The sequence below is a fragment of the Frigoribacterium sp. PvP054 genome (assembly GCF_040547465.1).
Classification (GTDB): domain Bacteria; phylum Actinomycetota; class Actinomycetes; order Actinomycetales; family Microbacteriaceae; genus Frigoribacterium.
The window spans coordinates 57,672-114,061 of sequence record NZ_JBEPPU010000008.1 but is presented as its reverse complement, the minus strand read 5'-3'; the positions used below and the strand labels follow the sequence as shown (position 1 = coordinate 114,061).

The window sequence follows — 56,390 nt, the reverse complement described above, 5'->3', positions numbered from 1 at the left end:
GGAGAGCTGATCTCGCAGGTGCAGGCCGTCTGCTTCCGCCCAGAGAATCGCTCGGCGCGCGAAGCGTCGCGGAGATCGGGGACGGACGGCGTGTTCACGGCGGCTGCGCCTCGTCGGCACCGGCAGCCATTCGACACAGGACGCCGAGACCGTCACGCCCGTGCAGACGAGCGCGACGCTGAGAACGGTCTCACCGACCACGAAGGGTGATGCGTCCTTCAGCTGCACGGTCAGCCAGGAGGTCGCGGCGACCACGACGAACGAGAGGACGACTCCGATCGTCGCAGCTATCTCGACGCCGAGCCAGATGCGCTTCTCGCGAGTGGGTCGGAGGGCGACGAGGACGAGGTCGCCGGGGGCCGGCGTTCCCGACAGGAACGGGTCGGCAGCGACCAGGGGTACGTCGAGATGCTCAGCGAGTGACGCGAAGCCGGCGCTCCGCATCATGAGGTCGGGATGCAGGTATCTGTGCCCCGGCCACCATTCGTAGAGGGGCCAGACGAACGTGCCCTGTCGGGTCTCGATCCAGGCTGCGCCCTCCTGGCCGAACGGCGTCAGCGGAAACGTCTGCGACTCCGACGAACTCCAGCCGATCCGAATGACATCCTCCTTGGAGGAGAGCACGCGGAGGCGTCCTCGAGCATCGGCGAGGACGAGGGCGTCCCGGTCGTCGAGTCCTGCAGCGACGTGCGCTCGAGCCCCTGCCAGGAGGGGGCTCCTCGACGTAGCGGTGACGAAGGGGACCATGGCCGGTGTCGACGTCAGTCCGTCCACGAGAACGTCCTGACGATCGAGTCGAGATGGGCGATCTGCGCTCCGAGCAGCGACGTCCCGAGAGTGGACCCGGACAGGATCAGGAAGACGCCCGGAGCATCGCGGATGTCGGTTGCGTAATGGACCGTGCCCTGCGACACGGAAGCAGACGTCCGGCCCGCTTCCACGGAGGTGGCATCGAGGCCGAACGCGTCGTGCAGGACACCATTCCACTCGTGCACGGATCGGCTCACCCGCTGGACGCACCGAGACCAGGCGATCTCTGCGTCGTCGAGAGTTCCGAGGGAAGACGGAGGCAGTCCCAATCGGAGCAGCGCCCTGGCCGGATCGCACTCCTGCGGGCCCGCACGCACGACGAGCGACATGAGCGACATCGGTCCGATGCCCGTCCGAGATGCCCCGGCGAAGAAGTACAGATCGAGTGCGTCGACCGCACGTGCCCGCGTGACCGCTGTCATGAGGGCCTCTCGGTAGCGGCGCCGCGCCGACGCGACGTCCCGAGAATCCCTGTCGGGGAGTCCGTCGAACGCTGCCCTGGCCAGTCGTTCGCATTCGACCGAGCTGTCGTTCCTCAGATCGGCACGTCGCCAGGAGGCGGGAAACGTCAGCGTGAAGGCTTCCCTGCTCACAAGGAACCCACGACCGGTTCGCGTCGTTTCTGTCGATACGACCCATCCGTGAGGTCGGACACGATCGTCTTGATCGTGACCACGTCTCCGACGTGTCCCACGAGTCCGACTGGTCCGCTGATCCCAGCCCAGAGCATCCCGGGGCCGTAGTGTGCGGTGGCGGACGGCCCACCCCGTGCCAGGCGTCGGACGAGGAAGAGTTCGAGGCCACCGCCGCCCACCATCTCGTCCACGAATCGGACTGTCGGATTGCGGCCGATGGCATCCGCTCGGGCCGCGAGCTCGCGCCGAGCTTGCGCCCGGACGGCATTCGCGTGTCTCGGTGCGGCCGCGTTGGCTCGAACGGCCGCCCCGGAGTGGGCCACCGACGTCTTCGTGGCCGTCACGGCTCGGCTGACAGCGCGGAGTCCACCCAGGCCGAGGCAGGCCATGCCGAGGTTGGCGATGTCGCCGAGCACATCCGCAGGGGTCGCGTCGCCGGCCACGGCCTGGGCCAGGGTGATCAGGAGCGAGAGGGCGGCCACGGCGATCGAGAGCCCGAGCAACAACGGAGCCAGGGGGCCGGCGAACATCGCGGCGAGACCGAGGACGAAGCCGAGAACGCTGAGGACGTCCTTGGTGATGTTCAGGGCTTCGCGCGCGTCGTGCACCACCTGCTTCACCCCGTCCCACCAGGTGTCGCGCAGCTCGTCGTCGCCGGCCAGGCGGACGGCCGCGATCGCCCGGTCGTTCAGGGCTCCGAACTCGCCCGAGGCATCGCCCCCGCTGCCGACCAGGCGGGTGATGACCGCCTTCGCGTCGGCGAGGTCGGCGTCGGCGAGGTCGACGGCCCGCGTCCGGGCCGCTTCTTGCCGCTCGACCTCGAACGGGTCGGTCTCGCCGGGGACGACGAACCTGTCGGCCGTGCGCCGCGCCTCCTTCGCGTCGTCGGCGTCGAGGCGGGCTCGATCGGCCTGCCGCTGCAGGTCGTCGAGGCCGTCCGCGTACGCGTCGAGCGCGGCGGCGAGATCGAGGTAGCGCTGCTTCGCCTGGTCGATCGCGTCGGCGAGGGGTTCCGCCGACGTCGTGAAGGTGCGGCCGGACTCGGAGTCCCACCCGTCGGCCTTCGCCGACCGCCGCAACCGTCGCGACTGCGTCTCGATCGACCTGCCCGTGGCCCGAGCCGCGGTCGCCGACGACCGGATCTCGGTCGGGTCGCCGGGGACGGGGTCGGAGGCCAGGTCGAGGGGGCTCCAGTCCCACGGGCGACTCACGGCGCACCCGCCGCGTCCGACGGCGCGAGGGCCCGGGCCAGGTCGCCGTCGACCTGCGTGAAGGTCGTGCCCGCCGCCTCGGCCATGGCACCGACCGCCGCGATCGACTCGAGCATGCGCCCGCGGGCGATCGCCCAGTCGTCGGAGAAGGCCTCGACGGCCGACCGCAGTCGTGGCGAGCCGATGCCGTCGCACCGGGCGCCGGCGCTGCCGGACGACAGGTCGGAGTGCAGGGTCTGGAGGTCGCGTGACAACGCGGCCAGCGCCTCCAGATCGATGTCGATGTACCGCGCCACGGCGGCTCCCCTCGTCGATATGAGCAATGCCACACACCATACCGAACGTGATGGCCGTCGAGGCCGCCCTGTGGACAACCGGCCGCATCCCCGCCGACGCCGCACCTAACGCTCCGCCACCCCTGGCCGATAGTGCTCCGTAGCCGCTCAGGACGAGCAGCGACACCTGCCCCACGGACGGCGGCAGGAGACACAGACCTAGGACGGGCCGATGATCGTCGTCACGCGACTCAACGACAGCAGATTCGCTGTCAACCCTGACCTCATCGAGCGCATCCACGAGACGCCCGACACGGTCCTGATCATGGTCGACGGCGCCAAGTACGTCGTCACCGAGCCGATGGCCGAGGTCATCGAGATGATCGCCCGCTACCGGGCCCGCATCGTCTCGCTCGCCTACGACGAGCCCTCCGCCACCGCACCGGCCAGCCAGGCGCTCGGCAACCGCACCTCGACCGGTCCGCAGCTCGGCATCGTCCGGGGCTCGTCCGGCACGGGAGGCGCGGGTCGCGTCACCGAGTTCCGTCCCCCCGTGCAGGCTCCCGCCGTGCACGCCCCGGCGGCGCACGCCCCGTCCGACACCACGCAGGGACGCTGACCGTGGATCCCGCAACGATCATCGGCATCGTCCTCGCGCTGGGCGCCCTGTTCGGCATGATCCAGCTCGAGGGCGTCAGCATCGCCGGGCTGCTGCTGCCCGCGCCGATCATCCTCGTCTTCGGCGCCACGATCGGCGTCGGCATCGCCGGCACGACGATCAAGGACGCCATCCTCAGCTTCAAGAAGATCCCCCGGGCGTTCACCGGCAAGGTCGTCCCCCCGCAGTCGGTCATCGACGGCGTCGTCTCGCTCGCCGAGAAGGCCCGCAGCGAGGGCTTGCTGTCGCTCGAGCAGGAGGCTGAGAAGCTCGACGACCCCTTCATGAAGGGCGCCCTGCAGAACATCGCCGACGGCACCGACGGCGAAGAGCTGCGCATCCTGCTCGAGGACGAGATGGAGTCCCGCCTCGCGGCCGACCGCACCGCCAGCAAGTTCTTCATGAGCCTCGGCGGGTACGCCCCGACGGTCGGCATCGTCGGCACGGTCGTCAGCCTCACGCACGTGCTCGAGAACCTCGCCGAGCCCGACGAGCTCGGCCACATGATCGCCGCGGCGTTCGTCGCGACCCTGTGGGGCCTGCTGACGGCGAACTTCCTCTGGCTGCCGCTGGGCGCCCGCCTGAAGAAGCTCGCCGACCTCGACGAGGCCCGCATGACCCTGCTGCTCGAGGGCGTGCTGGCCGTCCAGGCGGGAAGCCAGCCGCGCCTCCTCGGCGAACGCCTCAAGGCCATGGTGCCGACGCACGCGCTCGAGGGCGCGGCCGGCAAGGGTGGCAAGGCGAAGGTCGGGGCGGGCAAGCCCGGCGACGACCAGGGGCTGGCCGCATGAGCGGCTCGCGCGGCGCCCGGAAGAAGAAGGGGCACGCCGAGGACGAGCACCCCGACGAGCGCTGGATGGCCTCGTACATGGACATGATCACCGTGCTCATGTGCATGTTCATCGTGCTCTACGCGATGTCGACCGTCGACCAGGACAAGTACATGGCCCTCCGCAACTCGCTCGCGACCGGCTTCGGCCAGACCGAGGTCGGCAAGATCGACACCGCCTCGGGCACGGTCGTGGCCGCCGACGACGTCACGCCCGACGGGGCGGGCTACTCGACGGGCACCGAGACCGACATGAGCAAGACGGCCGCGTCGGGCGAGGCGCAGACCGCCGAGCAGGCCGCCGCGGCATCGACCGCGGCGCAGGCCGAGCTCGACGACCTCGAGGCGATCAAGGCGGCCGTCGCGGCGAACCTCGAGGGCTCGGGCCTGAGCGGCGACGTGCAGTTCGCCGTCGACGCCCGCGGGCTGACGATCCGCCTGATCGGCTCCGAGACGTTCTTCGGCACGAACAGCGCCGACCTCAGCGGCACCGCCGTCAGCGTGATGAACGCGATCGGCCCGGTCCTCAAGACCGCCGGGCACGACGTGTCGGTCGAGGGCCACGCCGACCAGCGCAGCTCGACCGCCCCCTTCGCCACCAACTGGGAGCTCTCCTCCGCCCGCGCCACCCAGGTGCTGCGCGATCTGGTCGAGCGGGGCGGCATGGCGCCCGACCACATCCAGTCCGTCGGCTACGGCTCGTCGCGGCCGCTCAGCACCGGAACGGCCGACGCCGACCTCGCCGCGAACCGTCGCGTCGACATCGTCGTCCTGTCGAACCAGTCCGACGCGGTCAGCGCCCTGCTGCCGCAGCTCGAACAGGCCGCCGCCGCCGCGGGAGGCGCGGTGACCGACGGCCGCAACCCCACCGTCCAGCAGGCGGCCGACACCTCGACCACGGCCGAGGCTCCCGCCCAGGAGAAGCCGAAGGCCGAGAAGGAGGAACACGCGACCGAGGAGGAGGACTCCTCGGGGCACTGACTCCGACGACCCAGTACGGGGGGTACGCGTGATCCTGGGCTAACGCTCAGGTGGGGTGGGCCGATAGCTCCGTCCGTGACACTCCTCGACGCCCCGACGGGCAGCACCGCGACGACCGTGACGGTCGGTGCGTCGGCGCGCCCGCAGAAGACCGTCGAGGTCTACGACTTCCGTCGCCCGACCACCCTCGCCCGCGAGCACTCGCGCGTCCTCGAGCTGGCCTTCGACACCTTCGCCCGGCAGTGGGGCACGCAGCTCACCGCCAAGGTGCGGGTGCTGTCGTCGGTCACCTGCGAGCAGGTGCAGATGCTCACGTACGACGAGTACGCCTCGTCGCTGCCGGCGACCACCGCGATGGTGCTCTGCGCGCTCGAGGGCGTCTCGGCGAAGGCCGTCGTCCAGTTCCCGTCGTCGGCCGCCCTGACCTGGGTCAGCCACATGCTCGGCGCGGTGAAGCCCACGGCGCTGCCCGAGCGCACCTTCACCCCCGTCGAGCAGGCCCTCGTCCGCCGCCTGATGGACGACGCCCTCGACGACCTGCGCTACTCGTTCGGCACGATGCTCGCCGACCCGATCAGCGTCGGCGGGTTCCAGTACAACTCGCAGTTCGCCCAGGCCGCGCAGAAGTCCGACCTGATGATCGTGGCCTCGTTCGAGATCCGCGTCGGCGAGCGCGTCGCGCCCGGCACGGTCGCGATCCCCGCCGACGTGCTGCTGTCGCAGCTCGGCGAGTCCAACCCGACGATCGACGCCGCCGACGCCCGCGACCTGCTCGGCGCCCAGCTCGCCTCCGTGCCGGTCGGCGTCTCGCTGACCTTCGCCCCCGCCGCGGTGCTGCCGAGCGTCGTGCTCGGGCTGGCCGTCGGCGACCTGCTGCCGCTGCCGCACCCGCAGCACCGGCCCCTCGAGATCAGCGTCGACGGTCAGGCCGTCGGGCGTGCCGCCGTCGGAGCCGCGGGCTCGCGGCTGGCCGGCATCGTCGTCTCCACCTCCCTGACCGGCACCGAAGAAGGAACCTCATGACCGGCACGACCATCACCCTGCACACCGCGGCGGCCGAGGCGCTGGTCGCCCAGCTGCCGACCCCCACGCCGCTGCGTGCCGTGGCCGTCGACGCGGCGTCCGCCTCCGGTCTTCGTGCCGCGGGCCCGTCGGTCGTCGTCACGTCGTTCGTCGGCTCGGTCTCGGCCGACACGGCGGTCGTCCTGGCCGACATGGACCAGCTCGCCGCCGCCGCGGGCACCGACAACCCCCTGGTGTCGGTCTCGGACGTGCTGCGCCCCGCCCTCGAGGCGGCGACCGGCGTGCTCGGCACCGGCGTGCTCGGCGAGAGCCGTCGCGAGTCGGCCGACGCCCTGCTCGCCGACCCCGAGACGGTCGTCTTCGAACTGACGGCCGCGGGTCAGCCCGCCGGCTGGTTCGCCCTGCGCCTGCGCGAGACCGGCACGATCGCCGGCCCGTCGTCGGCGGTGCCGAGCGCTGGTGCGGTGTCGACCGGCAACCTCGGCCGCATCAACAACGTCGAGATGGCGCTCACCGTCGAGATCGGTCGCACCCGCATGTCGGTCCGCGACGTCCTCGGCCTCGAGCCCGGCGCCGTCATCGAGCTCGACCGCTCGGCCGGTGCGCCCGCCGACGTGCTGCTCAACGGGCGCCTCATCGCGCACGGCGAGGTCGTCGTCGTCGACCAGGACTACGCCGTCCGCATCACCAAGATCCTCGACGTCGCCGACGGCATCGCCTGATCGTGGACACCGTCGTCGTCGGCCTGCGGGTCGTCCTCTCGTTGGGCGTGGTCCTCGCCCTGCTCTGGGTGCTGCAGAAGCGCCTGGTGAAGGGCGGTCGCGCGGGCACCCGCGCCACGTCGCAGGTCTCGGTCGTCGCCCGTCAGGGCGTCGGGGCGAAGGCGAGCGTCGTCGTCGTCGACGTCGAGGGCGAGCGCCTCGTGCTCGGCGTCACCGAGTCGTCGGTGACCGTGCTGGCCGCGGCCGACCGTCCGGTCGACGCCGGAGCCCTCACGCTCGTCCCCGAGCCGCGCACCGACGAGGTCGTGCCCGGGGCCCAGGAGGCGCGGGTCACCCCGATCGCGCCCGTCGCCTTCGCGTCCGTCCTGTCGGCCGAGGGCGCCGCGGCCCGCGACGGGCTGCCGGCCCGTCCCGTCGACACGACCCCCGCCGCCGCCGTCCTCGCCGAGACCACCCCCGCCGACGCCGTCCCCGTCGAGCTGCTCCGCCCCCGCGGCGCCGCCCGTCGGGCCGCCGCCTCGCGGCCCCGCGACCTCGTCGAGCGTCGCGGCGGTCGCGGTCGCACCGCGAAGTCGATCGAGGGCTCGATCCTGGCCCCCGACACGTGGCGCCAGGCGGCAGCGGCCCTCCGCAGCGGACGAGCCGGATGACCGGCCGTCGGTCGTCCGCCCCCTCGACCCGCCCCTCCTTCGTCCTCGCCCTCGGTCAGCTCGTCCGCCCGACCGTGCGCGACGGCCTGCACGGCGCCCCCCTCGGGCGCTCGGTGGTCGGTGCGGCCCCGGTCCGCTTCGCCGACACCCGCTTCGCGCGGGCGGTCGTCGTGACGCTGCTCGCGCTCGTCATGGCGTCGGCCCTCGTCATGCTGATCGGTCAGCAGGCCAACGCCGCGCCGGTCGCCCCGACGGCCCCCACCGCACCCACGGCCCCGGCCACCGACGGCACCGGCACCGAGGGCACCACCGGGACGACGCCCACCGACTTCACCCAGACCGACCAGACGACGTCCGACGGCACGGGCACCGGTGGCCTGAACATCGACATCAACGGCCCCGACGGGGCACCGAGCCAGGCCGTCGTGACGCTGATCGGCATCACGCTGCTGAGCGTCGCCCCGGCGCTGCTGCTCATGATGACGTCGTTCACGAAGATCTTCGTGGTGCTGGCGATGACCCGCAACGCGCTCGCGCTGCCGTCGATCCCGCCGAACCAGGTGCTCGCCGGGCTGGCCCTGTTCCTGAGCCTGTTCATCATGGCTCCGATCCTGACCCACATCAACACGGACGCCGTGCAGCCCTACCTCGACGGCCGCCTCGACCTGCAGGGCGCGATCGACGCCGGCATCGCGCCGCTGCGCGAGTTCATGCTCGCCCACACCCGCGAGGAGGACCTCGCGCTGATGACGCGGTCGGCGGGCCAGCCGAACCCCGACAGCCAGGCCGACGTGCCCATGCTGACGCTCATCCCGTCGTTCATGATCAGCGAGCTGCGCGCCGCCTTCATCATCGGCTTCGTCATCTTCATCCCCTTCCTCGTCATCGACCTCGTCGTCAGCGCCGCCCTCATGTCGATGGGCATGATGATGCTGCCGCCGGTGATGATCTCGCTGCCGTTCAAGATCCTGCTGTTCGTCCTCGTCGACGGCTGGGGCCTGATCATCAAGAGCCTCATCGAGAGCTACCAGGTGGGTGCCTGATGGATTCCAACGCCGTCCTCGACCTCTCGATGCAGGCCCTGATCATCACGGGCAAGCTCGCCGCGCCCGTGCTGATCACCTCGCTCGTGGTGGGTTTCGCGATCTCGCTGCTGCAGTCGATCACCCAGATCCAGGAGGTCACGCTCTCGTTCGTGCCGAAGGCCGTCGCCGTCGGCATCGCGCTCGTCGTCACCGGCCACTGGATGATCAGCGAGATGGTGTCGTTCACCACCATGGTGTTCGACCGCATCCCCCAGCTGCTCAGCGGCGGGTAGGGGCGACCGTGTCGTTCGACCTGAGCTGGCTCGAGGCCACGCTGCTCGCCGCGGTCCGCATGACCGCGTTCATCGTCATCGCGCCTCCGTTCTCGTACCGGGCGTTCCCGGCGCGGGTGAAGGCGATGCTCGGCATCGGCCTGGCGCTCGCCGTCGCGCCTCGCGTGGCACCCGGCTACGTCTCGCTCGAGACGGGCCCCTTCGTCATGGCGCTCGTCCTCGAGATCGTCGTCGGCGCCGTCCTGGGCTTCCTGGTGTTCGTCGCCTTCGCCGCGGTGCAGGCGGCCGGCAGCCTGATCGACCTCTTCGGCGGCTTCACGCTCGCCCAGGCGTTCGACCCGCAGTCGATGGTCAACGGCGCGCAGTTCACCCGCCTGTTCCAGATGACCGCGCTGGCGCTGATGTTCGCGACCGGGGGCTACCAGCTGATCATCGGCGGGCTCACCCGCTCGTTCGACGCCGTCCCGCTCGGCCTCGGCATGGACCTCACCCACCCGGTCGAGCTGCTCACCACGGGCGTCAGCCAGCTCTTCCTCTCGACCATCCAGATCGCCGGGCCGCTCTGCGTCGTGCTGTTCCTCGCCGACGTCGGCCTCGGCCTGCTCTCGCGCGTCGCGCCCGCCCTCAACGCCTACGCGATGGGGTTCCCGCTCAAGATCCTCATGACGGTCATGCTGGCCGGCGGCGTGTTCCTCGCGCTGCCCGGCGTCGTGGCCTCGCTGACCGGCGACGCCGCCGACATGCTGCTGGGGGTGGGCTGACATGGCGGACGATTCCGGCGAGCGTTCGGAGGCCGCGACCGACAAGCGCATGAAGGAGGTCCACTCGAAGGGCCAGCTGTCCCGGTCGCAGGACCTCAGCGCCTGGGTGGGCGTCGGCGCGGCTGCCGTGATGATCCCGTCCACCATCGAGCGGGCCTCGTCGGCCGGCGTCGACCAGATCTTCTCCATCCGTCAGGCGATCGCGCACCCCGACTCGTCGACGGTCGTCACCGAGCTGATGCAGGGCGCCGGGTCGATGGCCGCCACCATCGGTCCGATGCTCGCCGTGGTCGGCGTGGCCGTGCTGGCCACCGCGATCGTGCAGGGCGGCGTCCACATCAAGCGCATGACCGGCAACTACGAGCAGTTCAACCTGCTCAACGGCCTGAAGAACACCTTCGGCACGCAGGCGCTCTGGAACGGCGCGAAGGCCCTCATCAAGACGACCGTCGTCGGCCTCGTGCTCTGGTTCGCGATCCAGGGCCTGATGCCCGTGCTGACGAGCGGCGGCGGTCTCAGCGTCTCGGCCGTGCTCGAGGAGGCCGAGGCCGGCACCGGCATCCTGATCAAGGCGGCGATCGCGGCCGGCCTGCTGCTGGCCTTCGCCGACGTCTTCGTCGTCATGCGTCGCAACCGCAAGAAGACGCGCATGACCAAGAAAGAGGTCAAGGACGAGAACAAGTCGAGCGACGGCGACCCCCTGGTCAAGTCGCAACGGCGGTCCCGTCAGCTCGCGATGAGCCGCAACCGCATGATCGGGGCCATCGCCGACGCCGACGTCGTCATGGTCAACCCGACCGACTACGCCGTCGCCGTGAAGTACGAGCCCGGCAAGTCGGCGCCGCGCGTCGTCGCGAAGGGCGCCGGCACCGTCGCGGCCCGCATCCGCGAGCAGGCCAGCGCAGACGGCGTGCCGCTCGTCGTCGACGTGCCGCTGACCCGGGCCCTGCACGCCGCCTGCGGGCTCGGCGACGAGATCCCCGTCGACCTCTACACGCCGGTCGCCCGCGTGCTCACCTTCGTCATGGCGCTCAAGGCCCGCGGCACGCTGACCGGCACGCACGCCCCGCCTCGCGTCACGACCGCCGACGAGGTCGCCGGCGTCCTCGCCCCCGAGTCGCTCGAGGCCGACGCCGTGCCCCGCCGCATCCGCATCGCCCGCGAGGTCGCGACCGCCGCGACCGCCGCGGGCTCCGCGACCTCCCGCACCGCGCCTCCCGCGCCCTCCCGCTCCGTCCGCCCCGCCACCTCTGGAGGCACCCGATGAAGTCCACCCTGCCCAAGCTCGCCGTCCCGGTCGGCATCGTCGGCATCGTGCTGCTGCTCGTCGTGCCGGTGCCCGCGCCGCTGCTCGACGTGCTGATCATCCTCAACATCCTGTTGGCGCTGGTGATCCTGCTGACGACGCTGTTCGTCAAGAAGCCGCTCGACTTCTCGGTGTTCCCGTCGCTGCTGCTCGTCGCCACGCTGTTCCGCCTCGGGCTGAACGTCGCGTCGACCCGGCTCGTCCTGGGCGACGGCTACGCGGGCGACGTCATCGCGGCGTTCGGACACGTCGCCGTGAGCGGCTCGATCATCATCGGCTCGGTGATCTTCCTGATCCTGGTCGTGATCCAGTTCGTGGTCGTCACGAAGGGCGCCGAGCGCGTGGCCGAGGTGGGCGCGCGGTTCACCCTCGACGCCATGCCCGGCAAGCAGATGGCGATCGACGCCGACCTCAACGCCGGCCTGATCACCGACGAGGTCGCCAAGCAGCGCCGCGCCGACGTCAGCGCCGAGGCCGACTTCTACGGCGCGATGGACGGAGCCTCGAAGTTCGTCAAGGGCGACGCCATCGCCGGCATCATCATCATCATCATCAACCTGGTCGGCGGCATCGCGATCGGCGCCCTGCAGAACGGCATGGCCATCGGCGACGCCCTGTCGCACTACGGCCTGCTCACCATCGGCGACGGCCTCACCACCCAGATCCCCGCCCTGCTGATGGCCGTCTCGACCGGCATGATCGTCACCCGCTCCGGAGCCGACACCGAGATGGGCGCCCAGGCCGCGTCGCAGCTCGGGCAGTCGCGCATCGCGCTCGCCGTCGCGGGCGTCGCCGCGATCGGCATGGGGTTCATCCCCGGCATGCCGATCGTCGCCTTCCTCCTGATCGGCGGCGCCCTGCTCGTCGTCGCCTACCGGCTCGGCGTCGCCGCGAAGGCCGAGGAGGCGCGCGCGGCCCTCGCAGAACAGCAGGCGGCGGTCGTCGCCCCCACCGACACGACCGACGACCTGCTCGAGCAGATGCGGGTGCACGCCCTCGAGATCCTGCTGGCGCCCGACCTGGTCGACATGGTCGGCGGCGGCTCGGACGACCTGCTCGGCCGGGTCAAGGCGCTGCGGCGCAAGATCGCCGTCGACCTCGGCATCGTCGTGCCGCCGGTCCGCACCCGCGACAGCGTCGACCTGCCGCCCGCGACGTACTCGATCCGCATCGCGGGCGTCGAGGCGGGCCGCGGCCAGGCCCCGGCCCGCTCGGTGCTCGCCCTCGGCGACCAGCTCGACGGCCTGCCCGGCACCGCCACGGTCGAGCCCGTCTTCGGCCTGGCCGGCAAGTGGGTGCCCGCCGAGATGCGGCACAGCGCCGAGATGACCGGCGCGACCGTGATCGACCGCGTCTCGGTGCTCGTCACCCACCTGTCGTCGATCATCGCCGACAACGCCGCCCGCCTGCTCACCCGCGAGGACGTCCGCGTGCTCACCGAGGGCGTCAAGCAGGTCAACGCACCCGCCGTCGACGACCTCGTGCCGAGCATGCTCTCGCTCGCCGAGCTGCAGCGCGTGCTGCAGGGGCTGCTCGCCGAGCGCATCCCGATCAACGACCTCGCCCGCATCTGCGAAGGGCTGACGCTGCGGGCGAAGGTGTCGACCGACCCGGAGGGACTCGTCGAGGCGGCCCGCGCCTCCCTGGGCCCCGCGCTCACGGCGCAGTACCTCGACGGGCGCGTGCTGCGGGTCATCATGATCGACCCCACGCTCGAGCAGTCGATGCTCGAGGGGCTGCGGCCGAGCGACCAGGGCACCCAGATCCTGCTCGACGGCCACCGGGTCGAGCAGGTGCTCGGGTCGCTGCGCGAGGCCGTGCAGGCGGTCGAGGCGCAGGGGCTCGGCGCGGTGCTCGTCTGCGCGCCGGCGCTGCGACCGGCGATCCACCGGCTCGTCTCGGCCCAGCAGAACGGCCTGCCCGTGCTCTCGTACCAGGAGGCCACCGCCGCCGGGTCGACCATCGAGACCGTCGGCGTCGTCCGCGCGACCGACTCGATCGTGGCCTGAGATGGCGACCACGATCGTCATGACCGGCGACTCGCTCGACGAGCTGCGCCGCGAGGTGCGGGCGACCCACGGCGCCTCGGCGCGCATCGTCGCCGCCCAGAAGGTCACCGTCGGGGGAGTCGCGGGCTTCTTCGCCCGCAAGCACTACGAGGTCACGGTCGAGGTGCCCGACCCCGCGATCGACCTGCCCGTCGCCCGCGTGCGCATCACGACGCCTGTGCCGGCCGAGCGGGCGGGCATCGCGGCGCTGCTGGCCTCGGCCGACGAGGCCGAGGACGCCCTGCGCGCGGGGACGCCGGCGCCCCGGGCCGCGTGGTCGGCGTCGATGGCCCCGGGTGACGCGGCCGCGTCGAGCGCCCCCGTGCGCGACGGGTTCGACGACGTGCTGACCGGGTCGGCCACGCCGGTGAGCCCCCGCCGCGCCGCTCGGGCGGCCGCCGCGGCGGGCGGGGCGTCCAGCCCTGCCGTGGCGTCGACCGCCTCGACCGCGGGAGGTGCGGTGCCGGTCTCGCCCCCGGCCGACGTGTCGACGCGCACCGACGCCTTCGCCTCGATCATGGACGACCTCACCTTCAACGGCATCGCGCCGGCGGCCGGTGCCGTCGCCGACGGTGACGCCGCCGACCCCGACGCGCCGCACGGGGCCGCTCCCCGGCGCACGGCCGCCTCGCTCGCGGCCGCCGCCGACGCCCTCGCCGCGCAGGCCCGGGCCGTCGCCACCCCGGGTGTGCCGGCCGCCCCCGACGTGTCGCGCGGGGCAGGCGACCTCGTCGTCGTGGTCGGCCGCCCCGGCGACGCGTTCCGCGTGGCCGCCCAGATGGCGTCGACGTTCGGGCTGCGCTCGGTCGACGTGTCCGACCGCCGCAGCGGCATCCTGGCCCGGGCGACCGGCGTGCACGAGAACTCGGCCGTCGTGACCGCGCTCGCCTGGGACGCCGCCGCCCCCGCCGCCCTCGAGGCGATCGCCGCCGACCAGGTGTGGGTCGCGGTCGACGTCGGACGCAAGCACGACGACACGGCCCGCTGGGTCGAGGCCGTCCGGGCGGTCGCGCCCGTGGTCGCGGCCGCGGTGGTCGGCGAGGACGACACGGCGACCCCGGGCACGGTGCACCTGCTCGGCGTGCCGGTGGGCTGGCGCGAAGGAGGCGCGGGCCGCTGAGTCGCGCCTCCCACGGTCGTCGTCCTGCCGCGGTGGTGCCCCGTGGCCGACGCGTCCCCCGGCGGCCGACCCGCGCCTCCTGCCTGTCGTCGTCACCGACGGCCGCCCGCTCGGTAAGCTGGCCCGATGCTGGTGCTGACACGCAAGGTCGGAGAACGCATCGTGATCGGCGACGACATCGTCATCACGGTGCTCGACTCCCGTGGTGACGGCGTGCGCATCGGCATCGACGCACCGCGCGGGGTCAAGATCCAGCGCGAAGAGGTCATCAAGGCCGTGACCGAGGCCAACGTCGAGGCGGCCAAGGCCCCCGACGACGCCGAGGCCCGCCTGCGCGCCGCCCTCGGCGCCCCCGCGCCCCGCGCCGACCAGTAGGCCCGCGCCCGTCGCCCGGCCCCGTGCGGTGGCGGTCAGCGCGCCCCGAACACGCTCCGCGACGGCTCGGGCGAGGGAACGGCCGTGGCGTCGGTGACGACGGGCGCCCCGGCGACGAAGTCGCGCAGCTCGCGGCCGTGGACGACCTTCGCCGGCAGCGGGTCCGACGAGTAGAGCCGGGGCATGCGATCGGTCGGCAGCGGTGAGTGCGAGCCGATCAGCACGACGTTGCCGAAGCGGCGACCCTTGAGCGTGGCGGGGTCGGCGACCGCGACGACGTGGTCGAAGACGGTCGCGAGCGTCGACGCCTGCCCCCGGGCGAAGGCCAGCCCCGCGCCGTCGGCCGAGTTGACGATCAGCATGCCGGTCGGCGACAGGAACTCGGCCGCCGCCGCGTAGAACTCGAGCGAGGTCACGTGCGCCGGGATCTGCGACCCGCCGAACACGTCGACGATCAGCAGGTCGACCGTGCCGCGGAGCCCCGCGGGCAGCTTGACCATCACCTCGCGGGCGTCGCCGTAGCGCACCCGGATCGACGCGCCGCGCGGCAGCGGCAGGGTCTCGCGCACCAGGGCCACGAGGTCGGCCTCGAGCTCGATCACCTGCTGGCGCGAGCCCGGTCGGGTGGCCTCGACGTAGCGGGGCAGGGTGAGGGCACCCGCCCCGAGGTGGAGCGCCGTGACCGGCCCCTCGGGCAGCAGGTCGACGGCGTGGCCGATCCGTCGGACGTACTCGAACGCCAGGTGCGTCGGGTCGTCGAGGTCGACGTGCGACTGGGGCGTGCCGTCGACGACGAGCGTGTACGAGCCCGGGCGGTGCCGGTCCTCGTCCACGCGGGCGAGGCCCGCCCCGATCGAGATCTCGACGGGCGGTTCGTCGTGCTGTGCGGCCATGCCTCCAGCCTCCCATCACCGGGACCAGGAGGCGCGCGCGGCCCACGATCCCGGGGATCGCCTGTGCATGCGCCCGGGTTATACCGAAGCTCGAGCGAAAGGTCAACGACAGGGCTTGCCAGGCGTGTCCGGGGCGACCTAGTATGGACCTTTGCGCTCCCCGTGCGTCCTGTCGTCATATTGCGGTCGACAACGTCTCGAGACACCCACCCCCGAATATGACGGCGGGGTGGATGGTGTCCGCCGGGTAGGGCCGTTCACACACTCACCACATACTGTCCGACAGTGATGACCCGACGGGGTCCACGGAGGTTACTTCCTTGGCTGCTGCGAACAACGCATCCACCAATTCACCCAAGAACGGTCGCAACGCATCGCGGCTCTCGTTCGCCAAGATCACCGACACGCTGACGGTCCCCGACCTCCTGGCGCTGCAGACCGAGAGCTTCGACTGGCTCGTCGGCAACGACATCTGGAAGGACCGCCTCGCCGAGGCGACCGAGCAGGGTCGCACCGACCTGGCCCTCCACTCGGGCCTGGAAGAGATCTTCGAGGAGATCTCGCCGATCGAGGACCTCGGCGAGACCATGCAGCTCTCGTTCACGGCTCCCGAGCTCGAAGAGCCCAAGTACACGATCGACGAGTGCAAAGAGCGTGGCAAGACCTACGCCGCGCCCCTCTACGTGAACGCCGAGTTCATGAACCACCTCACCGGTGAGATCAAGACCCAGACGGTCTTCATGGGCGACTTCCCCCTCATGACCGAGCGGGGCACGTTCATCATCAACGGCACCGAGCGCGTCGTCGTCTCGCAGCTCGTCCGCAGCCCGGGCGTCTACTTCGAGCGCGCGTCCGACAAGACCAGCGACAAGGACATCTACTCGGCACGCGTCATCCCGAGCCGTGGTGCCTGGCTCGAGTTCGAGATCGACAAGCGCGACCAGGTCGGCGTGCGCATCGACCGCAAGCGCAAGCAGAGCGTCACCGTCTTCCTCAAGGCCCTCGGCCTGACGAGCGAAGAGATCATGGAGGAGTTCAAGGGCTTCGCCTCGATCGAGGCGACCCTCGAGAAGGACGCCATCCTCACGAAGGAAGAGGCGCTCAAGGACATCTACCGCAAGCTGCGTCCGGGCGAGCAGGTCGCCGCCGAGGCCGCGCGTGCGCTCCTCGACAACTTCTACTTCAACCACAAGCGCTACGACCTGGCGAAGGTGGGTCGCTACAAGATCAACCGCAAGCTGGGCATCGACGCGCCGCTCGGCGACTCGGTCCTGACCGTCGACGACATCGTCGCGACGATCAAGTACCTGGTCTCGCTGCACGCCGAAGAGAAGACGATGAACGGCACGCGCGATGGCGAGCCCGTCCAGCTGCGCCTCGACGTCGACGACATCGACCACTTCGGCAACCGTCGCATCCGCGCGGTCGGCGAACTGATCCAGAACCAGGTCCGCACCGGTCTGTCGCGCATGGAGCGCGTCGTCCGCGAGCGCATGACCACGCAGGACATCGAGGCGATCACGCCGCAGACCCTGATCAACGTGCGCCCCGTCGTCGCCGCGATCAAGGAGTTCTTCGGCACCTCGCAGCTGTCGCAGTTCATGGACCAGAACAACCCGCTCTCGGGTCTGACGCACAAGCGTCGCCTCAGCGCGCTCGGCCCCGGTGGTCTGTCGCGTGAGCGTGCCGGCGTCGAGGTCCGCGACGTCCACCCCTCGCACTACGGCCGCATGTGCCCGATCGAGACCCCTGAAGGCCCGAACATCGGTCTGATCGGTTCGCTGGCGTCCTTCGCCCGCATCAACTCGTTCGGCTTCATCGAGACGCCGTACCGTCGCGTGAACAAGGGCAACGTCACCACGACGATCGACTACCTCACCGCCTCCGAAGAGGACGACTACGTCGTCGCCCAGGCGAACGCGCCCCTGAACGACTCCTTCGACTTCGTCGACGACAAGGTGCTCGTCCGCAAGAAGGGCGGCGAGGTCGAGCTCGTCGACAAGGCCGAGGTCGACTACATGGACGTCTCGCCGCGCCAGATGGTGTCGGTGGCCACGTCGCTGATCCCGTTCCTCGAGCACGACGACGCGAACCGCGCCCTCATGGGTGCCAACATGCAGCGTCAGGCCGTCCCGCTCGTCCGCAGCGAGAGCCCCCTCGTCGGCACCGGCATGGAGGGCTACACCGCGATCGACGCCGGTGACGTCGTCACCGCCGACGCCGCGGGCGTGGTCTCCGAGGTGTCGGCCGACGTCGTCACCGTGCAGCTCGACGACGGCGGCACGCAGGACTACTACCTGCGCAAGTTCGACCGCTCGAACCAGGGCGCCAGCTACAACCACCGCGTGATCGTCGACGCCGGCCAGCGCGTCGAGGTCGGCGAGGTCATCGCCGACGGTCCCGCGACCGAGAACGGCGAGCTCGCGCTCGGCAAGAACCTGCTCGTCGCGTTCATGCCGTGGGAGGGCTACAACTACGAGGACGCGATGATCCTGTCGCAGAACCTCGTGAAGGACGACACGCTCTCCTCGATCCACATCGAGGAGTACGAGGTCGACGCCCGCGACACGAAGCTCGGCAAGGAGGAAATCACCCGTGACCTCCCCAACGTCAGCCCCGACCTGCTGGCCGACCTCGACGAGCGCGGCATCATCCGCATCGGTGCCGAGGTGCGCCCCGGCGACATCCTCGTGGGCAAGGTCACGCCGAAGGGCGAGACCGAGCTCAGCGCCGAAGAGCGCCTGCTGCGCGCGATCTTCAACGAAAAGAGCCGCGAGGTCCGCGACACGTCCCTGAAGGTGCCCCACGGCGAGCAGGGAACGGTCATCGGCGTCAAGGTGTTCGACTCGCAGGACGGCGACGACGAGCTCGGCTCGGGCGTCAACCAGCGCGTGGTCGTGTTCATCGCCCAGAAGCGCAAGATCACCGCGGGTGACAAGCTCGCCGGTCGTCACGGCAACAAGGGCGTCATCTCGACGATCCTCCCCGTCGAGGACATGCCCTTCCTCGCCGACGGCACCCCCGTCGACATCATCCTCAACCCGCTCGGCGTGCCCGGCCGCATGAACTTCGGCCAGGTGCTCGAGATCCACCTCGGGTGGATCGCCGCGCAGGGCTGGAACGTCGAGGGCATCCAGGAGTGGGCGAAGAACCTGCCGGAAGAGGCGCTCAGCGCCGCTCCCGGCACGAAGGTCGCCACCCCGGTGTTCGACGGTGCCGCCGAGCGCGAGATCGAGGGTCTGCTCGACTCGACCCTGCCGACCCGCGACGGCGAGCGCCTGATCGGTTCGTCCGGCAAGGCGCGCCTGTTCGACGGTCGCTCGGGTGAGCCGTTCCCCAACCCGATCTCGGTCGGTTACATGTACATCCTGAAGCTGCACCACCTCGTCGACGACAAGATCCACGCTCGTTCGACGGGCCCGTACTCGATGATCACGCAGCAGCCGCTGGGTGGGAAGGCGCAGTTCGGTGGCCAGCGCTTCGGCGAGATGGAGGTCTGGGCCCTCGAGGCCTACGGCGCCGCGTACGCGCTGCAAGAGCTCCTGACCATCAAGTCGGACGACATCCTCGGCCGCGTGAAGGTGTACGAAGCCATCGTCAAGGGCGAGAACATCCAAGAGCCCGGCATCCCCGAGAGCTTCAAGGTCCTCATCAAAGAGATGCAGTCGCTCTGCCTGAACGTCGAGGTCCTCTCGGCCGACGGCCAGACGGTCAGCCTGCGCGACACGGACGACGAGGTCTTCCGTGCCGCCGAAGAGCTCGGCATCAACATCTCCTCCCGCTTCGAATCGTCGAACGTCGACGAGATCTAAGCCCCCTTCCCACAACGACACGTCGATACATCTGACAAGGGATTAAATTTTGATCGAAGCAACAACTTTCGATGAGCTGCGGATCGGCCTCGCCACTGCCGAGAACATCCGCGCCTGGTCGCACGGTGAGGTCAAGAAGCCGGAGACCATCAACTACCGCACGCTGAAGCCCGAGAAGGACGGCCTCTTCGGAGAGCAGATCTTCGGGCCCTCGCGTGACTGGGAGTGCGCGTGCGGCAAGTACAAGCGCGTCCGCTTCAAGGGCATCGTCTGCGAGCGCTGCGGCGTCGAGGTCACGAAGTCGTCCGTGCGTCGTGAGCGCATGGGCCACATCGAGCTCGCCGCCCCCGTCACGCACATCTGGTACTTCAAGGGCGTCCCCTCGCGCTTGGGCTACCTGCTCGACATGGCCCCGAAAGACCTGGAGAAGGTCATCTACTTCGCGGCCTACATGGTCATCTCGATCGACGAAGAGGGCCGTCACGCCGACATGCCCGGGCTCGAGAACGAGCTCCGTCTCGAGATCAAGCAGCTCGAGTCGCAGCGCGACACGCGCATCGCCGACCGCCTGAAGAAGCTCGAGGACGACCTGGCCGTCCTCGAGGAGGAAGGCGCGAAGAGTGACCAGAAGCGTCGTGCGAAGGACGGCGCCGAGAAGGAGATGTCGCAGACCCGCAAGTCGTTCGACGAGGACATCAACCGCCTCGAGCGCGTGTGGGAGGACTTCCGCAACCTCAAGGTCGGCGACCTCAAGCCCGAGGACGCCGTCTTCCACGAGCTGCAGGACCGCTTCGGCATCTACTTCGAGGCCCACATGGGCGCCGAGGCGATCAAGAAGCGCCTCGAGGCCTTCGACCTCACCACCGAGGCCGAGAACCTCCACCTGCAGATCTCCGAGGGCAAGGGTCAGAAGAAGATCCGCGCCATCAAGCGCCTGCGCGTCGTCAGCTCGTTCCTGGCCACCGGCAACTCGCCGGCCGCCATGGTCCTCGACGTCGTCCCGGTCATCCCGCCCGAGCTGCGCCCGATGGTGCAGCTCGACGGTGGCCGCTTCGCGACCAGCGACCTGAACGACCTCTACCGTCGCGTGATCAACCGCAACAACCGCCTCCGTCGCCTGCTCGACCTCGGTGCCCCCGAGATCATCGTGAACAACGAGAAGCGCATGCTGCAAGAGGCCGTCGACGCCCTGTTCGACAACGGCCGTCGTGGTCGCCCCGTCACCGGCACCGGCAACCGCGCCCTGAAGTCCCTGAGCGACATGCTCAAGGGAAAGCAGGGTCGCTTCCGCCAGAACCTGCTCGGCAAGCGCGTCGACTACTCGGGTCGCTCGGTCATCATCGTCGGCCCGACGCTCAAGCTGCACCAGTGCGGTCTGCCCAAGCAGATGGCCCTCGAGCTGTTCAAGCCGTTCGTCATCAAGCGCCTGATCGACCTGAGCCACGCTCAGAACATCAAGTCGGCCAAGCGCATGGTCGAGCGTTCGCGCCCGCAGGTCTGGGACGTCCTCGAAGAGATCATCCGCGAGCGCCCCGTGCTGCTGAACCGTGCGCCCACGCTGCACCGTCTCGGCATCCAGGCGTTCGAGCCCCAGCTGGTCGAGGGCAAGGCCATCCAGCTGCACCCGCTCGTCTGCGCGGCGTTCAACGCCGACTTCGACGGTGACCAGATGGCCGTGCACCTGCCGCTGTCCGTCGAGGCCCAGGCCGAGGCGCGCATCCTGATGCTCGCGTCGAACAACATCCTGAAGCCGTCCGACGGTCGCCCGGTGACCCTGCCCGCGCAGGACATGATCATCGGCCTGCACTACCTCACGACGGTCACCGAGGGTGCCGAGGGCGAAGGCCGTGCCTTCTCGTCGGTCGCCGAGGCGATCCTCGCGAAGGACCAGGGCTCGCTCGACCTCAACGCGATGGTCAAGATCCGCATGAACGGCGTGCACTTCGCCGAGGGCGAGGCTCCCGAGGGCTACGAGGTCGGGCAGGACATCCTGCTCGAGACGACCCTCGGTCGCGCGCTCTTCAACGAGAACCTGCCGGCGGACTACCCGTTCGTGCAGCAGGTGACCGACAAGGGCATGCTCTCGACGATCGTCAACGACCTCGCCGAGCGCTACCCGAAGGTCGCCGTCGCGGCCGCCCTCGACAACATCAAGGACGCGGGCTTCTACTGGGCCTCGCGTTCGGGTGTCACCGTGGCGCTGTCCGACGTGCTCACGCCTCCCCGCAAGCCCGAGATCGTCGCGGGCTACGAGAAGCAGGCCGCGGCGGTGCAGTCCGAGTTCGACAAGGGCCTCATCTCCGACGCCGAGCGTCGTGCCGACCTGATCAAGATCTGGACGGAGGCCACGAACGAGGTCGCCGCCGAGATGCGGTCGAACTTCCCGGTCGACAACACCATCAACCGCATGGTGACGTCGGGTGCTCGTGGTAACTGGCTGCAGGTGCGCAACATCGCCGGCATGCGAGGCCTGGTGAACAACCCGAAGGGTGACATCATCCCCCGCCCGATCATCTCGTCGTACCGCGAGGGTCTGTCGGTGGCCGAGTACTTCATCGCGACGCACGGTGCCCGCAAGGGTCTGGCCGACACGGCCCTCCGTACGGCCGACTCGGGGTACCTGACCCGTCGTCTCGTCGACGTGTCGCAGGACGTCATCATCCGTGAGGACGACTGTGGTACCTCGCGTGGACTCGAGATGCCGATCGCCGCACCCGACGCCAACGGCGTCATGGTGCGCGACGCGACCGTCGAGAACACCGTGTTCGCCCGGTCGCTCGCGGCCGCCGCGGTCGACGCCCAGGGCACGGTGCTGGCCGAGGCCGGCGCCGACGTCGGAGACGTGCTGATCGACGAGCTCGTGGCGGCCGGGGTCGAGACCATCAAGGTCCGCTCCGTCCTCACCTGCGAGGCCGCGGTCGGCGTCTGCGCGCAGTGCTACGGCCGTTCGCTGGCCACCGGCAACCTGGTCGACATCGGTGAGGCCGTCGGCATCATCGCGGCCCAGTCGATCGGTGAGCCCGGCACGCAGCTGACGATGCGCACCTTCCACACCGGTGGTTCGGCCTCGGCCGACGACATCACGCAGGGTCTGCCCCGCGTTACCGAGCTGTTCGAGGCCCGCACGCCCAAGGGTGCGTCCCCGATCGCCGACTCGGCCGGTCGCATCACGATCGAGGACACCGACAAGGCCCGCCGCGTCATCCTGCAGCCCGACAACGGCGACGAAGAAGTGATCTACCCCGTGCTCAAGCGCTCGACCCTCCTCGTCGAGGACGGTCAGCACGTCGAGCTCGGTGAGCAGATCATCGCCGGTGCGGTCGACCCGAAGGAGGTCCTCCGCGTGAAGGGCGTCCGTGCGGTGCAGCAGCACCTCGTGGGGGGCGTCCAGGACGTCTACCGCTCGCAGGGCGTGCCGATCCACGACAAGCACATCGAGGTCATCGTCCGTCAGATGCTCCGCAAGGTCACCGTCGTCGACCACGCCGACACCGACCTGCTGCCCGGTGAGCTCGTCGACCGGTCGAAGTACAACGAGATCAACCGTGCGGCACTGACCGAGGGCAAGCGGACCGCGTCCGCTCGTCAAGAGGTCATGGGCATCACGAAGGCCTCGCTGGCGACCGAGTCGTGGCTGTCGGCCGCGTCCTTCCAGGAGACGACCCGCGTCCTGACGCAGGCGGCGATGGAGGGCAAGAGCGACCCGCTGGTCGGTCTGAAGGAGAACGTCATTATCGGAAAGCTCATCCCCGCGGGCACCGGCCTGTCGCGTTACCGCGACGTGTCGGTCGAGGCGACCGAGGAGGCGAAGGCCGAGCGGTACCCCAACCGCGTCTTCACCGATGACGCGTCGTTCAACGAGGCCGACCTGAGCTTCGTCGACTTCGACTCGTTCTCGTCGGACGACTTCACGCCCGGCACCTACAACTGAGCGACTGACGGAGGCGCGGTGAGGGTCTGACCCGCACCGCGCCTCCCGAAGGCCTCACCTCGAAGGGCCCCGTCCCGCACCTCGTGCGGACCGGGGCCCTTCGTCGTCGTGGGACCCGTGCCCCGTGCCGGTCGACGACATCGGTCCGCCGTCCGGCTGAGGCGACGAGGGCGTCCGGCCCGGCAGGATGGGCGGATGCCTGACGACCAGCCGACCGAGACCGCTGCCGCCGAGATCGCTGCTGCCGGGGCACCGACCACCTCGACCCCGATGGTCGTCGCCCGGGGTGAGGCCGCCGACGGCGTCGCCGTCGGCTCGGCCGACCGGCCCGTCCGAGAACGGGTGACGGCACCCGCCCGGGTGGCACCGCCCGAGTCCGTCGCGGGCGTCACCTGGCGGCCGCTGACCCTCGACGACCTCGTGCCCCTGCACGCGCTCTGTGCCCGCATCGGGGCCGTCGACCACCCCGACCGGGGCCGCTCGCTCGAGGTCGTGCGCGACGACCTCACCTCGCCCGGCATCGACCTCGGGCGCGACAGCATCGTCGGGGTCGACGTCGACGGGCAGTTCGTCGCCTGGGGCCTCAGCCACCTCTCCCCGACCCGGATCAGCCTCGTGCGGGTGGGGGTCGTCGGCGGTGTCGACCCCCGACGTCGTGGCGAGGGCCTCGGCCGTCGGCTGCTCGACTGGCAGCGGTCCCGGGGCGAGCAGCACCTGGCCACCTGCGACGAGGTGTTGCCGGCCGGTCTCGTGACCGACGTCGAGGAGGACGCCCGTGCCTCGCGGGCGGCGTTCCGCCGAGCCGGCTACGACGAGGTGCGGTGGTGGACCGAGCTGCGACGCGACCTCGCCGAACCGATCGTCGACGTCGCGCTCGACCCGGCCGTCCGCCTGGTCACGATGACCGACGACCTGATCGAGGCGACGCGTCAGGCCCGCAACGACGCGTTCCGCGACCACTGGGGCAGCCAGCCGACGAGTGAGGAGCGTTGGGGCCGCATGGTCGACGCCAGCACGTTCCGGCAGGACCTCTCCCTGCTCGCCGTGGCGCGTCCGCTCGACGACCCCGGGGCCGACGAGCAGGTGGTCGCGTTCGTGCTGAGCGACGTCGACCCCGAGGACTGGGCCGCCCTCGGTCGGCCGTGCGCGTACGTCGAGTACGTCGGCGTCCGACGCGCCTGGCGGGGGCGGCACCTCGCGCAGTCCCTGCTCGCGTCGACCCTGAGGGCCCACGTCGCCGAGGGGCTCGAGGTGGCCGTGCTCGACGTCGACTCGGCGAGCCCGACGGGCGCCCTGGGCCTCTACGACCGGGCCGGGTTCGTGGCCGCGAGGCGATCCGCCACGGTGGTCCGCGCCTACTGAGGCCGACCCGACCCGACCCGACGCGCCCCCGCGATCCGACCGCCCCGCCCCGCCCGCAGTCGACCGTCGACCGGCGCACCCCTTCGAGGGGCACCCGCTCTGGGACGTGTCGGCGACGACGCCCCGGCCGTAGCGTGAGGCAAGCTCGGTCCCGACCCCGAGCGTCGAACGGCCTCGTCGTCCTACCCCCGAGGCCCTGTACTTCCGAGGAGGTACGCGTGGCTTCCATGACCGAGATCCTGATCTTGCACGGGCTGTTGCCGATCGAGCAGCTCGACGTGATCCCGCGCGGCCCGGCCGAGGAGGAGGCATCGATCCGCGACCTGCTGTCGCGAGGGGTGGTCACCGAGATGCAGGTGGCCCGTGCCCGGGCGACCGCCGCCGACCTCGACTTCGTCGAGCTGATCGACTACCCGGTCGACCGGTCGGCCGTGACGATGGTGCCCGCGGCCGTCTGCCGCCGGCACAAGGTGCTGCCGATCGGGGTGCGCGACGGGGCGCTGATCCTGGCCATGGAGGACCCCGGCGACGTGTTCGCCATCGACGACGTCCGCGCGGGCCTGCGCATGGGCGTCGATCCCGTCGTCGCCGAGAAGAACGACCTGCGGGCCGCGATCGACCGGTACCTGCGGGCCGACGACGAGCTCAACGACCTCACGTCGACCCTCGAGGAGGAGAAGGCCCACGAGGCGACGGCCGACATCACGGACGGCCCGGACGACGACGTGCCGATCGTGCGGTTCGTCAACCTGCTCGTCAGCCAGGCCATCACCGACCACGCCTCGGACATCCACATCGAGCCGTCCGAGACCGACGTGCGCATCCGCTACCGCATCGACGGCGTGCTGCACGAGATGCAGCCGGCACCGAAGGCGATCCAGAACGGCGTCATCTCGCGTCTCAAGATCATGAGCGAGATCGACATCGCCGAGCGTCGCAAGCCGCAGGACGGTCGCATGTCGGTGCGCCACGGCGGCCGTCAGATCGACCTGCGGGTGGCGACGCTGCCGACCGTGTGGGGCGAGAAGGTCGTCATGCGGATCCTCGACAACTCGAACACGTCGATGAGCCTGCGCGACCTCAACCTGCTCGAGCGCAACTTCGACGTCTACGCCGAGTCGTACTCGAAGCCCTACGGCATGATCCTCGTCACCGGCCCCACGGGGTCGGGCAAGTCGACGACGCTGTACACGACGCTCAACGCCGTGGCGCGTCCCGAGATCAACGTCATCACGGTCGAGGACCCGGTCGAGTACCGCATGAAGGGCATCAACCAGGTGCAGGTCAACCCCAAGGCGGGCCTGACCTTCGCGAGCGCGCTGCGCAGCATCCTGCGGTCCGACCCCGACGTCGTGCTGCTGGGCGAGATCCGCGACCACGAGACGGCGCAGATCGCCATCGAGGCGTCCCTCACCGGCCACCTCGTGTTGAGCACCCTGCACACCAACGACGCACCGAGCGCCATCACGCGGCTCACCGAGATGGGCATCGAGCCGTTCCTGGTCGGGTCGGCGATCGACTGCGTGGTCGCCCAACGCCTCGCGCGCCGGCTCTGCGACCGGTGCAAGACGCCCACGGCCTACTCGCCGCTGCAGCTCGCGCACCTGAAGTTCCGGGTCGAGCCCGACGAGAACCCGACGGTGTACCAGCCCGTCGGCTGCCAGCAGTGCTCCAACACCGGGTACCGCGGCCGCATCGCCCTGCACGAGGTGATGAGCGTCTCCGAGGACATCGAGCGGCTCGCGGTGAGCCGCGCGTCCAGTGCCGAGATCGGCCGGGTCGCCCGCGAGCAGGGCATGTTGAGCCTGCGTCAGGACGGCTGGGAGAAGGCCAAGCTCGGCCTCACCAGCGTCGAAGAGATCCTGCGGGTCGTCGCGTGACGCCCGCCTCCGGCCGAGTCCGGACCGACCACGAGGGGGCCCTCCGATGAGCGCTTCGATCTACGACATCCCCGACGACGCGGCCGCCGAGGCCGCCGCCCTGGCGGGCTGGACGCCCGGCCGCCCGGGCAACGAGGTCCGGTCGACGACGACGACCACGTCCGCCGCGGCCGCGTCCGCCGCCTCGTCGCCGTTCCCGCCGGCCCCCGCCTCGCCCGCGCCCGGTGCCGTGACCCCGTCGCCCGTCTACAGCCTCGACGGCGGTCAGGACCCGGTCATGGGCTGGACGCCCACCCGCGCGCCGTCGAGCCGACGTGCCGCCCGCCTGGCCGAGGCGTTGGTCGACAAGGCCGCGCTCGCCGACCAGGAGGCCCTGCTCGTCCCCGACACCGGCCCCTCGCCCGTCCTGCCCCGGTCGGCGGCGGCCCCGTCGTCCGTCGCCGCCCCGTCCTCGGTGACGGCCCCGGCGCCGCTCAGCCCACCGCCCGCCGGCCACGTGCTGCCCTCGGCGTCGCGACCGGGCTGGGTCGACCCCCGCTTCGACGAGCCGATCCGCGCCTCCCGGGCCCAGACCGCCCCGCAGGAGGCGCGGGCCGGCTCCGCGACGGACCTCGCGCCCACGGCGTCCACCGTCGCGCTCCCGGCGACGTCCGGCTCGGCCGCCTCGCCGTTCGCCGCCGAGGGGGTCGTCTTCCCGTCGGCCGAACCCGTCCCGGCCAGCCCGACGGGTGCCTCCGCCTGGGACGCCCCGGCCCCGCAGCACGTCGCCGCCGACGCGCCGACCGCGACCCTCTCGACGCCCGAGCACACCGCCGACTTCCACGGCATCGAGCTGCACCGCCACCCGCGCGACCACGCGCACGCCGGCCTCGTCTCGGCGCTCATCCAGGTGGTGCTGCAGAACGCCTCCGACCTGCACGTCACGACCGACGCGATGCCGACGATCCGGGTCGACGGCGACCTGCGGCCCGCCCTGACCGGTGGCGCCGTGTGGGACGCGGCGATCGTCCGCACGGCACTCGAGAGCCTGCTCACGCCCGAGCAGCAGCAGCGGTTCGACGACGAGCTCGAGCTCGACTTCGCGTACTCGCTCTCGGACGAGTCGCGGTTCCGCGTGAACTTCTACCAGCAGCGCGGCTCGCTGGGGGCGGCGTTCCGGCTCATCCCGACCGAGATCAAGCAGCTCGGCGACCTGGGCGTGCCCGAGTCGGTGTCGACCTTCGCCAAGTTGCCGCGTGGCCTCGTGCTCGTCACGGGCCCGACCGGGTCGGGCAAGTCGACGACCCTCGCCGCGCTGATCGACCTGGTGAACCGCACGCGGGCCGACCACATCGTGACGGTCGAGGACCCGATCGAGTTCATGCACCAGCACAAGAAGTCGCTCGTCAACCAGCGCGAGGTCGGGCACGACACGCACAGCTTCGCGGCGGCGCTCAAGCACGTGCTGCGCCAGGACCCCGACGTGATCCTGATCGGCGAGCTGCGCGACCTCGAGACCATCTCGGTCGCGCTGACCGCCGCCGAGACCGGCCACCTCGTGTTCGCGACCCTGCACACGCAGAGCGCGGCCCAGACCATCGACCGCGTCATCGACGTGTTCCCGCCGTACCAGCAGGACCAGGTGCGGACGCAGCTCGCCTCGACGCTGCAGGGCGTCGTCTGCCAGACGCTGCTGCCCAAGGCGAGCGGCCGCGGCCGGGTCGTGGCGACCGAGATCATGATGATGACCCCGGCCATCGGCAACCTCGTGCGCGAGGGCAAGACCTACCAGATCGCGTCGTCGATGCAGGCCGGTCGCGACCTCGGCATGCACACCATGGACCAGAAGCTCGCCGACCTGGTGAACACCGGCGTCGTGACGCACAAGGCCGCCATGGAGAAGGTGCACGACCGTGAAGGGTTCGACCGCCTCGTGACGCGCGTGATCAACAAGTCCGAGAGCCAGGGCCTCGACAGCGGCATCGACTTCGGCGACTCGTTCTCGGGCGGGGCCGCCTGATGGCCGGGGCGGTGGCGTACGCCTACAAGGGGCGCGACGGGGCCGGCAAGGTCGTCAAGGGCAAGGTCGACGCCTCGAGCGAGGGTGCCGTCATCACGCGCCTGCGCACGATGGGCGTGCAGCCGATCTCGATCAGCGAGGCCGGCGCCGGCACGGGCCTGCAGCGCGAGGTGTCGATCCCCGGCCTCGGCGACCGCGCGGTCAAGATGAAGGACATCGCCGTCATGTCGCGCCAGATGGCGACCATGATCGGCTCGGGCCTGTCGCTGCTGCGCACCCTGACGATCCTCGCCGACCAGGTCGACAACAAGCGGCTCGCGAAGATCATGGCCGAGGTGCGCGACGACGTCGAGACCGGCGTCTCCTTCTCGGACGCGGTCGGCAAGCACGACAAGGACTTCCCGCCGCTGATGATCAACATGATCAAGGCGGGGGAGACCGGCGGGTTCCTCGACAAGGCGCTCGAGTCGACGGCCGAGAACTTCGAGAAGGAGGTGGCGCTGCGGTCGACGATCAAGTCGGCCATGACCTACCCGGTCGTCGTGCTCGTCATGTCGCTCGTCGCCGTCGTCGTGATGCTGCTGTTCATCGTGCCGATCTTCCAGGACATGTTCACGAACCTCGGCGGGCAGCTGCCGCTGCCGACGATGATGCTCGTCTACGCCTCGCGGGCGATGCCGATCGTCGTGCCGATCGCCGCGGTCCTGGGCATCGCGTTCTCGATCTGGTGGCGGACGAACAAGAACTCGGTCAAGGTGCGGGCGTTCCTCGACCCTCTGAAGCTCCGGTTGCCCGTCTTCGGCGCGCTGTTCCGCAAGATCGCGATCGCCCGCTTCAGCCGCAACTTCTCGAACATGATCGGGGCCGGCGTGCCGATCCTCACCGCCCTGCGGATCGTGGGCGAGGTCTCGGGCAACTACGTGCTCGAGGAGGCGCTGGTCAAGGTGGCAGAGTCGGTGCGGCAGGGCGAGTCCATCGCCGGTCCGTTGACCGAGTCGGGCGTGTTCCCGTCGATGGTCACGCAGATGATCTCGGTCGGCGAGGACTCGGGCTCGCTGCAGACGATGCTCGAGAAGGTCGCCGACTTCTACGACCAAGAGGTCAAGTCGACCACCGAGTCGTTGACGGCCCTGATCGAGCCCCTGCTGATCGCCTTCCTGGGCGTCGTCGTCGGCGGCATGATCGTGGCGCTGTACCTGCCCATCTTCCAGATCACGTCGCTCATCAAGTAGCGCGCCAGGCGACCCCGCAGGAGGCGCGGGCCGGCTCACGAGGCCGGCTCGCGCCTCCTTCGCGTGTCCGGCGTCCGGCGACGACCCGGTCTACCCACGAACGGGTGCTGACCGGCCCTTTTCGGCCTTTCGGGGGATACCCGAACTGGGGCCGTGTCGCAGCCGAAAACCCCCCTTCCAAGGGATTCTGGGGCACTTTCCCAGGTGGCACCATCGATCTCGGCGGAGCTCAGTGACCGCCCACCCGATCACCGAGACAACCACTCCCGCACCCGACCGAACAGGACCAGCGACATGTACTTCACCCTCATGGGCAAGCTCAGCGCCCGCCGCCAGAACCTCGCCGAAGACAAGGACAAGGGCTTCACCCTGATCGAGCTCCTCGTCGTCGTCATCATCATCGGCATCCTCGCCGCGATCGCCATCCCGGTGTACCTCGGCGTGCAGAACAACGCCAAGGACTCGTCGGTGAAGAGCGATGTGACGAACCTCAAGACAGCCGTCATCAGCCTGCAGACGAACGCCACGAGCAACCTCCCCGCGGCCGTGACCTTCTCGCAGACGGCGAAGCCCGCCGCGGGCACGTCGACGACCCCCGACTGGGCCGGTGCGGGTGCGACGATCAGCGACAGCACGACGAGCCTCCAGTTCGGCAAGTCCTCCACGGCCGCCGACTCGTTCTGCATCATCGGCACGAGCTCGACGAACAAGAAGTTCTACGCGACCGGCAACTCCGGTGTCAGCGAGACCGCCTGCACCATCGCCAGCTGACCCTGGCCTTCCCCCCGAGGGGTGCGGTGGCGTCTCGCCGCCGCACCCCTCGGCCACAGACCCCGTACACCCTCGACCCGACCGGGAGGTGACCCACCGTGTTCCAACGCCTCAGCGCCCGTCTGCGACCCCTCGACCCCGAGGCCCGCGACGCCGGGCTGTCGATCGTCGAGGTGGTCGTCGCCCTCCTGGTCTTCGCCATCATCACCGTCGGCTCGATCGTCGCGGTCGGCACCACGCTGACCATGTCGAGCGACAACCGCAGCCGCGAGGTCGCCGCCAACCTGGCGTCCCAGGCCGTCGACGTCGCCCGCAGCGTCACCGACGTGGTCGCGGTCGCGTCGCGCACGACGACGACCGTCGTCAACGGCACCACCTTCACCGTCGCCCAGACCGCCGCGTGGATCACCACCACGGGCGTCGACGCCACCTGCACCCCGGCCGCCGCCTCGGGCAACGGTTCGCTCTTCTACAAGCGCCTTCAGGTGTCCGTCACCTGGTCGGGCATGCGTTCGACGACCGCTCCGGTGCGCAGCGACACGATCCTCGCGCCGAACAGCCGCCTCAACGACCAGGACACCGGCACCATCGTCGTCGGCGTCAAGGACACGAAGGGCGCGCCCGTCCCCGGCGTCCTCGTGACCGTCGAACCCGACTCGGCGTCGAGCGCCCCGGGCAAGGCGCTCACCTCGGGGTCGAAGCCCGCACCGACGAACGCCGACGGCTGCTCGGTCGCCATCAAGGTGTTGCCCGGCGTGTACAAGGTGACCATCTCGCGGGCCGACGGTGCGCCCTACCGCGACGCCCGTCAGCAGTCCGCCCCGGTGAAGACCGGCATCTCGGTCGTCAAGGGCGACACCGCCGGCGTCCCCTTCACGTACGAGCTCGGCGACGACTTCGTCCTCGACTACGCGTCGACCTACACGGGCAGCACCGTCGCCCTGCCGAACGACCTCAAGACGACCGTCCTCGGTGGCCCAGAGCCCTACGTGCTCACCGGTCCCGACAGCGACGCCTACCTCTTCCCGCTCGCGACCGGCTACCAGATGATCGCCGGCACCTACCTGCCGGCCGGTACGTCCGGGGGCAGCTGCCTCTCGCCCGACCCGGCCGCCTGGCCGGCCAACGCCAAGGGCAAGACGGCGGCCCGGCAGCCGTTCGTCGCCGCCTCGGACAAGACCGCGGCCTACCCGCTGCCGATGGGCGTCACGACGATCAAGCTGGCCTCGGGCAGCGACACGATCGTCCAGGCGAAGTCGACCACGGCACTCAACGGCGACCCCGGCTGCGCGGCGACCCAGACCTACACGTTCACGGTCAAGAACAAGACCTCCGCGAACGAGATGACGATCGCCCTGCCCTACGGCACCTGGGTCATCACGTCGGGCACGTCGACGAACAACCTTCGGTCGCTGACCATCAGCGGGCTGGTCGGCAGCATCATCGGCGCCATCTTCGGCGGTGGTGGCGGGGTCGCCAACGTGGTCACCCTCGACCCGAGGCCCGCCTCGTGAGCGCGCTGCGACGTGTCATCGCCCGACGTGACGACGACGGCGTGAGCCTCGCCGAACTCATCGTCGCCATCATGGTGTTCGGCATCGTCGTCACCATCGTCTCGACGACCTTCGTGTCGCTGACGAAGGCCACGGCCCAAGCACGTGGCGTCGACGGCAACACCCGGGTCGCCTCCAACGTCATGAACGACCTGGCCCGCACGATCCGGGCCGCCCGCACCATCCCACGGGCCGACGGCACCCAGGCCGCGTCGTTCACGGCCGCGTCGACCGAGAGCATGACCCTGTCGTCCGCGGTGAACGTGACGGACGCGGCGACCACGGTGCCCCGCCAGGTGACCTTCCGGGTCGCGGCCGACCGTTCCCTCACCTCCAGCAGCATCGTCGCCACGACCGTGACCGGGGGCTTCTACCAGTTCACCTCCCCGGCGACCACCCGGACGGTCGGCGGCTCGGTCGTCACCCCCGCGAGCAGCGGCACGCCGCTCTTCGCCTACCTCGACTTCGCGGGCACCCCCCTCGTCCCCGACGCGTCGGGGGCACTGACCACGACGCAGCTGTCGTCGATCGCGGCGGTGACGATCACCCTCACCATCGACCGGACCAGCACGTCCTCGAGCCAGGCGGTCACCCTGCAGAACACCGTCTCGCTCTCGAACCTCGCCGGAGGCGTGACCACATGACCACCCTGCGCACCCGTCTCGGCCTCGGCGGTCCCTCATCCGAGAGCGGCATGGCGATGGCCATCACCCTGATCTTCGGCATGGTCCTCGTGATCATGGCCGCGACGGCGTTGACCGTCGCGACCAGCGGCTTGAAGAAGGCCGGCACCGACCAGAACTGGAACGCCGCGCTCGCCGCGGCCTACGCCGGCGTCGAGGAGTACCAGTCGCGTCTGGCGAACGACAACAGCTACCAGCAGTACGGCGACGCGAACGCCCCCTTCAGCAAGGCCAGCGGCAGCGCCCTGACCCTGCCGACGGGCACCCAGGCCAACAAGGCCTTCGGCTACGGCACCTCGGGCACGTGGGCGTCGGTCCCCGGCAGCTCGGACCTGGCCCAGTACCGCTACGAGGTCGACAACTCGAAGTACGTCGGCTCGGGCGACCTGCGCATCCGGGTCACCGGCAAGGTCGGCACGTCCACCCGCTCGGTCATCGCGGACCTGCGCCAGAAGGGGTTCATCGACTACCTCTACTTCACGGACATCGAGTCGCAGGACCCCACGCTGTCGCGGAGCACGAACCCCGCCTGCTCGAAGCACGCGTGGGAGGGCCGCACCTTCGGCGACGACTGCGGCGAGATCTCGTTTAGCGGCGGCGACACGATCTACGGCCCCGCCCACTCGAACGACACGATGCGCATCTGCCAGGCCACCTTCAAGGAGGTCGTGACGACGGCCGACCCCACCGTGGGCAAGGCGTACGCGAAGGTCGACTCGAACAACAACGCCTGCTCGGGTCAGTTCTTCGGCAAGGGAGCACCCGGTCAGGTCGCCACCGTGCAGATGCCCGACACGAACAGCGACAAGGTGCGCGAGACCCGCACCGACCTGCCCACCGAGGTGCCCCGCCCGGGCTGCCTCTACACGGGACCCACCGACATCGTCTTCACCGCCGACGGCAGGATGACCGTCAAGTCGCCGTACACGGTCATGACGCGCATCGCGAACGCGGACGCCACCGCCGGCAGCGCACCGTCCGAGTGCGGCACCCCCGGCACCAAGGCCGGTCAGCTCGGCTCGCCCGGCGGGGCCACGATCCCCGTGCCGACCAACAACCTGATCTACGTCCAGAACATCCCCGCCCTGCCCGCCGGGAACGCCACGCCCAACGTGAACGCCCGGGCCTCGACCGGCGACCTGACCGAGACGTCCTGCTCGGACAACCACGTCGGTTATCCGCTCGCGAACGAGTCGGTCCCGAACTCGACGATCGCCGGTGGGCCCGGACGGGGCGCCTGCGCCTACGGCGCCCGCAGCGGTGACGTCTTCGTCAAGGGCACCTTCCAGGGTCAGCTGACGATCGCCGCCCAGAACTACCTCTACGTCACGGGCGACCTGACGTACTCGTCGACGAACGCCAGCACGAACATCCTGGGTCTCGCGTCCGACGGCGTCGCGTGGGTCTGGAACCCGGTCAACACGAGCGGCAGGTCGATGCTCGGCGACTCGGGTCGCGAGATCGACGCGGCCATCATCTCGGTCCAGCACTCGTTCCTGGTCCAGAACTACTCGCGTGGTGGCGACCGGGGCACCCTGACGGTCAAGGGGTCCATCGCCCAAGCCCACCGGGGCATCGTCCGCAACGGCTCGAACGGCTACATCAAGGCGTACGCGTACGACACGCGGCTGCGCTACCTCGCGCCGCCCAAGTTCCTCAGCCCGGTCACCACCTCGTACGGCGTCACGACGCAGACCGAGGTCAAGGCCGCGTTCACCTCGACGGGAGCAGCCTCGTGATCGTCGCACCCTGGACCGTCGCGGTCCTCGTCGCCGGGGGCTTCGGCCTGCTGATCGGCTCGTTCCTCAACGTCGTCGTGTACCGCGTGCCGGCCGGCCTCTCGGTCGCGCGACCGGCCAGCGCCTGCCCCGGCTGCTCCACGCCGATCCGGCGCCGCGACAACGTGCCCGTGGTCAGCTGGCTCGCCCTCGGCGGCCGGTGCCGTGACTGCCGAACCTCGATCTCGGCCCGCTACCCGATCGTCGAACTCGCGACCGGCGTGTTCTTCGTGCTCGTCGCCGCCCGCCTGTGGCCGCTGTCCGACGTGCCGACCGAGGCCCTGCCGCTCGTGTCGCGCCTCCTCTCGCTCGTCGCCTTCCTCTGGCTGGCCGGCGTGAGCGTGGCGCTCGCCGTGATCGACCTCGAGCACCACCGGCTGCCGAACGCGATCGTCCTGCCGTCCTACGCGGTCGGGGGCGCCCTCCTGGCGGCCTCGAGCATCCTCGTGGGGGACTGGCCGGCGCTCGTCCGGGCCGCCATCGGCCTGGCCTCGCTCTTCGCCTTCTACCTCATCGCGGCCCTGTCGTACCCGGGCGGGATGGGCTTCGGCGACGTCAAGCTCGCCGGCGTGCTCGGCCTGTACCTCGCCTGGCTCGGCTGGGGCGAGTTCGCGGTGGGCGCCTTCGCGGCGTTCCTGCTCGGCGGCCTGTTCGCCGTCGCCCTCCTCGCCACCCGGCGCGTGCAGCGCACGGGCGGCATCCCCTTCGGACCCTGGATGCTCGCGGGCGCCTGGGTCGGCGTCTTCGCCGGCGGCACCGTCGCCACGGCGTACCTCACCCTCCTCGGCCTGGCATGACCCGGCGAGCTGACAGAGAGCAGAACTGATGGGCAAGAACATCGTGGGCATCGACATCGGCAGCCGCTTCGTGCGCGCGGTCGAGGTCGCCGACGTCGACAAGGCCAAGCCGACCATCGTGCGGTTCAGCGAGGTCGCCCTGCCCGAGGGGTCCGCGAGCCGCGGAGAGGTCATCGAGTCGCAGACCGTCGCCGGCACGCTGAAGCAGCTCTGGTCCGCCGGCGGCTTCAAGAGCAAGCGCGTCGTGCTCGGCATGGGCAACCAGCGGGTGCTCGCCCGCGACATGACCGTGCCGAAGGCCTCGCGCCAGCGCATCCGCGAGATGCTGCCGTTCCAGGTGCAGGACATGCTGCCGGTGCCGGTCGCCGACGCCCTGCTCGACTTCTACCCGTACGCCGAGGGGCTCGGCGAGAACGGTCCCGTCGTCCACGGGCTGCTCATCGCCGCGGTCAAGGACGCCGTGCTCGGCAACGTGCAGGCCAGCAAGCTCGCCGGCCTGACCACGCTGGGCGTCGACCTCATCCCGTTCTCGAACACGCGCCTCCTCGTCACGCGTCCGCGCATCGCGGGCACGGTGGCGCTCGTCGAGATCGGGCACAGCACGACCTCGGTGATCATGATCGCCGACGGCGTGCCGCAGTTCGTGCGCATCATCCCCTCGGGGGGCGACGACGTGACGCAGGCCGTCGCGGCGAAGCTCGAGGTCTCGGCCCAGGTCGCCGAGGGCATCAAGTACGGCCGGGGCCTCGCCACGACCGTCACGACGCCCGACGAGCAGGCCGCCTCGAGCGCCATCTTCGAGTCGGTCAACGAGCTGCTCGGCAGCCTGCGCAACACCATCCAGTACTACGTGAACACCCGCCCGACCGAGACCGTCGCGGGCATCATGATCGCCGGCGGGGGAGCCTCGCTGCCCGGCCTGCCCGAGGCGCTCAGCGAGGTCACCCGCCTGCCGGTGGCGCTCGCCGACCCGTTCGCGACGGTGGGCTTCGCGAAGAACCTCGACGAGACCGCCCTGCGGTCCCGGTCGACCGACCTGACCGTGGCCCTCGGCCTCGCCCTGGGGAGCGCAGCATGAGGACCCGGAAAGACACCGGCATCGCCGTGGGAGGCGCGCCCCGCGTCGACCTGCTGCCTCCCGAGGTCCGCGCCGAGCGTCGGACCGCGGCCCTCGTCCGCCGTGCCTGGGCCGGCGTGGTCGTGGTCGCCGTCGTGGTCGGCATCGGGTCGGGCGCCGCGTTCCTGCAGCGCATGCAGGCCGAGGACGTCCTGATGATGGCGCAGGCCGAGACCCAGTCGCTGCTCATGTCGCAGACGAAGTACGCCGACCTCAAGGCGACCCAGGGCCAGCTCGACCTGGTCGAGGCCGCGCAGAAGGTCGGCGGGTCGACCGACATCGACTGGCCTGCCTACCTCGAGAAGGTGCAGGGCACCCTGCCCGTCGGCGTGACCATCGTCAGCGTCTCGCTCGACCAGGCCTCGCCCCTCGTCCAGTACACGCAGCCCACGGCTCCGCTGCAGGGATCGCGGGTCGCGACCCTCACCTTCCAGGCGACGAGCCCGACCCTGCCGTCCGTGCCCGACTGGCTGAACGGCCTGGCGACCCTGCCCGGCTTCGCCGACGCCCAGCCGGGCTCGGTGGCGCTCGAGGAGGGCGTCTACAAGGCCGACATCACGATGCACATCACGGCGGACGCCTTCTCGGGCCGCTTCGACCAGACGACGGGTGACTGACCATGGACCGCAACCGCATGATGTTGATCGGCGCCGTCCTGACCGGCGTCGTCGTGCTGGCCCTCGGGTTCCTCGTGGGGGTGCAGCCGCAGCTCGTGGCCGCCACAAGCGCCGAGTCGCAGCAGCAGAGCGTCGAGACGCAGAACGCGACCCTGCGCGCGAGCCTCGCGACCCTCGAGGCGGACAACGCGAAGCTGCCCGACCTCAAGTCCGAGCTGGCCACGCTCGACACCTCCGTGCCGTCCCAGGCCGCCCTGTCGTCGTTCCTCACCGAGCTCGACCAGCTGGCGGGGGCCTCGGGGACCACCGTGACCGGGTTCACCTCGTCCGACGCGGCGGCCTACGAGCCCACGACCACCGACGTCGCCGCGCCCGCCGCCACCGACGCGGCCGCGTCCGACTCCGCGTCGACCGACGCGTCGGCCACGGCACCGGCCACGGCGCCCGCGTCGCCCACGGCGCCCGAGCTCGTGACCGACCCGCTCGTCACCGCGTCGAACTTCTCGTCGATCCCGATCACGGTCAGCATCCAGGGCAGCTACGCCCAGGCCCGCGACTTCCTCTCGAAGCTGCAGGGGGGCTCGCGGCTGTTCCTCGTGACCACCTTCGCCAGCACCGGCAGCTCGGAGGCCGGCGACGCCGCCGGCGTCCCCGACCAGTGGACCGTCGGCGGGCTCGTCTACGTGCTGCAGGACGCCGCCGCCACCCAGGCCGAGCAGGCCGCCGAGACGCCCGCGACGACGGCCGAGGGCACCGACGGCACGAGCTCCGACACCGCCGCCGGCGAGTAGCCGGCGACCTCCGAGAGCAGCGTGCGACCTCCGTCGGCACCACGCCGACGGAGAGGGACACCGCGCCACGGAGTGGACACGCCGCCACGAGAGATCATGGCGGCGCGTCCACCTCGTGGCGCGGTGCCGGCTGACGGCGTCCACCGCGCCTCCCGAGGGCGCGTAGCCTCGAACGATGTCCCGAGCCGTGTACGCCGTCATGGGCACCGTCCTGTTCGGTGCGCTCGTCATCATGGTGGCGGGCTTCGAGGCCCTGCTGCTCGACCGTGACCCGATCGACGAACCCGACGCCGGCACCCTGCTCGGCCCGCTCATGGTCGCGGCGGCCGTCCTGGTCGTGCTCCTGTCGCTGTTGCGCTCGGCAGCGCTCTCCGACGCCCGCGACCACAAGGCTCCGGAGGTGCGGGGCACCTTCCCCGCCCAGCCCGCCGTGCTCGGCCGCCCGACCGTGACGGACAGGGCGTCCGCCGGTGCCGGCGACGAGGTGGCCGGCCCCCGGGGGCCCGCACCGCACCTCCTCGTCCCGTCGATCGTCGCCGCCGCGCTGGTCTACGCCCTGATGCTCGTCGTCGGGGGAGTCGTCTACGGCCTGGTGCGGCAGGAGCTCGTGTGGGTGCTGCTCTTCGCGGCGCGCTACGCCGTCTCGCCCTTCGTGATCGGTTCGGCCGTCTGCGCCGGCCTCGTCGTCGCGGGCACGCTCGCCGTCTCGCGCGTCGACCCGGGGCGTCCGCAGCCCCGACCGTCCGACTCGTGACCATTTGATTAAGGCCCTAGCGCAAGATAAGCTCTTTCGGGTGTGCGCCTGACCGCGCGCCCGAATATCGCCCCCTCGACCTCACGGCCGGGACGGGCAGACCGTCTCGGTCACCGAGACGAGGATGCCGGCTGATCAGCCGGACAGAGCAGAGCGATGCGAGAGCAGCGCGACTCGGCGCGTCCGACAAGACGCCGTCGAGATCCGACGAGGAGAACCAGTGCCCACCATTCAGCAACTGGTCCGCAAGGGACGCACGCCGAAGGTCGTCAAGACCAAGGCCCCCGCCCTGAAGGCCAACCCCCAGCAGCGTGGGGTGTGCACCCGTGTGTACACCACCACCCCCAAGAAGCCGAACTCGGCGCTCCGCAAGGTCGCCCGCGTCAAGCTCTCGAACGGCACCGAGGTCACCGCCTACATCCCCGGCGAGGGCCACAACCTGCAAGAGCACTCGATGGTGCTCGTCCGCGGCGGTCGTGTGAAAGACCTCCCCGGCGTGCGCTACAAGATCGTCCGTGGCGCCCTCGACACGCAGGCCGTCAAGAACCGCAAGCAGGCCCGCAGCCGCTACGGAGCGAAAGCAGAGAAGAAGTAATGCCTCGTAAAGGACCCGCTCCCAAGCGCCCTGTCGTCGCCGACCCGGTCTACGGTGCGCCGATCGTCAGCCAGCTCGTCAACAAGATCCTCCTCGACGGCAAGAAGGGCCTCGCCGAGCGCATCGTCTACGGTGCCCTCGCCGGCGTCTCCGCCAAGAACGACCAGGACGCGGTCGCCACGCTGAAGAAGGCGCTCGACAACGTGCGCCCCACGCTCGAGGTCCGCTCGCGCCGCGTCGGCGGTTCGACCTACCAGGTCCCCGTCGAGGTCAAGCCCCACCGCGCCAACACCCTGGCCCTCCGCTGGCTCACCAGCTACGCCAAGGCCCGTCGCGAGAAGACGATGACCGAGCGTCTCATGAACGAGATCCTCGACGCGTCGAACGGTCTCGGCGCCGCTGTCAAGCGTCGTGAGGACACCCACAAGATGGCCGAGTCGAACAAGGCCTTCGCGCACTACCGCTGGTAACCGGCACGAGGAGGCGCGGTGTGCGCACGACGCGCACCGCACCTCCTCGTCCCCCCAACTTCCCCACCTACCCCTTCGGAGGAACCCGTGGCACAGGACGTGCTCACCGACCTGAACAAGGTCCGCAACATCGGCATCATGGCGCACATCGATGCTGGCAAGACGACGACCACCGAGCGCATCCTGTACTACACGGGCATCACCCACAAGATCGGTGAGGTCCACGACGGTGCGGCCACGATGGACTGGATGGCGCAGGAGCAAGAGCGTGGCATCACGATCACCTCGGCGGCGACGACCTGCTTCTGGAACAAGAACCAGATCAACATCATCGACACCCCCGGTCACGTCGACTTCACGGTCGAGGTCGAGCGTTCGCTCCGCGTGCTCGACGGTGCCGTCGCCGTCTTCGACGGCAAGGAGGGCGTCGAGCCCCAGTCCGAGACCGTCTGGCGTCAGGCCGACAAGTACGACGTGCCGCGCATCTGCTTCGTCAACAAGATGGACAAGCTCGGTGCCGACTTCTACTTCACGGTCGACACGATCATCAACCGCCTCGGCGCCAAGCCGCTGGTGATGCAGCTCCCGATCGGTTCCGAGAGCTCGTTCGAGGGCGTCGTCGACCTGGTCGAGATGCGTGCCCTCACGTGGCGCGGCGACGCCAAGGGTGACGTCGAGCTGGGTGCGAAGTACGAGATCGAAGAGATCCCGGAAGACCTCAAGGAGAAGGCGGCCGAGTACCGCGCGAAGCTGCTCGAGACCGTCGCCGAGTCCGACGACGTGCTGCTCGAGAAGTACTTCGGTGGCGAAGAGCTCACGATCGCCGAGATCAAGGCCGCCGTCCGCAAGATGACGGTCAACTCCGAGCTCTACCCGATCTTCTGTGGTTCGGCCTTCAAGAACCGTGGCGTGCAGCCCATGCTCGACGCGGTCATCGACTACCTGCCCTCGCCGCTCGACGTGCCTCCGATGGAGGGCCACGACGTCCGTGACGCCGAGAAGATCATCATCCGCAAGCCCGAGTCGACCGAGCCCTTCTCGGCTCTGGCCTTCAAGGTCGCGGTGCACCCCTTCTTCGGTCGTCTGACCTACGTCCGCGTCTACTCGGGTTCGATCGAGTCCGGCGCCCAGGTCATCAACTCGACCAAAGACAAGAAGGAGCGCATCGGCAAGATCTTCCAGATGCACTCCAACAAGGAGAACCCGGTCGACAGCGTGACCGCCGGTCACATCTACGCCGTCATCGGTCTCAAGTTCACCACCACCGGTGACACCCTGTGCGACCCGGCCGAGCAGATCGTCCTCGAGTCGATGACGTTCCCCGAGCCCGTCATCGAGGTCGCCATCGAGCCGAAGACCAAGGCCGACCAGGAGAAGCTCTCGCTGGCCATCCAGAAGCTCGCCGAAGAAGACCCGACGTTCCGCGTCGAGCTCAACGCCGAGACGGGCCAGACGGTCATCAAGGGCATGGGCGAGCTCCACCTCGACATCCTGGTCGACCGCATGAAGCGCGAGTTCAACGTCGAGGCCAACGTGGGCAAGCCCCAGGTCGCGTACCGCGAGACCCTCAAGAAGGGCATCGAGCGCTACGACTACACCCACAAGAAGCAGACCGGTGGTTCGGGTCAGTTCGCCAAGGTGCAGATCGCCCTCGAGCCCTTCGAGGTCACGGCCGAGTCGACCTACGAGTTCGAGAACAAGGTCACGGGTGGTCGCGTCCCGCGCGAGTACATCCCGTCGGTCGACGCCGGGATCCAGGACGCCATGCAGGTCGGCGTCCTCGCCGGCTACCCCACCGTGGGTGTCCGCGCCATCCTCCTGGACGGTGCGGCGCACGACGTCGACTCGTCCGAGATGGCGTTCAAGATCGCTGGGTCGATCGCCTACAAAGAGGCGGCTCGCAAGGCCCAGCCCGTTCTCCTCGAGCCGCTCATGGCGGTCGAGGTCCGTACGCCCGAGGAATACATGGGCGACGTCATCGGCGACCTCAGCTCGCGTCGCGGGCAGATCTCGTCGATGGAAGACGCCAGTGGTGTGAAGGTCGTTCGGGCCAGCGTGCCGCTGTCGGAGATGTTCGGTTACGTCGGCGACCTGCGGTCGAAGACCTCGGGCCGGGCCGTCTACTCGATGACGTTCGAGTCGTACCAAGAGGTGCCCTCGGCCGTCGCCGAAGAGATCATCCAGAAGAACAAGGGCGAATAGTCCTGAACCGCGTGGTCGTCCGACGACCGCGTAACATGTACACACACCAATCCGCGAGGCGTCCGGTAGGCCGGGTCATCGACCCGGCCCCCGGCCGCACCGCAACCGAGTCCTGAGGAGGACCCACAGTGGCTAAGGCCAAGTTCGAGCGGACCAAGCCGCACGTCAACATCGGAACCATCGGTCACGTCGACCACGGCAAGACCACGCTCACCGCGGCGATCACCAAGGTCCTGCACGACAAGTACCCCACCCTCAACACGGCGTCGGCGTTCGACCAGATCGACAACTCGCCTGAAGAGAAGCAGCGCGGCATCACGATCAACATCTCGCACGTCGAGTACCAGACCGAGAAGCGCCACTACGCTCACGTCGACGCCCCCGGCCACGCCGACTACGTCAAGAACATGATCACCGGTGCGGCTCAGATGGACGGCGCGATCCTCGTCGTCGCCGCCACCGACGGTCCGATGCCCCAGACGCGTGAGCACGTCCTGCTCGCCCGTCAGGTCGGCGTGCCCTACATCGTCGTCGCGCTGAACAAGGCCGACATGGTCGACGACGAAGAGATCATGGAGCTCGTCGAGCTCGAGGTCCGCGAGCTGCTCTCGAGCCAGGAGTTCGACGGCGACAACGCCCCGATCGTCCAGGTCTCCGCTCTCAAGGCCCTCGAGGGTGACGAGAAGTGGGCCGAGACGGTCGCCGAGCTGATGAACGCCGTCGACGAGAACGTGCCCGAGCCCGTTCGCGCCACCGACCAGCCCTTCCTCATGCCCATCGAGGACGTCTTCACGATCACCGGTCGTGGAACCGTCGTCACCGGTCGTGTCGAGCGCGGTCAGCTCAACGTCAACGAAGAGGTCGAGATCGTCGGCATCCGCCCGACCGTCAAGACCACCGTCACCGGCATCGAGATGTTCCGCAAGCTGCTCGACTCGGCCCAGGCCGGCGACAACACCGGTCTCCTCCTCCGCGGCACCAAGCGCGAGGACGTCGAGCGCGGCCAGGTCGTCGTCAAGCCCGGTTCGGTCACGCCGCACACCGAGTTCGAGGCGAACGTCTACATCCTGTCCAAGGACGAGGGTGGGCGTCACAACCCGTTCTACGCGAACTACCGTCCGCAGTTCTACTTCCGCACCACCGACGTCACGGGTGTCATCACGCTGCCCGAGGGCACCGAGATGGTCATGCCCGGCGACACGACCGAGATCAGCGTCCAGCTGATCCAGCCGATCGCCATGGAAGCCGGTCTGCGCTTCGCCATCCGCGAGGGTGGCCGCACGGTCGGTGCCGGCACGGTCACCAAGATCAACAAGTAGGTCCTGCTCACGCAGCACCACTGATCTGACGAGAGAGGTCAGGCCCCAGGGGGTCTGGCCTCTTTCGCGTTCCCGGTGCACGATGGACGTGACGTCGGACGGTCCGGCGCCGACGGGAGGACGTCATGGCAGGCTTCGACGACATCACCAAGAAGGCCCAGGCCTTCCTGCAGGACGGCAAGGTGCAGGACGCGCTCAAGAGCGAGAAGGCCGAGGGCATCAGCGACAACGTCCTCGACGCGGTGGCGAACGCCGCCGACAAGGCGACCGGTGGCAAGCACACCGACAAGATCCGACAGGCGAAAGAGCAGGCCGACAAGAAGATCGGCAACCAGTAGGGTCCGCCGGAGCCCCCGCCCGACGGCGGGGGCTCCGCTGTACCCCGCCCAGCCCCCTCGGTGACGCGCGGTGTTCACTCGACCGATGCCGCGCCTCCGGAGGACCGACTCGAGCCGGCCCGGCCTCACCCGCGTGCGAGCCGGGCGCGGCTTCTCGTACCGCACGGCCGACGGCACCGCAGTGGCCGACGCCGAGCTGCGCGCGCGCATCGAGCACCTGGCGATCCCGCCCGCCTGGACGGACGTGTGGATCTCGCCCTACGACAACGGGCACATCCAGGCCATGGGCCTCGACACCGCCGGACGGCGGCAGTACATCTACCACCCCACCTGGCGTGAGCAGAAGGACCGCATCAAGTTCGACCGCGCCCTGGCCCTGGCCGAGTCGTTGCCGACCGCTCGACGGTTCGTGACGCGAGACCTCCGCCTCGAGGGCGCCGGGCGGGACCGCGTGCTGGCCGCGGCCTTCCGCATGCTCGACACGGGGTCGCTGCGCGTCGGGTCGGAACGGTACGCGCAGGAGCACGGCAGCCACGGACTCTCGACGCTGCTGTGTGCGCACGCCACCGTCTCGGGCGACACGGTGGCGCTCGCCTTCCCCGGCAAGAGCGGCCAGGACTGGGACTCCGACATCCGCGACGCCGACCTCGCGGCCGTCGTGCGCAGCCTCAAGCGGCGCGGTGGGCGGGCGCGGTTGCTGGCCTGGAAGGTCGAGGCCGGGGGAGCGCAGGAGGCGCGCGCGGCCTGGCACCCGCTGCGAGCGACCGAGATCAACGAGTACGTGAAGGAGCGCGCGGGCGACGAGTTCACCGCGAAGGACTTCCGCACGTTGCACGGCACCGTCGCCGCCGCCGTCAGCCTGGCCCGCTCCGGGCCGCAGGCGTCGGCCTCCCGCCGGTCGAGGTCGCTGGCCCAGGCGATGCGGGACGCCGCCGACGTGCTCGGCAACACCCCGGCCGTGGCGAAGTCGTCGTACGTCGACCCGCGGCTCGTCGACGCGTACCACCACGGCGAGACGATCGATCCGGCGCGCGTGCACGCCGCCGAGTCCGAGGTCAGGGCCCTCCTCTTCCGGTGAGGGGCTCCGCGCGGCGGGAGCCTCCCGGTCCCGTGGTGGTCGTCGCCGTGACGTAACCTAGAGGGTCGCGACCCGTTCGGGTCGCCCGAGAGGAACAACTGCAGTGACTGACGAGTGCATCCACGGATTCGAGCGAGAGTTGTGCGACATCTGCGCTCCCCGCAAGCGGGAGGGCGCCGCGGACGGCATGCCCTCGACCGCCGCACGGTCGGTCACCACCCGCCGCCGCCCCTCCAACCGCAAGCCGGAGTCGCTGCGCAGCACGCCGGCACTCGCGCGTGACTCCGCGGCCGTCGCCGTCGCCGCCCAGTCCGCCGCCGCGCCCGTCCCCGAGTTCTCGACGCAGCGCGCCTACCACTGGACGCACGTCTCGAACCTGCCCGCCATCCTCGAGGCCGGTGCCCTGCTGGCCGGCGCGACGCCCGTGCTCGACGTGAGCTCCGAGGCCACCCGTGCGCTCCGCGCGTCGGTCACGACCGCCTCCGGTCAGCCGGTCGCCGCCCACGTCCCGTTCTCGCTGTCGCCGCACGCCACCGCCTGGGACGCCGTCCGCACCGGAGCCGAGGGCTACGAGTGGTCCGAGGCGGCCCGCCAGGCGCGTGCCATCGACTTCGTCATGCTCGTCGTGCCCGTCGCCTCGCTCGGTGACGACTTCGTGGTGACCGAGGGCGACGCGGCCGTCGAGGGCGTGCGTGCCGCCGCCGGGCTCGACGACGCGTCGTCCATGGTGCGTCGCTTCGGCCTCAAGGACCCCGACCTGCTCGGCCCCGAGGTGCTCGTCCCCGGGTCGGTCCCCTTCGCGTCGGTGACGCTCGTGGGCGTGCCCAACGACAAGGTCCGCGACGCCGTGAAGCAGACCCTCGCCGACCTGGGCGACGCGGCCCCGCGGGTCGCCGTGTACCCGCCCTGGTTCCGCCCGGCACCGGCCGTCGACGCGGTCTGAGATCCGCGACACGCCCGGGTTGCAGCAAATGCGGGCGTGTGGCAAAATCGTCTAGTTCAACATTTCGAGCCCGGCCTCTGCGCCGGGTGTCGGATCACTGCCAGGCAGTGCACAGACGCAAGGCGTCTGGGCCGCGGGTAGCAGGACGCATCTCACGACGAGACCACCGCCGCGGCCACGGCCGCGGTGAACCGGGGCAGAGCCTTGGGCGCGGGTGGCGGCGGCGAAGATGGCCCTCCCCGGGTCCTTCCTCGCGGGCACCGGCCGGTCTCGGCAGATGGATTGACACAAGAACAGCGGTACGCGAGAGACACGTAGTGCCAACAGATGTTCGCCCAGCGAACAGCGTCAGGCGGCCCCCGAGGTGCGCGACGTCCGAACGAGAGAGAGTCACACATGGCGGGACAGAAGATCCGCATCCGACTTAAGTCGTACGACCACGAGGTCATCGACACTTCCGCGCGCAAGATCGTCGACACGGTCACCCGCGCGGGCGCTACGGTCGTCGGCCCCGTGCCGCTCCCGACCGAGAAGAACGTGGTCGTCGTGATCCGTTCGCCCCACAAGTACAAGGACTCGCGCGAGCACTTCGAGAAGCGCACGCACAAGCGCCTCATCGACATCGTCGACCCGACGCCGAAGGCCGTCGACTCGCTCATGCGCCTCGACCTGCCTGCCGACGTCAACATCGAGATCAAGCTGTAGGGGGGCGACCATGACCATCAGCACCACCAAGAACGTCAAGGGCCTGCTCGGCAAGAAGCTCGGCATGACCCAGGTCTGGGACGAGAACAACAAGCTCGTCCCCGTCACCGTCGTCGAGATCGCTCCGAACGTCGTGACCCAGGTCCGCTCGCTCGAGAAGGACGGCTACACCGCCGTCCAGATCGCGGCCGGCCAGATCGACCCCCGCAAGTCGAACAAGCCCGCCACGGGTCACTTCGACGCCGCGGGCGTCACGCCCCGCCGCCACCTCACCGAGGTCCGCACCGCCGACGCCGCCGAGTACTCGCTCGGCCAAGAGCTCACGGTCGACACCTTCGAGGCCGGCCAGAAGGTCGACGTCGTCGGCACCTCCAAGGGCAAGGGCTTCGCCGGTGTCATGAAGCGTCACAACTTCAAGGGCGTCAGCGCCTCGCACGGTGCGCACCGCAACCACCGCAAGCCGGGTTCGATCGGCGCCTCCTCGACCCCCAGCCGTGTCTTCAAGGGCATGCGCATGGCCGGTCGCATGGGTGGCGAGCGCGTCACCATCCTCAACCTCACGGTGCACGCCGTCGACGCCGAGAAGGGTCTGCTGCTCGTCAAGGGCGCCGTCCCCGGTGCTCGTGGCCGCATCGTTTTCGTCCGCACCGCCGTGAAGGGGAAGTAGCTCATGGCCACCACTACCGCATCGGCCGCCTCGGTCGACGTCGTCGACGCCAAGGGCCAGAAGACCAGCACGGTCGAGCTCCCCGTCGAGCTGTTCGACGTCGTCACGAACGTCCCGCTCATCCACCAGGTCGTCGTCGCCCAGCAGGCCGCCGCACGTCAGGGCACGCACAAGACCAAGCGTCGCGGCGAGGTCTCGGGTGCCGGCCGCAAGCCGTTCAAGCAGAAGGGCACCGGCCGCGCCCGTCAGGGTTCGATCCGTGCTCCCCAGATGACCGGCGGTGGCATCGTCCACGGTCCGCAGCCCCGCGACTACGCCCAGCGCACCCCCAAGAAGATGATCGCCGCAGCCCTGCTCGGCGCGTTGTCCGACCGCGCTCGTGGCGCCCGCGTCCACGTCGTCGAGAGCTTCGTCGCCGACTCGATCTCGACCAAGGTCGCCCTCGAGCTGCTCGCGTCGATCGCCTCGAGCAAGCACGTCCTGATCGTCACCGACCGCGACGACACGCTGACCCTCAAGAGCGTCCGCAACGTCCCCACGGTCCACGTCATCACGTACGACCAGCTGAACGCCTACGACGTCCTCGTCAGCGACGACATCGTCTTCACGAAGAGCGCCTTCGACGGCTTCGTCGCCTCGAAGACCAAGAAGGAGGCCACCGCATGAGCGGCTACGGAAAAGACCCCCGCGACGTCATCATCGCGCCCGTCGTCTCCGAGAAGAGCTACTCCCTGATCGACCAGGGCAAGTACACCTTCCTCGTGGACCCGCGTTCGAACAAGACCGAGATCAAGCTCGCCATCGAGAAGATCTTCGACGTCAAGGTCGACAGCATCAACACGCTCAACCGAACGGGCAAGACCCGTCGCACCCGCTTCGGCACCGGCAAGCGCAAGGACACCAAGCGCGCCATCGTCACGCTGAAGTCCGGTTCCATCGACATCTTCACGGCTGTCGGCTAGGGAGCAGAGGCATAAATCATGGCAATTCGTAACTACAAGCCCACGACCCCGGGTCGCCGCGGTTCGTCGGTCGCCGACTTCGCGGAGATCACGCGGTCGACGCCCGAGAAGTCGCTGCTGCGCCCCCTCTCGAAGTCCGGCGGTCGCAACAACGCCGGTCGCATCACGACCCGTCACATCGGTGGTGGCCACAAGCGCCAGTACCGCGTCATCGACTTCCGTCGCAACGACAAGGACGGCGTCAACGCCAAGGTCGCCCACATCGAGTACGACCCCAACCGCACGGCTCGCATCGCGCTCCTGCACTTCGTGGACGGCACCAAGCGCTACATCATCGCGCCGAACAAGCTGAAGCAGGGCGACGTCGTCGAGTCGGGTGCCGGCGCCGACATCAAGCCCGGCAACAACCTGCCGCTCAAGAACATCCCGGTCGGTACCGTCATCCACGCCATCGAGCTCAAGCCCGGTGGCGGCGCGAAGATGGCCCGCTCGGCCGGTGCCTCGGTGCGTCTCGTCGCCAAGGACGGCCCCTACGCGCAGCTCCGCCTGCCGTCGGGCGAGGTCCGCAACGTCGACGCTCGCTGCCGCGCCACGATCGGCGAGGTCGGCAACGCCGAGCAGTCGAACATCAACTGGGGCAAGGCTGGCCGCATGCGCTGGAAGGGCGTCCGCCCGACCGTCCGTGGTGTCGCGATGAACCCCGTCGACCACCCGCACGGTGGTGGTGAGGGCAAGACCTCCGGTGGACGCCACCCGGTCAGCCCGTGGGGCCAGAAAGAGGGCCGCACGCGTCACCCCAACAAAGAGAGCGACAAGCTCATCGTCCGTCGTCGTAACGCTGGCAAGAAGCGTAAGTAGGAGTTGTAGAAGATGCCACGCAGTCTTAAGAAGGGCCCCTTCGTTGACGACCACCTGCTTCGCAAGGTCGTCTCGCAGAACGAGGCCAGCACCAAGAACGTCATCAAGACCTGGTCGCGCCGTTCGATGATCGTCCCCAACATGCTGGGACACACCATCGCCGTGCACGACGGACGCAAGCACATCCCCGTGTTCGTGACCGAGAGCATGATCGGCCACAAGCTCGGTGAGTTCGCGCCCACCCGCACCTTCCGTGGTCACGTGAAGGACGACAAGAAGGGTCGTCGCCGCTAACGCGGCGACGTGAAGGAGGAGAGAAATGGTGGAGTCGATCGCACGCGTGCGTCACATCCGCGTCACCCCCATGAAGGCCCGTCGTGTCGTCAACCTGATCCGCGGCAAGCAGGCCGCCGAGGCTCTGGCGATCCTGAAGTTCGCGCCTCAGGGTGCCAGCGAGCCCGTCTACAAGCTCGTCGCGTCGGCCATGGCCAACGCCCGGGTCAAGGCGGACGCCTCGAACAGCTACCTCGACGAGCAGGACCTGTACGTCAGTCGTGCATTCGTCGACCAGGGCGCCACCCTCAAGCGGTTCCAGCCGCGTGCACAGGGCCGCGCCTTCAAGATCCTGAAGCGCACCAGCCACATCACGATCGTCCTCGCGACGCCGGATGAGGTCGAGGCTGCCGACGCTACGAAGAAGGCGAGCAAGTAATGGGCCAGAAGGTCAACCCGTACGGCTTCCGTCTGGGCATCACCACCGACCACGTGTCGCGGTGGTTCACCGACAGCACCAAGCCGGGACAGCGTTACAGCGACTACGTCGCCGAGGACGTCAAGATCCGCACCCTGCTCAAGACCTCGCTCGACCGCGCCGGCGTGGCCAAGATCGAGATCGAGCGCACCCGCGACCGTGTCCGCGTCGACATCCACACGGCCCGCCCGGGCATCGTGATCGGTCGTCGTGGCGCCGAGGCCGAGCGCATCCGCGGCGACCTCGAGAAGCTCACGGGCAAGCAGATCCAGCTGAACATCCTCGAGGTCAAGAACCCCGAGGCCGAGGCCCAGCTCGTCGCCCAGGGCATCGCCGAGCAGCTCGCTGCTCGCGTGGCGTTCCGTCGTGCGATGCGCAAGGGGCTCCAGGGCGCGCAGCGCGCCGGCGCCAAGGGTGTCCGCATCCAGGTGTCCGGCCGTCTCGGCGGCGCCGAGATGAGCCGCTCGGAGTTCTACCGCGAGGGCCGCGTCCCCCTGCACACGCTCCGCGCCAACATCGACTACGGCTTCTACGAGGCCAAGACGACCTTCGGTCGCATCGGTGTCAAGGTCTGGATCTACAAGGGCGACATCACCAACAAGGAGCTCGCGCGCGAGCAGGCGAACCAGAAGTCGTCTCGCCCCGAGCGCCGCAACGACCGTGACGGCGCCCGCCGCGGCGGGGGCGACCGCGCTCCCCGCGAGCAGAAGGCACCCGCCACCACAGGAGCTGAGGCGTAACCATGCTTATCCCCCGTCGTGTCAAGCACCGCAAGCAGCACCACCCCGGCCGCAGTGGCCAGGCCACTGGTGGCACCAAGGTCAGCTTCGGTGAGTACGGCATCCAGGCCCTCACGCCCGCTTACGTGACCAACCGTCAGATCGAGTCCGCTCGTATCGCCATGACGCGTCACATCAAGCGTGGCGGGAAGGTGTGGATCAACATCTACCCCGACCGTCCCCTCACGAAGAAGCCCGCCGAGACCCGCATGGGTTCCGGCAAGGGCTCGCCCGAGTGGTGGGTCGCGAACGTCAAGCCGGGTCGCGTGCTCTTCGAGCTCAGCGGCGTGAGCGAGGAGATCGCCAAAGAGGCGCTCACTCGCGCAATCCACAAGCTGCCCCTCAAGGCACGCATCATCAAGCGCGAGGAGGGCGACGCATAATGGCGATCGGTTCCAAGGAGCTCCGTCCTGTCGAGCTCGACACTTTCGAAGACGAGCGTCTCGTCGATGAGCTGAAGAAGGCGAAGGAAGAACTCTTCAACCTCCGCTTCCAGTCGGCCACCGGCCAGCTCGAGAGCCACGGTCGCCTGCGCGCCGTGAAGCGAGACATCGCTCGCATCTACACGGTCCTGCGCGAGCGCGAGCTCGGCATCCGTGCCACCCCCGCCCCGGTCGAGGCCGCCCCCAAGGCCGCCAAGAAGTCGACCAAGAAGGCTGACAAGCCGGCCGAGACGGCTGACGAGACCGCCGAGGAGAGCAAGTAATGGCCACCGAGAACAAGACCGAGGTCGACTCGGCTGCCGTCGAGGTCCGCGGCTACCGCAAGACGCGTCGCGGCTACGTGACCAGCGACAAGATGGAGAAGACCATCGTCGTCGAGGTCGAGGACCGCGTGAAGCACCCCCTGTACGGCAAGGTCATCCGCCGCACGTCCAAGGTCAAGGTCCACGACGAGGCCAACTCGGCCGGCGTCGGCGACCTCGTCGTGATCAGCGAGACCCGTCCGCTCAGCGCCTCGAAGCGCTGGCGCCTGGTCGAGATCCTCGAGAAGGCGAAGTAGGCCTCGCGGCCTGCTTGCGTAGAAGGAGACACAAGTGATTCAGCAAGAATCCCGCCTCAAGATCGCCGACAACACCGGGGCGAAAGAGATCCTCACCATCCGTGTGCTCGGTGGCTCCGGCCGTCGTTACGCCGGCCTGGGTGACGTCATCGTCGCCACGGTGAAGGACGCCATCCCCGGTGGCAACGTGAAGAAGGGTGACGTCGTCAAGGCCGTCATCGTCCGCACCAAGAAAGAGGTCCGTCGTCCGGACGGCTCTTACATCAAGTTCGACGAGAACGCCGCAGTGATCCTGAAGGCCGACGGAGACCCCCGCGGTACCCGCATCTTCGGACCGGTCGGTCGCGAGCTCCGCGACAAGAAGTTCATGAAGATCATCTCGCTGGCGCCGGAGGTTATCTAAGTCATGGCAAACATCAAGAAGGGTGACCTCGTCCAGGTCATCACCGGTGCCTCGCAGGCCCGCGGCGGAGACCGCGGCAAGCAGGGCAAGGTCCTCGAGGTGCTCGTCGAGCGCAACCGCGTGGTCGTCGAAGGCGTGAACTTCGTGACCAAGCACGTGCGCGTCGGCCAGACCCAGCGCGGTTCCAAGACCGGTGGCATCGAGACCCACGAGGCCCCGATCCACGTCTCGAACGTCGCCGTCGTCGACCCCAAGACCAAGAAGCCCACCCGCGTCGGCTTCCGCGAAGAGACGGTCACCAAGGACGGCGTGTCCAAGACCGTCCGCGTCCGTTACGCCAAGAAGTCTGGTGAGAACCTCTGATGACCGACACCACCACGCAGGCTGGTACGACCCAGCCGCGGCTCAAGGCCAAGTACCGCGCCGAGATCCTCCCGCAGCTGAAGTCGGACTTCGGCTTCACGAACGTGCACCAGGTGCCCGGACTCGTGAAGATCGTCGTCAACACCGGTGTCGGCGAGGCCGCCCGCGACAGCAAGATCATCGACGGTGCCATCAAGGACCTCACGGCCATCACCGGCCAGAAGCCCCAGGTCACCAAGGCCCGCAAGTCCATCGCGCAGTTCAAGCTGCGTGAGGGTCAGCCCATCGGCGCCCACGTCACGCTCCGTGGCGACCGCGCCTGGGAGTTCCTCGATCGACTGCTCTCGCTGGCGCTTCCCCGCATCCGCGACTTCCGCGGTCTCAGCGACCGCCAGTTCGACGGCAACGGCAACTACACCTTCGGTCTCAACGAGCAGAGCATGTTCCACGAGATCGACCAGGACCGCATCGACCGCGTCCGTGGCTTCGACATCACCGTCGTCACGACCGCCAAGAACGACGACGAGGGTCGCGCGCTGCTCAAGGCGCTGGGCTTCCCGTTCCGTTCGGCCGACTCGGCCAACTAAGATCGTCCGGTCGGCAACTCTCTCGCAGGGTTGCCGGCCGTTCCCCTGAGGTCGACGAGAACCGCTCGTCGACCAATCGATCGCCCAGGTCGGCACCCGGTGTACCGGATGTCGAAACCGGACGAGAAAGTGACAAACCGCATGACGATGACAGATCCGGTCGCAGACCTGCTGACCAGACTGCGCAACGCGAACTCGGCTTTCCACGAGACCGTGTCGCTCCCGAGCAGCAAGCTCAAGTCCCACATCGCCGAGATCCTCGAGCGTGAGGGTTTCATCGAGTCGTGGAAGGTCGAGGACGCCCGCGTGGGCCAGACCCTGACGATCGACCTCAAGTACGGCCCCGCCCGTGAGCGCTCCATCAAGGGCATCAAGCGCGTGTCGAAGCCCGGCCTCCGCGTCTACGCCAAGTCGACCGAGATCCCCCAGGTGCTCGGTGGCCTCGGCGTCGCCATCCTGTCGACTTCCTCCGGTCTGCTGACCGACCGTGAGGCCCAGAAGAAGGGCGTAGGCGGAGAAGTCCTCGCCTACGTGTGGTAACTCGTCATGTCTCGAATCGGAAGACTCCCCATTTCGATCCCTGCCGGGGTCGACGTGAAGATCGACGGCCAGGCCGTCAGCGTCAAGGGTCCCAAGGGTGAGCTGTCGCTCGTCGTCAAGGCCCCCATCGAAGCCAAGATCGAAGAAGGCACGGTCGTCGTGACCCGTCCGGACGACGAGCGCGAGTCGCGTTCGCTCCACGGCCTCACGCGCACCCTGATCGCCAACCAGATCATCGGCGTCACCGAGGGCTACACCAAGGGCCTCGAGGTCGTCGGAACCGGCTACCGCGTCCAGGCCAAGGGCTCGAACGTCGAGTTCGCCCTGGGCTACTCGCACCCCATCACCGTCGAGCCGCCCGCGGGCATCAGCTTCACGGTCGAGGGCAACAACAAGCTCACCGTCGTCGGCATCGACAAGCAGGCCGTCGGCGAGATGGCTGCCAACATCCGCAAGCTGCGCAAGCCCGAGCCCTACAAGGGCAAGGGTGTCCGCTACGCCGGCGAGGTCGTCCGCCGCAAGGCCGGAAAGTCAGGTAAGTAATCATGGGTCTCGGTACACGAGGAAAAAGCAAGTCGGCTGCCACCAAGCGCCGTCACACCCGCCTGCGCAAGAAGGTCGTGGGCACCGAAGAGCGCCCCCGTCTCGTCGTCACCCGATCGGCCCGGCACGTCTTCGTGCAGGTCGTCGACGACAGCAAGGGCTTCACCGTCGCCAGCGCATCGACCCTCGAGGCCGACCTGCGCACGTTCGACGGTGACAAGACCGCGAAGTCCCGCAAGGTCGGCGAGCTCGTCGCCGAGCGTGCCAAGGCCGCGGGCATCGAGGCCGTCGTGTTCGATCGCGGCGGCAACAAGTACGCCGGACGCGTCGCGGCCATCGCCGAAGGCGCCCGAGAGGCTGGTTTGAACCTGTGAGCGACGCTACGAACACCACTCCCCCCGCAGAGACCGAAGCGACCAAGGCACCGGCTGAGGCCGTCGTCGAGCGTCCCGTCGAGACCGCTGCCGGCTCGGAGTCCAACAACCGCGAGGGTGGTCGCACCGACCGCCGCGGTGGCCAGGGTCGCGGAGACCGCAACCAGGGTGGCCGCGGACGCGGCGACCGTGACGACAAGAGCCAGTTCCTGGAGCGCGTCGTCACGATCAACCGCGTGTCGAAGGTCGTCAAGGGCGGTCGTCGCTTCAGCTTCACCGCGCTCGTCGTCGTCGGTGACGGCAACGGCCTCGTCGGCGTCGGATACGGCAAGGCCCGCGAGGTCCCCACGGCCATCAGCAAGGGTGTCGAAGAGGCCAAGAAGAACTTCTTCCGCGTCCCGCGCATCGGCAACACGATCCCGCACCCCGTGCAGGGTGAGGCCGCTGCCGGCGTCGTCATGCTGCGTCCGGCCTCGGCCGGTACCGGTGTCATCGCCGGTGGTCCCGTCCGCGCCGTGCTCGAGTGCGCCGGCGTGCACGACGTCCTGAGCAAGTCGCTCGGTTCGTCGAACACGATCAACATCGTCCACGCCACGGTCGAGGCGCTGCAGCAGCTCGAAGAGCCGCGCGCCGTCGCCGCCCGTCGTGGACTCGACATCGACGCTGTCATGCCGGCCTTCATGGTCCGTGCAGAGCAGGCAGCTCGTACCGCCGCGACCGAGAAGGCAGGTGCCTGATGGCCGCCAACCTCAAGGTGACCCAGATCAAGTCCGTAATCAGCGAGAAGCAGAACCAGCGTGACACGCTGCGGAGCCTGGGCCTCAAGCGCATCGGCCAGTCGGTCGTTCGCGAGGACACCAAGCAGAACCGCGGCTACGTCAACACGGTCGCCCACCTCGTGAAGGTCGAGGAGATTGACTAATGGCTGACGAGAAGAACGAGGCCGCCGCGAAGGCCGCCCCGAAGAAGGCCGCCGCTCCCAAGGCGACGACCACCAAGGCTGCGGCTCCCAAGGCCGCCGCCAAGAAGTCGGCTGCCGAGAAGGCCGCCGCCTCGACGGGTTCGACCACCACGGTCGCTCCCGCCTCGACGACGTCCTCCGACGACGTCGCGCGTCCCCAGGTGCTCAAGGTGCACCACCTTCGTCCGGCTCCCGGTGCCAAGAAGGCGAAGACGCGCGTCGGTCGTGGTGAGGGCTCGAAGGGCAAGACGGCCGGCCGTGGCACCAAGGGTCAGAAGGCCCGGTACCAGGTCAAGGTCGGTTTCGAGGGTGGCCAGATGCCGCTCCACATGCGCACTCCGAAGCTGCGCGGGTTCAAGAACCCGTTCCGCGTCGAGTACCAGGTGGTCAACCTCGACAAGCTGAACGAGCTGTACCCGCAGGGTGGTGACGTCACCGTGGGTGACCTCGTCGCCAAGGGTGCCGTCCGGAAGAACGAGAAGGTCAAGGTCCTCGGCCAGGGTGACCTGAGCGTCGCGCTCACCGTCGCGGTCGACAAGGTCTCCGGCTCCGCCGAGGACAAGATCGTCGCCGCCGGCGGGTCCGTCAGCAAGTAAAAATCACCTGAGGGGGTGGTCCATCAGGGCCACCCCCATCAGTCGTCCATCCTTCATACCGGGAGGCCCCACGTGTTCAGAGCTGTCGCGCGCATCATGCGCACCCCCGACCTGCGTCGCAAGATCGGGTTCACGCTCGGCATCATCGCGCTCTTCCGGCTGGGTAGCTTCATCCCCGCGCCGTTCGTCGACTACCAGAACGTCCAGGCCTGCCTCGCCGGCAACCAGGGCACGTCGGGTCTCTACGAGCTCGTCAACCTGTTCAGCGGCGGCGCCCTGCTGCAGTTGTCGGTCTTCGCGCTGGGCATCATGCCCTACATCACGTCGTCGATCATCGTGCAGCTGCTGCGCGTGGTCATCCCGCACTTCGACACCCTGTACAAAGAGGGTCAGTCCGGGCAGGCGAAGCTCACGCAGTACACGCGTTACCTCACCATCGCCCTGGGTGTCCTCCAGTCGACGACCCTGATCACGGTGGCCCGTTCGGGTGCGCTCTTCGGCTCGTCCGGCATCGCCGAGTGCAGCCAGCTCATCACCAACGACGCCTGGTACGCCGTGATGCTGATGGTCGTCACCATGACCGCCGGTACCGGCCTCATCATGTGGATGGGCGAGCTCATCACCGAGCGCGGCATCGGCAACGGCATGTCGCTGCTGATCTT

General features: G+C 69.4%; 61 protein-coding genes (2 of these 61 cut by a window edge). 56 read left to right on the top strand and 5 right to left on the bottom strand.

The features are described from left to right. From ABID81_RS11615 to ABID81_RS11600, 4 genes are all read right to left on the bottom strand, one after another. A protein-coding gene (locus tag ABID81_RS11615; RefSeq protein ID WP_354594945.1) for a hypothetical protein crosses the window boundary here: on the bottom strand, window positions 1-624 show its 5' portion. It extends 564 nt beyond the left edge of the window; the window shows 624 of its 1,188 coding nt (coding positions 1-624); it begins with the start codon at window positions 622-624; the stop codon falls past the left edge of the window. A gap of 137 nt (window positions 625-761) precedes the next feature. Next, complete coding sequence (locus tag ABID81_RS11610; protein ID WP_354594944.1) at window positions 762-1,403, bottom strand: hypothetical protein; 642 nt, start codon at window positions 1,401-1,403, stop codon at window positions 762-764. After that, on the bottom strand, window positions 1,400-2,656 hold the full coding sequence (locus tag ABID81_RS11605; protein WP_354594943.1) for a hypothetical protein: 1,257 nt from the start codon (window positions 2,654-2,656) through the stop codon (window positions 1,400-1,402). The genes ABID81_RS11610 and ABID81_RS11605 overlap by 4 nt, the downstream gene beginning before the upstream one ends. Then, window positions 2,653-2,952: a hypothetical protein gene (locus tag ABID81_RS11600; protein WP_354594942.1), complete on the bottom strand. Its 300-nt coding sequence runs from the start codon at window positions 2,950-2,952 to the stop codon at window positions 2,653-2,655. Before ABID81_RS11600 ends, ABID81_RS11605 begins: the two co-directional genes overlap by 4 nt. A gap of 211 nt (window positions 2,953-3,163) precedes the next feature. On the opposite strand from ABID81_RS11600, the gene ABID81_RS11595 reads away from it, so the two are divergent. From ABID81_RS11595 to csrA, 13 genes are all read left to right on the top strand, one after another. Continuing rightward, window positions 3,164-3,550, top strand: coding sequence for a flagellar FlbD family protein (locus ABID81_RS11595; protein ID WP_354594941.1), 387 nt, complete (start codon window positions 3,164-3,166; stop codon window positions 3,548-3,550). A 2-nt stretch (window positions 3,551-3,552) separates the two neighbouring features. After that, window positions 3,553-4,380, top strand: coding sequence for a motility protein A (locus tag ABID81_RS11590; RefSeq protein ID WP_354594940.1), 828 nt, complete (start codon window positions 3,553-3,555; stop codon window positions 4,378-4,380). Continuing rightward, entirely contained in the window at window positions 4,377-5,399 is a 1,023-nt protein-coding gene (locus tag ABID81_RS11585) for an OmpA/MotB family protein (RefSeq protein ID WP_354594939.1), read from the top strand. The genes ABID81_RS11590 and ABID81_RS11585 overlap by 4 nt, the downstream gene beginning before the upstream one ends. A gap of 75 nt (window positions 5,400-5,474) precedes the next feature. Next, window positions 5,475-6,422, top strand: coding sequence for a FliM/FliN family flagellar motor switch protein (locus ABID81_RS11580; RefSeq protein WP_354594938.1), 948 nt, complete (start codon window positions 5,475-5,477; stop codon window positions 6,420-6,422). Further along, complete coding sequence (fliN, locus tag ABID81_RS11575) at window positions 6,419-7,144, top strand: flagellar motor switch protein FliN (RefSeq protein ID WP_354594937.1); 726 nt, start codon at window positions 6,419-6,421, stop codon at window positions 7,142-7,144. Before ABID81_RS11580 ends, fliN begins: the two co-directional genes overlap by 4 nt. Before the next feature lie 2 nt (window positions 7,145-7,146). Next, entirely contained in the window at window positions 7,147-7,794 is a 648-nt protein-coding gene (locus ABID81_RS11570) for a FliO/MopB family protein (RefSeq protein ID WP_354594936.1), read from the top strand. Window positions 7,795-7,985: 191 nt separating this feature from the next. Beyond that, window positions 7,986-8,837, top strand: coding sequence for a flagellar type III secretion system pore protein FliP (gene fliP / locus ABID81_RS11565; RefSeq protein WP_488628663.1), 852 nt, complete (start codon window positions 7,986-7,988; stop codon window positions 8,835-8,837). Then, window positions 8,837-9,112, top strand: coding sequence for a flagellar biosynthesis protein FliQ (gene fliQ, locus ABID81_RS11560; protein ID WP_123519563.1), 276 nt, complete (start codon window positions 8,837-8,839; stop codon window positions 9,110-9,112). The genes fliP and fliQ overlap by 1 nt, the downstream gene beginning before the upstream one ends. An 8-nt stretch (window positions 9,113-9,120) precedes the next feature. After that, window positions 9,121-9,873 carry a flagellar biosynthetic protein FliR gene (locus ABID81_RS11555; RefSeq protein ID WP_354594934.1) on the top strand — a complete coding sequence of 251 codons (753 nt, stop codon included), beginning with the start codon at window positions 9,121-9,123 and terminating at the stop codon, window positions 9,871-9,873. A gap of 1 nt (window position 9,874) precedes the next feature. Further along, window positions 9,875-11,140, top strand: a complete 1,266-nt coding sequence (locus ABID81_RS11550; RefSeq protein ID WP_354594933.1) for an EscU/YscU/HrcU family type III secretion system export apparatus switch protein — start codon at window positions 9,875-9,877, stop codon at window positions 11,138-11,140. Next, the gene (locus ABID81_RS11545; protein WP_354594932.1) at window positions 11,137-13,188 is read left to right on the top strand and encodes a flagellar biosynthesis protein FlhA; all 2,052 of its coding nucleotides are present in this window, start codon (window positions 11,137-11,139) and stop codon (window positions 13,186-13,188) included. The genes ABID81_RS11550 and ABID81_RS11545 overlap by 4 nt, the downstream gene beginning before the upstream one ends. Before the next feature lies 1 nt (window position 13,189). Continuing rightward, window positions 13,190-14,347, top strand: coding sequence for a hypothetical protein (locus tag ABID81_RS11540; protein WP_354594931.1), 1,158 nt, complete (start codon window positions 13,190-13,192; stop codon window positions 14,345-14,347). 126 nt (window positions 14,348-14,473) lie between these two features. Then, entirely contained in the window at window positions 14,474-14,722 is a 249-nt protein-coding gene (csrA, locus tag ABID81_RS11535) for a carbon storage regulator CsrA (RefSeq protein ID WP_043596512.1), read from the top strand. A gap of 35 nt (window positions 14,723-14,757) precedes the next feature. On the opposite strand, the gene ABID81_RS11530 is transcribed toward csrA, so the two are convergent. Next, entirely contained in the window at window positions 14,758-15,615 is an 858-nt protein-coding gene (locus ABID81_RS11530) for a spermidine synthase (RefSeq protein WP_354594930.1), read from the bottom strand. Window positions 15,616-15,935: 320 nt separating this feature from the next. On the opposite strand from ABID81_RS11530, the gene rpoB reads away from it, so the two are divergent. The 43 genes from rpoB to secY form a co-directional block, all read left to right on the top strand. Beyond that, window positions 15,936-19,427 (top strand): DNA-directed RNA polymerase subunit beta, encoded by a 3,492-nt coding sequence (gene rpoB / locus ABID81_RS11525; protein ID WP_354594929.1) that lies wholly within the window; start codon window positions 15,936-15,938, stop codon window positions 19,425-19,427. 49 nt (window positions 19,428-19,476) lie between these two features. After that, complete coding sequence (locus ABID81_RS11520) at window positions 19,477-23,358, top strand: DNA-directed RNA polymerase subunit beta' (RefSeq protein WP_354594928.1); 3,882 nt, start codon at window positions 19,477-19,479, stop codon at window positions 23,356-23,358. A 195-nt stretch (window positions 23,359-23,553) separates the two neighbouring features. Further along, on the top strand, window positions 23,554-24,720 hold the full coding sequence (locus tag ABID81_RS11515; RefSeq protein WP_354594927.1) for a GNAT family N-acetyltransferase: 1,167 nt from the start codon (window positions 23,554-23,556) through the stop codon (window positions 24,718-24,720). Between the two features lie 218 nt (window positions 24,721-24,938). Next, the gene (locus ABID81_RS11510) at window positions 24,939-26,600 is read left to right on the top strand and encodes a GspE/PulE family protein (RefSeq protein WP_354594926.1); all 1,662 of its coding nucleotides are present in this window, start codon (window positions 24,939-24,941) and stop codon (window positions 26,598-26,600) included. A gap of 46 nt (window positions 26,601-26,646) precedes the next feature. Beyond that, window positions 26,647-28,599, top strand: a complete 1,953-nt coding sequence (locus ABID81_RS11505; protein ID WP_354594925.1) for a type IV pilus twitching motility protein PilT — start codon at window positions 26,647-26,649, stop codon at window positions 28,597-28,599. Then, window positions 28,599-29,831, top strand: a complete 1,233-nt coding sequence (locus ABID81_RS11500) for a type II secretion system F family protein (RefSeq protein ID WP_354594924.1) — start codon at window positions 28,599-28,601, stop codon at window positions 29,829-29,831. The genes ABID81_RS11505 and ABID81_RS11500 overlap by 1 nt, the downstream gene beginning before the upstream one ends. Before the next feature lie 294 nt (window positions 29,832-30,125). Next, window positions 30,126-30,602: a type II secretion system protein gene (locus ABID81_RS11495; RefSeq protein WP_502915214.1), complete on the top strand. Its 477-nt coding sequence runs from the start codon at window positions 30,126-30,128 to the stop codon at window positions 30,600-30,602. Between the two features lie 98 nt (window positions 30,603-30,700). Further along, a complete protein-coding gene (locus tag ABID81_RS11490; protein WP_354594923.1) occupies window positions 30,701-32,116 on the top strand; it encodes a carboxypeptidase-like regulatory domain-containing protein in 1,416 nt (471 codons plus the stop codon). After that, the gene (locus tag ABID81_RS11485) at window positions 32,113-32,799 is read left to right on the top strand and encodes a type IV pilus modification PilV family protein (protein WP_354594922.1); all 687 of its coding nucleotides are present in this window, start codon (window positions 32,113-32,115) and stop codon (window positions 32,797-32,799) included. The genes ABID81_RS11490 and ABID81_RS11485 overlap by 4 nt, the downstream gene beginning before the upstream one ends. Then, window positions 32,796-34,577, top strand: coding sequence for a hypothetical protein (locus tag ABID81_RS11480; RefSeq protein ID WP_354594921.1), 1,782 nt, complete (start codon window positions 32,796-32,798; stop codon window positions 34,575-34,577). The genes ABID81_RS11485 and ABID81_RS11480 overlap by 4 nt, the downstream gene beginning before the upstream one ends. Continuing rightward, a complete protein-coding gene (locus tag ABID81_RS11475; RefSeq protein WP_354594920.1) occupies window positions 34,574-35,413 on the top strand; it encodes a prepilin peptidase in 840 nt (279 codons plus the stop codon). Before ABID81_RS11480 ends, ABID81_RS11475 begins: the two co-directional genes overlap by 4 nt. Before the next feature lie 28 nt (window positions 35,414-35,441). Continuing rightward, window positions 35,442-36,491 (top strand): type IV pilus assembly protein PilM, encoded by a 1,050-nt coding sequence (pilM, locus tag ABID81_RS11470; RefSeq protein WP_354594919.1) that lies wholly within the window; start codon window positions 35,442-35,444, stop codon window positions 36,489-36,491. Next, complete coding sequence (locus ABID81_RS11465; protein ID WP_354594918.1) at window positions 36,488-37,147, top strand: hypothetical protein; 660 nt, start codon at window positions 36,488-36,490, stop codon at window positions 37,145-37,147. The genes pilM and ABID81_RS11465 overlap by 4 nt, the downstream gene beginning before the upstream one ends. Before the next feature lie 2 nt (window positions 37,148-37,149). Further along, window positions 37,150-37,938: a hypothetical protein gene (locus ABID81_RS11460; RefSeq protein WP_354594917.1), complete on the top strand. Its 789-nt coding sequence runs from the start codon at window positions 37,150-37,152 to the stop codon at window positions 37,936-37,938. 175 nt (window positions 37,939-38,113) lie between these two features. Continuing rightward, window positions 38,114-38,692 (top strand): DUF6121 family protein, encoded by a 579-nt coding sequence (locus ABID81_RS11455; protein ID WP_354594916.1) that lies wholly within the window; start codon window positions 38,114-38,116, stop codon window positions 38,690-38,692. A gap of 220 nt (window positions 38,693-38,912) precedes the next feature. Continuing rightward, a complete protein-coding gene (gene rpsL, locus ABID81_RS11450; protein ID WP_056043579.1) occupies window positions 38,913-39,287 on the top strand; it encodes a 30S ribosomal protein S12 in 375 nt (124 codons plus the stop codon). Continuing rightward, window positions 39,287-39,757, top strand: a complete 471-nt coding sequence (rpsG, locus tag ABID81_RS11445) for a 30S ribosomal protein S7 (protein ID WP_055799861.1) — start codon at window positions 39,287-39,289, stop codon at window positions 39,755-39,757. The genes rpsL and rpsG overlap by 1 nt, the downstream gene beginning before the upstream one ends. An 87-nt stretch (window positions 39,758-39,844) precedes the next feature. Continuing rightward, window positions 39,845-41,959, top strand: a complete 2,115-nt coding sequence (fusA, locus tag ABID81_RS11440) for an elongation factor G (protein ID WP_354594915.1) — start codon at window positions 39,845-39,847, stop codon at window positions 41,957-41,959. Window positions 41,960-42,087: 128 nt separating this feature from the next. After that, a complete protein-coding gene (gene tuf, locus ABID81_RS11435; protein ID WP_043593375.1) occupies window positions 42,088-43,278 on the top strand; it encodes an elongation factor Tu in 1,191 nt (396 codons plus the stop codon). A 125-nt stretch (window positions 43,279-43,403) separates the two neighbouring features. Continuing rightward, complete coding sequence (locus ABID81_RS11430) at window positions 43,404-43,616, top strand: Rv0909 family putative TA system antitoxin (RefSeq protein ID WP_354594914.1); 213 nt, start codon at window positions 43,404-43,406, stop codon at window positions 43,614-43,616. Window positions 43,617-43,701: 85 nt separating this feature from the next. After that, a complete protein-coding gene (locus ABID81_RS11425) occupies window positions 43,702-44,694 on the top strand; it encodes a DNA topoisomerase IB (protein ID WP_354594913.1) in 993 nt (330 codons plus the stop codon). Window positions 44,695-44,797: 103 nt separating this feature from the next. Further along, window positions 44,798-45,637 carry a DarT ssDNA thymidine ADP-ribosyltransferase family protein gene (locus ABID81_RS11420; protein ID WP_354594912.1) on the top strand — a complete coding sequence of 280 codons (840 nt, stop codon included), beginning with the start codon at window positions 44,798-44,800 and terminating at the stop codon, window positions 45,635-45,637. Window positions 45,638-46,033: 396 nt separating this feature from the next. Continuing rightward, window positions 46,034-46,342 carry a 30S ribosomal protein S10 gene (gene rpsJ, locus ABID81_RS11415; RefSeq protein WP_043593369.1) on the top strand — a complete coding sequence of 103 codons (309 nt, stop codon included), beginning with the start codon at window positions 46,034-46,036 and terminating at the stop codon, window positions 46,340-46,342. Between the two features lie 16 nt (window positions 46,343-46,358). Continuing rightward, window positions 46,359-47,009 carry a 50S ribosomal protein L3 gene (gene rplC, locus ABID81_RS11410; RefSeq protein WP_354594966.1) on the top strand — a complete coding sequence of 217 codons (651 nt, stop codon included), beginning with the start codon at window positions 46,359-46,361 and terminating at the stop codon, window positions 47,007-47,009. A gap of 3 nt (window positions 47,010-47,012) precedes the next feature. Beyond that, entirely contained in the window at window positions 47,013-47,675 is a 663-nt protein-coding gene (gene rplD / locus ABID81_RS11405; protein ID WP_354594911.1) for a 50S ribosomal protein L4, read from the top strand. Next, window positions 47,672-47,971 carry a 50S ribosomal protein L23 gene (gene rplW / locus ABID81_RS11400; RefSeq protein WP_043593363.1) on the top strand — a complete coding sequence of 100 codons (300 nt, stop codon included), beginning with the start codon at window positions 47,672-47,674 and terminating at the stop codon, window positions 47,969-47,971. The genes rplD and rplW overlap by 4 nt, the downstream gene beginning before the upstream one ends. An 18-nt stretch (window positions 47,972-47,989) precedes the next feature. Continuing rightward, the gene (gene rplB, locus ABID81_RS11395; RefSeq protein ID WP_056043560.1) at window positions 47,990-48,829 is read left to right on the top strand and encodes a 50S ribosomal protein L2; all 840 of its coding nucleotides are present in this window, start codon (window positions 47,990-47,992) and stop codon (window positions 48,827-48,829) included. 12 nt (window positions 48,830-48,841) lie between these two features. After that, window positions 48,842-49,123, top strand: a complete 282-nt coding sequence (rpsS, locus tag ABID81_RS11390) for a 30S ribosomal protein S19 (protein WP_043593360.1) — start codon at window positions 48,842-48,844, stop codon at window positions 49,121-49,123. 25 nt (window positions 49,124-49,148) lie between these two features. Then, on the top strand, window positions 49,149-49,541 hold the full coding sequence (gene rplV / locus ABID81_RS11385) for a 50S ribosomal protein L22 (RefSeq protein ID WP_173208977.1): 393 nt from the start codon (window positions 49,149-49,151) through the stop codon (window positions 49,539-49,541). Then, window positions 49,541-50,320 (top strand): 30S ribosomal protein S3, encoded by a 780-nt coding sequence (rpsC, locus tag ABID81_RS11380; RefSeq protein ID WP_123355174.1) that lies wholly within the window; start codon window positions 49,541-49,543, stop codon window positions 50,318-50,320. The genes rplV and rpsC overlap by 1 nt, the downstream gene beginning before the upstream one ends. A gap of 2 nt (window positions 50,321-50,322) precedes the next feature. Further along, window positions 50,323-50,742, top strand: a complete 420-nt coding sequence (rplP, locus tag ABID81_RS11375; RefSeq protein ID WP_043593355.1) for a 50S ribosomal protein L16 — start codon at window positions 50,323-50,325, stop codon at window positions 50,740-50,742. After that, window positions 50,742-51,065 carry a 50S ribosomal protein L29 gene (gene rpmC, locus ABID81_RS11370; RefSeq protein WP_054145424.1) on the top strand — a complete coding sequence of 108 codons (324 nt, stop codon included), beginning with the start codon at window positions 50,742-50,744 and terminating at the stop codon, window positions 51,063-51,065. Before rplP ends, rpmC begins: the two co-directional genes overlap by 1 nt. After that, entirely contained in the window at window positions 51,065-51,361 is a 297-nt protein-coding gene (rpsQ, locus tag ABID81_RS11365; protein WP_056043557.1) for a 30S ribosomal protein S17, read from the top strand. Before rpmC ends, rpsQ begins: the two co-directional genes overlap by 1 nt. Window positions 51,362-51,395: 34 nt before the next feature. Then, the gene (rplN, locus tag ABID81_RS11360; RefSeq protein WP_043593350.1) at window positions 51,396-51,764 is read left to right on the top strand and encodes a 50S ribosomal protein L14; all 369 of its coding nucleotides are present in this window, start codon (window positions 51,396-51,398) and stop codon (window positions 51,762-51,764) included. Between the two features lie 3 nt (window positions 51,765-51,767). Then, window positions 51,768-52,127, top strand: a complete 360-nt coding sequence (gene rplX / locus ABID81_RS11355) for a 50S ribosomal protein L24 (RefSeq protein WP_043593348.1) — start codon at window positions 51,768-51,770, stop codon at window positions 52,125-52,127. Beyond that, window positions 52,127-52,714 carry a 50S ribosomal protein L5 gene (rplE, locus tag ABID81_RS11350; RefSeq protein WP_354594910.1) on the top strand — a complete coding sequence of 196 codons (588 nt, stop codon included), beginning with the start codon at window positions 52,127-52,129 and terminating at the stop codon, window positions 52,712-52,714. The genes rplX and rplE overlap by 1 nt, the downstream gene beginning before the upstream one ends. 141 nt (window positions 52,715-52,855) lie before the next feature. Then, the gene (gene rpsH / locus ABID81_RS11345) at window positions 52,856-53,254 is read left to right on the top strand and encodes a 30S ribosomal protein S8 (RefSeq protein WP_354594909.1); all 399 of its coding nucleotides are present in this window, start codon (window positions 52,856-52,858) and stop codon (window positions 53,252-53,254) included. 6 nt (window positions 53,255-53,260) lie between these two features. Further along, window positions 53,261-53,797, top strand: a complete 537-nt coding sequence (gene rplF / locus ABID81_RS11340; protein WP_354594908.1) for a 50S ribosomal protein L6 — start codon at window positions 53,261-53,263, stop codon at window positions 53,795-53,797. A gap of 2 nt (window positions 53,798-53,799) precedes the next feature. Continuing rightward, window positions 53,800-54,171, top strand: a complete 372-nt coding sequence (gene rplR / locus ABID81_RS11335) for a 50S ribosomal protein L18 (RefSeq protein WP_043593341.1) — start codon at window positions 53,800-53,802, stop codon at window positions 54,169-54,171. Next, the gene (rpsE, locus tag ABID81_RS11330; protein WP_043593339.1) at window positions 54,168-54,908 is read left to right on the top strand and encodes a 30S ribosomal protein S5; all 741 of its coding nucleotides are present in this window, start codon (window positions 54,168-54,170) and stop codon (window positions 54,906-54,908) included. Before rplR ends, rpsE begins: the two co-directional genes overlap by 4 nt. Beyond that, window positions 54,908-55,093 carry a 50S ribosomal protein L30 gene (rpmD, locus tag ABID81_RS11325; RefSeq protein ID WP_043593338.1) on the top strand — a complete coding sequence of 62 codons (186 nt, stop codon included), beginning with the start codon at window positions 54,908-54,910 and terminating at the stop codon, window positions 55,091-55,093. The genes rpsE and rpmD overlap by 1 nt, the downstream gene beginning before the upstream one ends. Beyond that, window positions 55,093-55,728 (top strand): 50S ribosomal protein L15, encoded by a 636-nt coding sequence (gene rplO / locus ABID81_RS11320; RefSeq protein WP_354594907.1) that lies wholly within the window; start codon window positions 55,093-55,095, stop codon window positions 55,726-55,728. The genes rpmD and rplO overlap by 1 nt, the downstream gene beginning before the upstream one ends. A gap of 72 nt (window positions 55,729-55,800) precedes the next feature. Then, window positions 55,801-56,390, top strand: the 5' portion of a protein-coding gene (gene secY, locus ABID81_RS11315) for a preprotein translocase subunit SecY (protein WP_354594906.1). 733 nt of this gene lie beyond the right edge of the window; only the first 590 of its 1,323 coding nucleotides appear in the window; it begins with the start codon at window positions 55,801-55,803; its stop codon lies off the right edge, out of view.

Excerpts from the sequence above, each read along its gene's own strand:
- rpsQ (WP_056043557.1), top strand. The coding sequence starts at position 51,065 with ATGGCCACCGAGAACAAGACCGAGGTCGACTCGGCTGCCGTCGAGGTC.
- ABID81_RS11545 (WP_354594932.1), top strand. The coding sequence starts at position 11,137 with ATGAAGTCCACCCTGCCCAAGCTCGCCGTCCCGGTCGGCATCGTCGGC.
- ABID81_RS11465 (WP_354594918.1), top strand. The coding sequence starts at position 36,488 with ATGAGGACCCGGAAAGACACCGGCATCGCCGTGGGAGGCGCGCCCCGC.
- fliQ (WP_123519563.1), top strand. The coding sequence starts at position 8,837 with ATGGATTCCAACGCCGTCCTCGACCTCTCGATGCAGGCCCTGATCATC.
- ABID81_RS11540 (WP_354594931.1), top strand. The coding sequence starts at position 13,190 with ATGGCGACCACGATCGTCATGACCGGCGACTCGCTCGACGAGCTGCGC.
- ABID81_RS11460 (WP_354594917.1), top strand. The coding sequence starts at position 37,150 with ATGGACCGCAACCGCATGATGTTGATCGGCGCCGTCCTGACCGGCGTC.
- rplP (WP_043593355.1), top strand. The coding sequence starts at position 50,323 with ATGCTTATCCCCCGTCGTGTCAAGCACCGCAAGCAGCACCACCCCGGC.
- ABID81_RS11595 (WP_354594941.1), top strand. The coding sequence starts at position 3,164 with ATGATCGTCGTCACGCGACTCAACGACAGCAGATTCGCTGTCAACCCT.
- rplD (WP_354594911.1), top strand. The coding sequence starts at position 47,013 with ATGGCCACCACTACCGCATCGGCCGCCTCGGTCGACGTCGTCGACGCC.
- ABID81_RS11585 (WP_354594939.1), top strand. The coding sequence starts at position 4,377 with ATGAGCGGCTCGCGCGGCGCCCGGAAGAAGAAGGGGCACGCCGAGGAC.
- rpmC (WP_054145424.1), top strand. The coding sequence starts at position 50,742 with ATGGCGATCGGTTCCAAGGAGCTCCGTCCTGTCGAGCTCGACACTTTC.
- rplW (WP_043593363.1), top strand. The coding sequence starts at position 47,672 with ATGAGCGGCTACGGAAAAGACCCCCGCGACGTCATCATCGCGCCCGTC.
- rplV (WP_173208977.1), top strand. The coding sequence starts at position 49,149 with ATGGTGGAGTCGATCGCACGCGTGCGTCACATCCGCGTCACCCCCATG.
- rplB (WP_056043560.1), top strand. The coding sequence starts at position 47,990 with ATGGCAATTCGTAACTACAAGCCCACGACCCCGGGTCGCCGCGGTTCG.
- rpsS (WP_043593360.1), top strand. The coding sequence starts at position 48,842 with ATGCCACGCAGTCTTAAGAAGGGCCCCTTCGTTGACGACCACCTGCTT.
- ABID81_RS11550 (WP_354594933.1), top strand. The coding sequence starts at position 9,875 with ATGGCGGACGATTCCGGCGAGCGTTCGGAGGCCGCGACCGACAAGCGC.
- fliN (WP_354594937.1), top strand. The coding sequence starts at position 6,419 with ATGACCGGCACGACCATCACCCTGCACACCGCGGCGGCCGAGGCGCTG.
- ABID81_RS11455 (WP_354594916.1), top strand. The coding sequence starts at position 38,114 with ATGTCCCGAGCCGTGTACGCCGTCATGGGCACCGTCCTGTTCGGTGCG.
- rplR (WP_043593341.1), top strand. The coding sequence starts at position 53,800 with ATGGGTCTCGGTACACGAGGAAAAAGCAAGTCGGCTGCCACCAAGCGC.
- rplX (WP_043593348.1), top strand. The coding sequence starts at position 51,768 with ATGGCAAACATCAAGAAGGGTGACCTCGTCCAGGTCATCACCGGTGCC.
- pilM (WP_354594919.1), top strand. The coding sequence starts at position 35,442 with ATGGGCAAGAACATCGTGGGCATCGACATCGGCAGCCGCTTCGTGCGC.
- rplE (WP_354594910.1), top strand. The coding sequence starts at position 52,127 with ATGACCGACACCACCACGCAGGCTGGTACGACCCAGCCGCGGCTCAAG.
- ABID81_RS11430 (WP_354594914.1), top strand. The coding sequence starts at position 43,404 with ATGGCAGGCTTCGACGACATCACCAAGAAGGCCCAGGCCTTCCTGCAG.
- ABID81_RS11505 (WP_354594925.1), top strand. The coding sequence starts at position 26,647 with ATGAGCGCTTCGATCTACGACATCCCCGACGACGCGGCCGCCGAGGCC.
- rpsJ (WP_043593369.1), top strand. The coding sequence starts at position 46,034 with ATGGCGGGACAGAAGATCCGCATCCGACTTAAGTCGTACGACCACGAG.
- rpmD (WP_043593338.1), top strand. The coding sequence starts at position 54,908 with ATGGCCGCCAACCTCAAGGTGACCCAGATCAAGTCCGTAATCAGCGAG.
- ABID81_RS11500 (WP_354594924.1), top strand. The coding sequence starts at position 28,599 with ATGGCCGGGGCGGTGGCGTACGCCTACAAGGGGCGCGACGGGGCCGGC.
- fliP (WP_488628663.1), top strand. The coding sequence starts at position 7,986 with ATGGCGTCGGCCCTCGTCATGCTGATCGGTCAGCAGGCCAACGCCGCG.
- ABID81_RS11515 (WP_354594927.1), top strand. The coding sequence starts at position 23,554 with ATGCCTGACGACCAGCCGACCGAGACCGCTGCCGCCGAGATCGCTGCT.
- rpsC (WP_123355174.1), top strand. The coding sequence starts at position 49,541 with ATGGGCCAGAAGGTCAACCCGTACGGCTTCCGTCTGGGCATCACCACC.
- ABID81_RS11425 (WP_354594913.1), top strand. The coding sequence starts at position 43,702 with ATGCCGCGCCTCCGGAGGACCGACTCGAGCCGGCCCGGCCTCACCCGC.
- rpsH (WP_354594909.1), top strand. The coding sequence starts at position 52,856 with ATGACGATGACAGATCCGGTCGCAGACCTGCTGACCAGACTGCGCAAC.
- csrA (WP_043596512.1), top strand. The coding sequence starts at position 14,474 with ATGCTGGTGCTGACACGCAAGGTCGGAGAACGCATCGTGATCGGCGAC.
- rplF (WP_354594908.1), top strand. The coding sequence starts at position 53,261 with ATGTCTCGAATCGGAAGACTCCCCATTTCGATCCCTGCCGGGGTCGAC.
- ABID81_RS11530 (WP_354594930.1), bottom strand. The coding sequence starts at position 15,615 with ATGGCCGCACAGCACGACGAACCGCCCGTCGAGATCTCGATCGGGGCG.
- rplO (WP_354594907.1), top strand. The coding sequence starts at position 55,093 with ATGGCTGACGAGAAGAACGAGGCCGCCGCGAAGGCCGCCCCGAAGAAG.
- ABID81_RS11480 (WP_354594921.1), top strand. The coding sequence starts at position 32,796 with ATGACCACCCTGCGCACCCGTCTCGGCCTCGGCGGTCCCTCATCCGAG.
- rpsG (WP_055799861.1), top strand. The coding sequence starts at position 39,287 with ATGCCTCGTAAAGGACCCGCTCCCAAGCGCCCTGTCGTCGCCGACCCG.
- ABID81_RS11495 (WP_502915214.1), top strand. The coding sequence starts at position 30,126 with ATGTACTTCACCCTCATGGGCAAGCTCAGCGCCCGCCGCCAGAACCTC.